Here is a 57,671-nt window from a genome sequence, read left to right as displayed (position 1 = left end):
CGCGGGGTCGCGGCCGCCGCCTCCGAGCGCGCCCAGAGCGTCGACTACGGCCTGCGGATCGTCGCCCAGGAACAGGTCGGTCTGGCCTACGCCGGCTGGGACCGGCTGCTGACCCGGGTCGCGCTGCCCGCGTGGCGGATGGGGCGCTGGCCCTCCCGGCTGGACGCCGGCGTGGTCTCCGCGCTCACCGAGCTCTCCCGCCGCGACCGGCTCGCCCAGGGCTTCGCCTCCCGCTTGGGCGAGCGCCCCGCCTGCGACCTCCTGGAGGAGCCCGGCACCATCGACCGCGCCGCCTCCCTGCTGGCCGCCCGCCTCTTCCACGGCGGCCCGGCCGAGCCCGGCCCGCACTGGTCGCCGGTCGCCTGGCAGCAGTACCCCGAGGAGATCGTCGACCGGAAGTGGCGGTTGGAGGCCGCCCGCCTCCACCGGGTCCTCGACGAACTGCCGGCGGCCGGCCCGGCCGACCCCGACCGGGCGGCGGACCGCACCCCCGCGGACCCGCCCGCCACCGCCACCGCACCGCCCCTGACCTACGCCGGCGCCCGCGCCCGTACGCCCGCGGCCCCGCACGGCGAGGGCCTGCCCCGAGCCCTCGACCCCGCCGCCCCGCCCCCGGGCTCCCCCCTCCGTTCGAGCCGCGCGGAGGCGCCCGCACCGGCCGGCACCCCCGGTGCGGGCGAGCCGCCGGGCGCCGCCGAGGCCGCCGCCCCCGCGCCGCTCCCCGGCCCGACGCTGGCCCGGGTCATCGACCGGCTGGCCCGCGATCCCGGCTCCGGCGACCTCCTCGCCGCCCGGCTCGGTGCCGAGGTCGCCCGGGAGGAGCGCGAGGAGGCCGCCCGCCAGGCCACCCGCTCCGGGCGGGACGGCACCGCCGACCCCGGCCGGGGCGACGACCCGGCCGACGACGGCCTCCCGCTCTTCCCCCTCCAGCCGCCCCGCACCGCCCGCGAACTGCTCGCCGACCACGTCACCGCCATGGTCTGCTGCGCCGCCGTGGACACCGCCGGAGCCGCCCCCGGCCTGGACTGGCTCGACGGCCCGGCCCTCCTCGTGGACGGCGCCCGCCGCGCCGACCTGGGCCGCCCGGTCCTCAGCCTGGTCGACGACGGTGACGCCGAACCGCTCCGCGGCTGGCTGCACCGGATCGGGGTGCGTCCGGAGAAGCCGGTCCGGCTGGCGTGAGCCCCGGCGTGCGGGGTGCCCGCCGGGCCGGCTGAATGTTCCCTTCCAGTTCGTGCTTCGGGCCAAGGGCACCTAAATTCACGACGAAGGGTGACGAAGTGAGTGCGTAATGTGATGTGCTGGGGGGTGGGTAAGGCCCGGTCGGCCGCGGCCATGGGGGACGCGGGAGGGGAGTGGAAGGTGGCGACGGAACAGATCAGGCGCTGGGAATCGGGCGCCCTCGCCCACGCGGTCACGGATCCGTTCGGGCAGGGCCCGTTGCCCTGGCTGCGCGGCAGCGAGACCTACTTCGACTCCGGCCGGATCATTCCCTGGTACGTCGATCCCGCCGTCGCCCGCGGCGACCTGCGACTGCCCGCGCCCCGAAAACACAACGGCCCCCGCACCGCCGACGACATCCACCGCCAGATCAAGGGGTTCGCCGTCCGCGGCACGGTGGCCCCCGGCGAGGCCATCGACTTCCGGGTCTCGGTCGATCCGCCGCAGCCGTTCAGCATCGACGTCTACCGCATCGGCCACTACTCCGGCGCCGGCGCCGCCAAGATCACCACCAGCCCCCGGCTCGCCGGCATCGTCCAGCCGGCCCCCCTGCTCGTCGGGCGCACCGTCTCCTGCCACCACTGGTGGCTGTCCTGGCGCCTCCAGGTCCCCACCTACTGGCAGCTCGGCGCCTACGTCGCCGTCCTGACCACCGTCGACGGCCGCTACCGCTCGCACATCCCGTTCACGGTCCGCGACGACCAGCCCGCCGACCTCCTGCTGCTGCTCCCCGACGTCACCTGGCAGGCGTACAACCTCTACCCCGAGGACGGCCGCACCGGCGCCAGCCTCTACCACGCCTGGGACGACGGGGGCGCCCTCCTCGGCGAGCGGGACGCCGCCACCACCGTCTCCTTCGACCGCCCCTACGCCGGCGCCGGTCTGCCGCTGCACGTGGGCCACGCCTACGACTTCATCCGCTGGGCCGAGCGCTACGGCTACGACCTCGCCTACGCCGACGCCCGCGACCTGCACGCCGGCCGGGTCGACGCCACCCGCTACCGCGGCCTGGTCTTCCCCGGCCACGACGAGTACTGGTCGGTGCCCATGCGCCGCACGGTCGAGGCCGCCCGCGACAGCGGCACCTCCCTGGTCTTCCTCTCCGCCAACACCATGTACTGGCAGGTGGAGCTCTCCCCGTCACCGGCCGGCCCCGACTCGCTGCTCAACTGCCGCAAGCGCCAGGGCCCCGGCCGCCCCGCCCTCTGGCGCGAACTCGGCGATCCGGAGCAGCGGTTGATGGGCATCCAGTACGCCGGCCGGGTCCCCGAGCCCGCCCCCCTGGTCGTGCGCAACGCCGACCACTGGCTGTGGGAGGCCACCGGCGCCCACGAGGGCGACGAACTCCCCGGCCTGGTCGCCGGCGAGGCCGACCGCTACTTCCCGCGCACGAGCCTGCCCGCGCACACCCGCCGCATCCTGCTCTCGCACTCCCCGTACCGCGACGGCGAGGGCGTCCGTCGCCACCAGGAGACCTCGCTGTACCGCGCCCCCAGCGGCGCCCTGGTCTTCTCCTCCGGCACCTTCGCCTGGTCGCCCGCCCTCGACCGGCCCGGCCACGTCGACCAGCGCGTCCAGCGCGCCACCGCCAACCTCCTCGACCGCATCTGCAAGCGCGACTGAGCCCGCGCCGCACCCGCGCCGGCCGACGCCGCTCCCCGCACGAGCACCGCCCCGCGCGCTACCGCGCCGCGTACTGCCCCAACTCCCGTGCCAGCGCCACCGTCAGCGCCCGGAAGATCCGCACCTCCGGATTCGGGTCCCCGGACCGCGTCGCCAACACGCTCTGCGCGCTCGGCGCGTCCAGCACCGGCACGAACACCGTCCCCGGCCACGGGTAGTACCGGGCGAAGGACTTCAGCCCCGACCCGGCACCGCGTCCCGCCGCCACGCTCGTCAGCACGTCGTGCGGGTTCAGCGCGCAGTCCGGCGCCCGCCGCTCGCCCTCCTGGAAGTAGAGGTAGTCGACGAACGGCCGCGGGGTCCGTGCCGGCAGCCGCAGGAACGGCAGGTCGAGGACGTCCGCGACCCGCACCCCCTCCAGCGCCGCGTCGGCCAGCGGCGAGCGCGCGGAGACCGCCACGATCCGCTGCTCGGTCGTCAGGACGTCCGCCTCGATGCCCTCGGCCCGCACCAGGGGCCGGACGAACGCCACGTCCACCCGGTCCTCGCGCAGCGCGCTGCAGTGCTCGGTGAAGTCCAGCTGGACCAGCGACACCGGCACGTCCGGCCGCGCCCGCCGGAACGCGTTCACCGCGGCCGGCGTCACCTCCGCCGACCCGTGGCCCATCACCCCGACCCGCAGCCCGCGCCCCGGCGACGGCCGGCCCTGGACGGCCTCGGACACGTCCTGGACCGCGGCGTTCGCGGCGGCCAGCAGGGTCCGGGCGTGCGCCACCAGCCGCTGGCCGGCGACGGTCGGCAGCACCGGGCCCCGACCGCGGTCCAACAGCCGCGTCCCGAACTCCCGCTCCAGCTGCTGCACGTGCTGGGTGACGGCGGCCGGCGACAGGAACAGCCGGGCCGCCGCCCGCCCGAAGTGCTGCTCCTCGACCACCGCCAGGAACGAAGACAGCCGGCGCAGATCCATGTCCGCCACGATAGGCCGGGGGCCGAGCCCGCGGCCCGCGCCGTTCACGTTTCCTGAACGGAGGCGGCGCGCCGGCCCGCTCGCGCCGTACAACGTCCCTCATGCCCCTGCCACACGCCCCGGCGACCCCGGTCGGCGCCGACGCCACCGCGGCCCCCGCGCCCCGCCACTGGCTCCGCGCCGGCTGGCTGATGACCGCCTCCGGGTGGAGCGCCAACCAGTACTCCTCCCTCCTGGGCGCCTACCGCGCCCACCTCGGTCTGACCGCCGCCACCACCACCGCCCTGTTCGCCGTCTACGTCGTCGGCCTGATCCCCGGCCTCCTCGTCGGCGGCCCGCTCGCCGACCGCCACGGCCGCCGCCGGGTCGCCCTCACCGCCCTGGCCGTCTCGGCCCTGGCCACCTGCCTGCTGATGGCCGGTCCGGCCGCCCCGGCGCTGCTGTGGCCGGGCCGCTTCCTCACCGGCGTCGGCGCGGGCACCCTGCTCACCGCCGGCAGCGTCTGGATCAAGGAACTCTCCACCCCGCCGTACGGCACCGCGCCGAGCCCCGGCGCCGCCGCCCGCCGCTCCGGCCTCTTCCTCTCCGCCGGCTTCGCCACCGGCGGCCTGGCCGCCGCCCTGATAGCCCAGTGGGCCCCGCACCCGATGGTGCTGGCCTACGTCCCGCACCTGGTCCTGGCCGCGGCGGCCGCCCTGAGCGCCCGCCGCGCCCCCGAGACGGTCCCGGCCCGGACCCCGGACGCCGCTGCCCCGGAAACCACCGCGCCCGCCCACCGCACGCCGTTCCGCCGCCTCGTCGTCCCGGTGGCCCCCTGGGTGTTCGCCGCCCCCTCGATCGCCTTCGCGGTCCTCCCCGGCCTCGTCGACACCGCCCTGCACGGCTGGCAGACCGTCTACGCGGGCGTCATCACCGCCGTCACCCCCGGCGCCGGCCTCCTCGTCGCCCCGCTCGCCCGCCGGCTGAGCGCCCGGCACCGCCTCGGCACCGCCGCCACCGGCCTGCTCGTCACCGCTGCCGGCCTGGTGACCGGGGCCCTCGCGGTGGCCCACGCCCAACCCGCGGTGGCCCTGTGCGCCGCCGCCCTGCTCGGCGCCGGCTACGGCCTGTGCGTGGCCTACGGCCTGACCGAGGTCGCCGCGCTGGCGCCCCCGCACCACCTGGCCCGCCTCACAGCACGCTTCTGGGCCGTGTGCTACCTGGGCTTCTGCACCCCGTACGCGGTCACCCTGCTCGGCGGCGCCTTCGCCCCGCCGGCGATCCTCCTGGGCATCGCCGCGGCGGCCCTGCTCACCCTCGCCGCCGTCCTCCGCCTCGGAGCCCGTTCCTCCGCTTGACCTCGCCGGACGACCGGCCGCCGCCCCCGACACCGACCCTGCGGCGGAGCCCCCGCGCCCCGTACGGGAGAATCACCCCGACTCCTGGATCAACCTACGCGGAGGCAGCGTGTCCGGATTCGTAGAAAAGCCCGAGCCCGTGCAGGTCCCGGGGCTCACCCACCTGCACACCGGTAAGGTGCGCGACCTCTACCAGAACGCCGACGGCAACCTGGTCATGGTCGCCAGCGACCGCATCTCCGCCTACGACTGGGTGCTCCCCACGGAGATCCCCGACAAGGGCCGGGTCCTGACCCAGCTGTCCCTGTGGTGGTTCGACCAGCTCTCGGACCTGGTCCCGCACCACGTGCTGTCCACCGAGGTCCCCGAGGGCGCCCCCGCCGACTGGGCCGGCCGCACCCTGGTCTGCCACTCCCTGGCCATGGTCCCGGTGGAGTGCGTCGCCCGCGGCTACCTGACCGGCTCCGGCCTCGCCGAGTACCAGCAGTCCCGCACGGTCTGCGGACTGGCGCTGCCCGAGGGCCTGACCGACGGCTCCGAGCTCCCCGCCCCGATCTTCACCCCGGCCACCAAGGCCGCCGTCGGCGACCACGACGAGAACGTCTCCTACGAGGAGGTCGCCCGCCAGGTCGGCGCCGAAACCGCCGCCCAACTCCGCCAGCTGACCCTCGCGGTCTACGGCCGGGCGCGCGACGTCGCCCGCGAACGCGGCCTGGTCCTCGCCGACACCAAGTTCGAGTTCGGCTTCCACGAGGAGCGCCTCACCCTCGCCGACGAGGTCCTCACCCCCGACTCCTCGCGCTTCTGGCCCGCCGACCAGTGGCAGCCGGGCCGCCCCCAACCCTCCTTCGACAAGCAGTTCGTCCGCGACTGGCTGACCTCGCCCGCCGCGGCCTGGGACCGCACCGGCGAACAGCCCCCGCCGGCCCTCCCGCAGGAGATCGTCGAGCGCACCCGCGCCAAGTACCTGGAGGCGTACGAGCGCCTCACCGGCCGCCCCTGGGCCTGACACCCGCGCCGGAAGACGACGAAGGCCCCGGTCGTGATGACCGGGGCCTTCTCCCTGAGCGGACGACGAGGCTCGAACTCGCGACCTCAACCTTGGCAAGGTTGCGCTCTACCAACTGAGCTACGTCCGCACGCTCCGTGCTCCGGCGTCCGTTCCGGTCGCCACTGCGCGGTGCGAGCCCCACTATAGCCAACTTCCCGGCCGCCGACGCACGCCCGTGCGCACCGGCCCGGCCGCCGCCCGTCGAGCCCGGGGCGCCCGCCGCACCGCCGCGCCCGCACCCCGCGCCCGGCCCCCGCCGCCGTCGGCCCAACTCCGCGCCGGCGTCGTGCCCTTCGCGCCGGCCCACGGTCCCGGCTCCCGACTGCCGTTCCCGGCGCCCCGCCCACCCGGCGTCAGCCGCCCCGGCACCCGGGCCCCGGCGGTGTGTCCACCGCCACAGTCCGCCGCGGCCCCCGCCCCGCCCCGTTCGCCCGTCCACGGGCTCCGGGGCCGCGCTTTGCCGGCGGAAAGTCCCGCTGCGCGCCCGCGAACGTTTCGGGGGCGACGCCCTCGGGCCCGGCGGTTTTTCGCTCCGGGAAACGACAAAGACCCCGGTCGTGATGACCGGGGTCTTTTCTCTGAGCGGACGACGAGGCTCGAACTCGCGACCTCAACCTTGGCAAGGTTGCGCTCTACCAACTGAGCTACGTCCGCAGGCATCCACTCGGCTTTCACCCAGTGGCGCGACAGCTACTCTACCTGATCCTTTGGACCGGTTGAACTGTCAGAGCGGGTGACAGGGATTGCACACTGCGCCTCCCCCTTGGAAAGGGGGCGCTCTACTACTGAGCTACACCCGCGCGACTCCTCGGGGCCCGGCCTTTCGGCCTCGCCCCTCGGCGTGCTCCAGACTCTAGCTGATCAGTAGGGGTGCTGTGCAAGTCGGCAGTGTGCGCACCCGCGGACGCCGGCAAGTCGGTTAGTGGTTGGCGGCGTTGAAGGCTTCGTAGACCTTCTTGGGGATCCGGCCGCGCGGCGGGACGTCCATCTGGTGGGAGCGGGCCCAGGCGCGCACCGCCGCCGGGTCGGGGGTCACCGCGGTGCGGTGGAAGGTCTTGCCGGACTTGGCCCGCTTGCGGCCGGCCTCCACGAACGGGGCGAGGGCGCCGCGCAGTTTCTTCGCATTGGCGGGATTGAGGTCGATCTCGTACGACTTCCCGTCCAAACCGAAGATGACCGTCTCTGCGGCTTCTCCTCCGTCGATGTCATCGGAGAGCGTTACTACTACGCGCTGCGCCACGGATATCGGTCCTTTCGTGGAGCAACCCCTTGTTGACGTGGGGTGATGCTCCGGATCCGGCTGATTGGGATCAATGCTTTTTCATTTGTACAGCGATGGGCAATGCATTGTGAAGCCCATTTAATTTCGTCAGCGTGTCTTGCCGCAATCTGGCCCCCCGTTCTTTTCGGAGATTTTTCCTGCGGGCACTCCCGTCGATACCGGCTCGTGATCGGAGGTACTGCATATCTATGCGCGTAGATTTTCGAACACGGTACTGTGAGGACACCGCCTTACGCACCACACCACCGGGAGTGCCAGTGGCACGCGTCGTAGTCGACGTCATGCTCAAGCCGGAGATCCTCGACCCGCAGGGGCAGGCGGTGCAGCGCGCACTGCCACGCCTGGGCTTCGAGGGGATCGCCGACGTCCGTCAGGGCAAGCGTTTCGAACTTGAGGTGGAGGGTCCGGTCGACGACGCCGCCCTCGCCCGCATCCATGAGATGGCCGAGACCTTCCTCGCCAACACCGTCATCGAGGACTTCACCGTGCGGGTCGACGAAGCCGTGCGAGCCGAGTCATGACGGCTCGCGTCGGAGTCGTCACCTTCCCCGGCACGCTCGACGACCGGGACACCCAGCGCGCGGTCCGGGCGGCCGGCGCCGAGGCGGTGCCGCTGTGGCACCGCGACAAGGACCTCCACCAGGTCGACGCCGTGGTCCTGCCCGGCGGCTTCTCCTACGGGGACTACCTGCGGGCCGGCGCGATCTCGCGGTTCTCGCCGGTGATGGAGACCGTGATCGAACAGGCCCGGGCCGGCATGCCGGTGCTGGGTATCTGCAACGGCTTCCAGGTGCTCACCGAGACCCACCTGTTGCCCGGCGCCATGCTGCGCAACAACCACCTGCATTTCATCTGCCGCGACCAGAAGCTGCGGGTGGAGAACGCCACCACCGCCTGGACCACCGACTACGCGCCGGGCCAGGAGATCAGCATTCCGCTGAAGAACATCGACGGCCGCTATGTCGCCGACGAGCGGACGCTGGACATGCTGGAGGCCGAGGGTCGGGTGGCCTTCCGCTACGTCACCGACGGCCCGTCCGGCGACGGTTACGGAAACCCCAACGGTTCGCTCCGCGACATCGCCGGCATCACCAATGAGGCGGGCAACGTCGTCGGTCTGATGCCGCACCCCGAGCACGCCGTCGAGCCGCTGATCGGCACCGGCCGCACCGACGGCCTCGGGTTCTTCACCTCGATCCTGAAGAAGCTGGTCAACGCATGAGCCTCGACACCGTCAAGCACGCCGCCGGGACTCCGGACGCGGGCCAGCCCTGGGCCGAACTCGGCCTCAAGGAGGACGAGTACGCGCGGATCCGGGAGATCCTCGGTCGGCGCCCCACCGGCGCCGAGCTCGCGATGTACTCGGTGATGTGGTCCGAGCACTGCTCCTACAAGAGCAGCAAGGTCCACCTGAAGCAGTTCGGTGAGAAGGCCCCCGAGAACGACGCGCTGCTCGTCGGCATCGGGGAGAACGCCGGCGTCGTGGACGTCGGCCAGGGTTACGCGGTCACCTTCAAGGTCGAGTCGCACAACCACCCCTCGTACATCGAGCCCTACCAGGGCGCGGCCACCGGCGTCGGCGGCATCGTCCGCGACATCCTCGCCATGGGCGCCCGCCCGGTCGCGGTGATGGACCCGCTGCGGTTCGGTGCCGCCGACCACCCCGACACCAAGCGGGTGCTCCCCGGCGTCGTCGCGGGCATCGGCGGCTACGGCAACTGCCTGGGCCTGCCCAACATCGGCGGCGAGGTCGTCTTCGACCCCTGCTACCAGGGCAATCCGCTGGTCAACGCGCTCTGCGTGGGCGTGATGAAGCACGAGGACATCCACCTCGCCAAGGCGTCCGGCGCCGGCAACAAGGTGATCCTCTACGGTGCCCGCACCGGTGGTGACGGCATCGGCGGCGTGTCCGTGCTGGCCTCCGAGACGTTCGACGACAGCAAGCCGACCAAGCGGCCCGCCGTGCAGGTCGGCGACCCGTTCCAGGAGAAGCTCCTCATCGAGTGCACCCTGGAGATCTTCCGGGAGAAGCTGGTCGCCGGCATCCAGGACCTCGGCGGCGCCGGGCTGTCCTGCGCCACCAGCGAGCTGGCCAGCGCCGGTTCCGGCGGCATGCGGGTCGAGCTGGACACCGTTCCGCTGCGCGACTCCTCGCTCTCGCCCGAGGAGATCCTCATGAGCGAGTCGCAGGAGCGGATGTGCGCGATCGTCGAGCCGGACAAGGTCGACCGCTTCCTGGAGATCTGCGAGAAGTGGGACGTCATCGCCACCGTCATCGGTGAGGTGACGGACGGCTCGCGGCTGGAGATCTTCTGGCACGGCGAGCAGATCGTGGACGTCCCGCCGCGCTCGGTCGCCCACGAGGGCCCGACCTACCACCGGCCGTACGCCCGCCCGGACTGGCAGGACGCCCTCCAGGCCGACGACGCCGGCAAGCTGCCCCGCCCGGCGAACGCCGCGGAACTGCGCGCGCAGGTGCTCCAGTTGGTCGGCTCGCCCAACCAGGCGTCCAAGGCGTGGATCACCGACCAGTACGACCGCTTCGTCCAGGGCAACACCGTGCTGGCGCAGCCCGAGGACTCCGGCATGGTCCGGATCGACGAGGACACCAACCTCGGTGTCGCCGTCGCCACCGACGGCAACGGCCGGTACGCCAAGCTCGACCCGTACGCGGGCGCGCAGCTGGCGCTGGCCGAGGCGTACCGCAACGTCGCCGCCACCGGCGCCCGCCCGTTGGCGATCTCCGACTGCCTGAACTTCGGCTCGCCTGAGGACCCGGCGGTGATGTGGCAGTTCGCCGAGGCCACCCGTGGTCTCGCGGACGGTTGCCAGACGCTGGGCACGCCGGTCACCGGCGGCAACGTCTCGCTGTACAACCAGACCGGTGACGTCGCGATCCACCCGACCCCGGTGGTCGCGGTGCTCGGCGTCATCGACGACGTGACCCGCCGCACCCCGGTCGGTTTCGCGGAGGAGGGGCAGCTGCTCTACCTCCTCGGCGACACCCGCGAGGAACTGGGCGGTTCGGCCTGGTCGCAGGTGGTCCACGACCACCTCGGCGGACTGCCGCCGCAGGTGGACCTGGAGCGCGAGCGGCTGCTCGCCGAGATCCTGATCTCCGCCTCCCGCGACGGCATGGTCGACGCGGCGCACGACCTCTCCGACGGCGGCCTGGTCCAGGCGCTGGTGGAGTCGTGCCTGCACGGCGGCAAGGGCGCCCGGGTGGTCGTCCCGGACGGCCTCGACCCGTTCGTCTTCCTGTTCTCGGAGTCGGCGGGGCGGGCGGTCGTCGCGGTTCCGCGCAGCGAGGAGCTCCGCTTCACCGACATGTGCGGCGCCCGGGGCCTGCCGGTCACCCGGATCGGTGTCGTCGACGGCGACGAGCTCGCGGTCCAGGGGCAGTTCGACATCCCGCTGGACGAGCTGCGGACGGCCCACGAGGCCACCGTCCCGGGGCTGATCGCCTAGCGCCCGCACCAACGGGACCGCTCGCGCGCCCCGTTGTGCTTCGTGTCGGAACGGCCCGCCAGGAATGCCTGGCGGGCCGTTCCGTCGTTCGCCCCGTCGTTCCGGCACGGCCGCCGATCGGCAGGGCCTTGCTCGTAATTACGTAATTGCGTAATCTCGTGGTGTGGATCTGGAGCAGCGGGTGGCCGAGCTGGAACGCCGCCTGGCCGAGGTGGAACGCGCGGTCGAGGAGACCGGCGGCGCCGCCGCGGCGCCGCCCGCGGCCCGCCCGCCGGAGCGGAACCCCGGCGACGCGCTCTGGGCCCTGAACGGGCTGAAGGAGCAATTCGCCGGTCTGGGCGCCGTCAACGGCGGCGTGCTGTTCACCGGGGCCGTTCGGACCCCGGCCGGGCTGCGCTACGAGTGGCAGTACGGGCTGCCCACCGACACCGTCATGGACGGTGACTGGGCGGCGGCCGCCGAGTCCTTCGCGGCGCTCGGCCAGCCCGTTCGGCTGCGGCTGCTGCGCGAGATCCTCGGCGGTCGCTGCACCGCCGCCGAACTCACCGGGCTCGACGGCACGGGCACGACCGGCCAGATCTACCACCACCTACGGCAGTTGACCGCTGCCGGGTGGTTGCACACGGCCGCCCGCGGCCGCTACGAGGTACCGGTCGAGCGGGTCGTCCCGCTGCTGGTGATGCTGACTGCCGCCGGGCGCTGACGCCCGGTCGACCTAGGGGAGGTCCCTTGTCCGAGAACCGATCGATGTGGTCCGCCGCGATAGCCCTCACCGCGCTGGGCGCCGCGCTGTTCGCGTTCGCCGTCCAGCTCCACCTGGCCGACGAGGAGACGTACGTGGACGGGCTCTCCTACTTCGCCGGGACGGCGTGGGGCCTGGCGCTGGCCGTGGGGGCCTTCGCGTGGCAGGGCCGCCGCCTCAGCAGCGGCTGACCGCGCCGGGCCGACGGCGGCGCGCGCGGGCCGGGACCGGGTGGGGCGCCGCCCGGCCCGGCCCGCGCTCCCACTCGTCCGGGCGGCTGTCAGTGCTGCCGCCTAGGCTTGCCCGCATGTCACCTGCCGCCCGCGCACCGCGTGCCCGCCGGTACGACCCGGCCAAGACCCGCGCCGCCGTCACGACCCAGTACGCCCACGTCCGTCGGGTCGTCGGGGCCCTGACGCCGGAGCAGTTGGCGCTGCCGACCCGGCTCGGGGACTGGACGGTGCGGGAGTTGGCGGCGCACCTGTCCATGGCGGTCGGCAGTGTGGTGCGCGCCCTGCGGCTGCCGGCCCCGCCCGAGGCGGAGGTCACCCTGCTGGCCTGGCCGTCCGCGACCGCGCAGCACGCCGCCGGCATCGACGAGTTCGTCCACGACCTGGCGGCCCGCAACGACCCGGCACAGCTGCTGGAGCGCACCGCCGAGGAGCTCTCCGAGGCGCTGCCGCGCGAGCCGGACGACCGGGTCATCCCGTGCCGCCCCGGCGCGATGCTGCTCGGCGACTTCCTGGTCACCCGCTGCGTCGAGCTCGTCGTGCACACCGACGACCTGGCCGTCGCCCTCGACCAGGAGATCCCCTTCGACCGGCACGCCCTGGCCACCGCCACCCGGCTGCTGGCCGACGGGTTGGCCGCCAAGGCCCCCGGCGGTTCGGTGGAGGTCCGGGTGCCGCCGTTCGCCGTGGTCCAGTGCGTCGAGGGCCCCCGGCACACCCGCGGCACCCCGCCCAACGTCGTCGAGACCGACCCGCTGACCTGGCTGCGGCTGGCCACCGGCCGGTGCGCGTGGGCCGAGGCGGTGGACGCGGCCGCGGTCAGCGCCAGCGGCGAACGGGCCGACCTCGGCGGCCTGCTGCCCGTCATGAGCTGAGCACGGGGCACGCGCCGACCCGGGGCGGGGCGGGTGCGGGACGCCGGCCCCGCCCCGCCCCGGCCGCCCGGGCCCGTCGGGGTCACCGCTTGGGATAGGGCAGCAGCGTCCGGTCCACCGCCTCCCAGGCCGTCCGCAGCCGCGCCAGCAGTTCCGGTTCGTGCCCCGCCCGGTCGGCCTGCTCGCGCGGGTCGGCGGTGAGGTGGAAGAGCTGGTCCGCGCCGCCCGTGCCCCGGTAGTACTTCCAGTCGCCGCGGCGCAGCGCCCGTTCGCCGCGCACCCGCCAGAACAGGTCGCGCTCGGCCGGCCGTTCCCCGCGCAGCAGGTAGCCGGCCAGGCTCGTCCCGTCCAGGGGGTGGTCGCGGTCCGGCCGGGCGCCCGCGACCTCCAGGAGCGTGGCCGTCCAGTCCGGGGTGAACACCGGCTCGTGGCTGACCTGCCCGGGGTCGATCCGGGCCGGCCACCGCACGATCGTCGGCACCCGGATGCCGCCCTCCTTCAGCGATGCCTTGTTGCCGGAGAGCGGCCAGTTGTACGACCAGCGTTCCCCGCCGTTGTCGCTGGCGAAGAAGACGAGGGTGTCCTCCTCCTGGCCGGAGCGCCGCAGCGCGGCCAGCACCTCGCCGACCGAGCGGTCCAGGTCCTCGACCATCTCGCGGTACTTCTCCAGCGAACCGCCGTCCTCGTGGAAGAGCGCGCTCCGGTCGCCCGCCTTGATCCGGCGGACGATCTCGGCGCTCTCCTCGGTGTCGCCGTCCGCGATCCACGGCCAGTGCGGCGTCGTGTAGTTGAGGTTCAGCAGCCAGGGTCGGTCCGCGCCGCGTCCGCCGGAGCGCTTGCCGGCCTCGGTGACGTGCGCCACCGCGCGCTCGGTGAGGATCCGGGTGTAGTAGCGCAGGTCCCGGTACTCCGCATCGCCCTCGTAGAGGTCGTACTCCCCGGCGAGCCCCAGCTTCGAGTAGTACTCCAGGGCTCCGCCGAAGTTCCCGAAGAAGGTGTCCCAGCCGGACTTGGTGGGGCTGTAGTCCGGCAGGTAGCCGCAGTGCCACTTGCCGATCAGCGCCGTGGCGTAGCCGGCGTCCCGCAGCAGCGAGGCGAGCGTGGGGTGGTCGGGCGCCAGGCCCACGCCGCGGTCGGCTATCGGCTCGGCGAGCCCGCCGGCGGTGCGGCCCGGGTAGCGGCCGGTGTAGAGCGAGAAGCGGGTGGGCGAGCAGGTCGCCGACCCGGAGTACCCCTGGGTGAAGCGGACGCCCTGCCGGGCCAACCGGTCCAGGTGCGGCGTCCGGATACCGGACGCCCCGTACGAGGAGAGGTCCGCCCAGCCCAGGTCGTCGCCGAGGATGAAGAGGATGTTGGGGCGCCGCGAGCGCCGTTGCGGGGCGGCCCGGAACGGCCGCTCCCCGGGCTGCTCCGGTGCGGCGGCAGCGGCGGCCGGAGCGCCCGCCAGGGTCCCCAGCCCGCCCACGGCGGCCGCGGCACCGACACCGGCGAGCCCGCCGAAGGCGCGTCGGGACAGGCCCGGAGTCGGGTGGGTGGGGGCTTCGTGGGACGGGGCCGCGTCGGCGGGGGAGCCGTGGGCGGCGGGTTCGTGGGCGGGGCGCTCGTGGACGGGGTCGACGGACGACATCGGTACGGGTCTCCAGAGAACTCGTGCGGGCCGGGGCGCCGCGCATCGGCCCCCGGGGACGGCGGGAGACGGGCGGGCGAGCGAACGTCGCGCATCTCACACCGACCGGACAGCGGGCATCGCGGACATCTCGCCGCGTACTGCGCGGCGAGGGGTCGGGCGGAGCCCTGGCCGTCGACCGGGAGGAAATGCGAAAGTGCAGCTCAGGGGCGGCGGCGCGGCGTCAGGCGCGGCGCGCGGCCACCCGTTGTCACCCGCGGTGACAGATCGCGCTGGCCACGCGACCGAGGTCGACGTGGCGGCGGCGCACGAGGCGCGGCGCGCGGCGGGGCGCCCGGTGACACGCCAGGCGCGCCAAGGGCTGCGGGGTCTGCATGGGCAGGAATCCTGGCCGGGCGGCCGTGGGCACGTCAAGCATGCTTAACGCCCCGTTCATGCACTCCTCCAGCTCGCAGGCCATCCCCGGTTCGGATGAATCCGCGACCTGCCCTAGACTCTGGGGCGTGCCACGTGGTGACGGACGACTCAACCACGACCTGCTCCCCGGTGAGAAGGGCCCCCAGGACGCTTGCGGCGTCTTCGGAGTCTGGGCCCCGGGGGAAGAGGTCGCCAAACTCACCTACTTCGGGCTGTACGCGCTGCAGCACCGTGGACAGGAGTCCGCGGGCATCGCGGTGAGCAACGGCTCCCAAATCCTCGTCTTCAAGGACATGGGCCTGGTTTCCCAGGTCTTCGACGAGACTTCCCTCAGTTCCCTCCAGGGCCACATCGCCGTGGGCCACGCCCGTTACTCCACTACCGGTGCCTCGGTGTGGGAGAACGCGCAGCCGACGTTCCGCGCCACCGCGCACGGTTCGATCGCGCTCGGCCACAACGGCAATCTGGTCAACACCGCCGAGCTGGCCAAGATGGTCGCCGCGCTGCCCCGCGAGGGCGGCCGGGCCACCCAGGTCGCGGCCACCAACGACACCGACCTGGTGACCGCGTTGTTGGCCGGCCAGGTCGACGAGGACGGCAAACCGCTGACCGTCGAGGAGGCCGCGCCCCGCGTCCTGCCGAAGGTCCAGGGCGCCTTCTCGCTGTGCTTCATGGACGAGCACACCCTCTACGCCGCCCGTGACCCGCAGGGCATCCGCCCGCTGGTGCTCGGCCGCCTCGAACGCGGCTGGGTGGTGGCCTCCGAAACGGCCGCCCTGGACATCGTCGGCGCCAGCTTCATCCGCGAGATCGAGCCCGGCGAGATGATCGCCGTCGACGAGAACGGCCTGCGCAGCTCGCGCTTCGCCGAGGCCCGCCCCAAGGGCTGCGTCTTCGAGTACGTCTACCTCGCCCGGCCGGACACCGACATCGCCGGTCGCAACGTCTACCTCTCCCGGGTGGAGATGGGCCGCAAGCTGGCCGCCGAGGCGCCCGCCGACGCGGACCTGGTGATAGCGACTCCGGAGTCCGGAACCCCGGCCGCCGTCGGGTACGCGGAGGCCAGCGGGATCCCCTACGGCTCCGGCCTGGTCAAGAACTCCTACGTCGGCCGGACCTTCATCCAGCCCTCGCAGACCATCCGCCAACTCGGCATCCGCCTCAAGCTCAACCCGCTCAAGGAAGTCATCCGCGGCAAGCGCCTGGTGGTCGTCGACGACTCGATCGTCCGCGGCAACACCCAGCGCGCCCTGGTCCGGATGCTGCGCGAGGCCGGCGCCGCCGAGGTCCACATCCGGATCTCGTCGCCGCCGATCAAGTGGCCGTGCTTCTTCGGCATCGACTTCGCCACCCGCGCGGAGCTGATCGCCAACGGCGCGAGCGTCGAGGAGATCGGCAAGTCGCTGGGCGCCGATTCGCTGGCGTACATCTCCATCGACGGCATGATCGAGGCGACCGCGATCGACAAGCCGAAGCTGTGCCGTGCCTGCTTCGACGGCGAGTACCCGATGGAGCTGCCGGACCCGGAGCTGCTGGGCAAGCACCTCCTGGAGTCCGAGACCAAGACCCCGGCCGCGTCCGACGTGGACGGCGTCCAGACGCTCACCGCCGGGATCGGCGGCGCCGACGCACTGCGGCGCCCGTAGAGCTCGTACCCACCCAAACGAAAGTTCTCAGCCATGTCCGCTGAATCCACCGGTGCCAGCTACGCGAGTGCGGGTGTCGACATCGAAGCCGGCGACCGCGCCGTGGACCTCATGAAGAAGTGGGTGGCGAAGGCCACCCGCCCCGAGGTCGTCGGCGGGCTCGGCGGTTTCGCCGGCCTCTTCGACGCCTCCGCGCTCAAGCGCTACGAGCGACCCCTGCTGGCCTCGGCGACCGACGGCGTCGGCACCAAGGTCGACATCGCCCGCAAGATGGGCGTCTACGACACCATCGGCCACGACCTGGTCGCGATGGTCGTCGACGACCTGGTCGTCTGCGGTGCCGAGCCGCTGTTCATGACCGACTACATCTGCGTGGGCAAGGTCTTCCCGGAGCGGGTCGCGGCGATCGTCAAGGGCATCGCCGAGGGCTGCGTGCTGGCCGGCTGCGCGCTGGTCGGCGGCGAGACCGCCGAGCACCCGGGCCTGCTGGGCGAGGACGAGTTCGACGTCGCCGGTGCCGGCACCGGCGTGGTCGAGGCCGACCGGGTCCTGGGCGCGGATCGCATCCGTACGGGCGACGCGGTGATCGCGATGGCGTCCTCCGGACTTCACTCGAACGGGTACTCCCTGGTCCGCCACGTCCTCTTGGACCGGGCCGGCATGTCCCTGGACCAGGAGGTCCCGGAGCTCGGTCGCACGCTCGGCGAGGAGCTCCTGGAGCCCACCAAGATCTACTCGCTGGACTGCCTGGCGCTGACCCGCACCTGCGAGGTGCACGCCTTCTCGCACGTCACCGGCGGCGGTCTGGCCAACAACCTGGCCCGGGTGATCCCGGACGGCCTGCACGCCACGGTCGACCGCGGCACCTGGGCACCGGGCGCCATCTTCGACCTCGTCGGCTCCGCCGGCGCGGTGGAGCGCCTGGAGCTGGAGAAGACCCTGAACATGGGCGTCGGCATGATCGCCGTCGTCCCCCAGGAGTCGGTGGACGTCGCCCTGGCGACCCTCGCGGACCGCGGCGTGGACGCCTGGGTCAGCGGCGAGATCGTCGAGCGCGGCGATCACGCGGAGGCAGTGACCCTCACCGGTGACTACGCGAGCTGACACCGCCGTGGCGGGGGGTCGCCGGCCCGGCGGCCCCCGGGGCAGCACAGAACCCGGTCCTGGGCACTCCCTGGACCGGGTCCGTAATGATGTTATGAATCCCGCGAGCGCGCAGAATGTCAGGCGCGACGACGCTGGTTCGAGGAGTGGCCTTCTTCCTCGTCGTCGTCGGCGTTATACCGTTCTGCGTACTGCGCGTACGGGTCGTCGTCCTCGTCCTCGCCCTCGAACGGCTCTCGATTCGGAGGCTGCTGGTTCGACTGCGTTGAAAGCTCGTCGGCCAGTCGCGAGAGATCCGTCCCACCGCTGCTGTACTTCAGCTGGCGGGCGACCTTTGTCTGCTTGGCCTTGGCCCGGCCGCGCCCCATGGGTCGACCCCCTCAGTGACGGGGCTCGTCGGCCCCAGAGTCTTGACACGCGTTCATGATTCAGAGCGGGCTCTCGACAGAGAGACCGGTCCGTAGGGCTTTAACGGTACCTGCTTCTGCGGCCATACGGTACGTCGCCCGCATCACCCACCGCTCGGCACGACCGGCGCGGCGCCCCGTCCACGCTGGTCAACTGCGATTTTAACCTGTCCCGTACGGCGACCCGCCGACGGGTGGTGAGGGATGTCTCCCCAACTACCCGTGGCGGGCCGCACAAGGGTGTGTTTCCGGCCACGTGGGCCGGGGGCCGTCAGGCCCTGCGGGCCTCCGCCATCCGCGCCTCGGCGAGCCGGTCGGCCGCCGCCGCCGGCGGGATGCCATCGGCCTTCGCATGAGCGAATATCGCCAGCGTGGTGTCGAAGATCTTCGCGGCCTTGGCCTTGCACCGGTCGAAGTCGAAGCCGTGCAGCTCGTCGGCCACCTGGATGACGCCGCCGGCGTTCACGACGTAGTCGGGTGCGTAGAGGATGCCGCGGTCGGACAGGTCCTTCTCCACGCCCGGGTGCGCGAGTTGGTTGTTGGCCGCGCCGCACACCACCTTCGCGGTCAGCACCGGCACCGTGACGTCGTCCAGCGCCCCGCCCAGCGCGCACGGCGCGTACACGTCCAGGCCCGGGGTGCTGATCAGCGCCGCCGTGTCGGCGACGGCGGTGACCTGCGGGTGCCGGTCGAGGACCCGGTCCACCGACTCGGTGCGGACGTCCGTGATCACGACCTCGGCGCCGTCCTTGAGCAGGTGCTCGACCAGGTGGTGGCCCACCTTGCCGACGCCCGCGACGCCGACCTTGCGGTCCCGCAGGGAGGGGTCGCCCCACAGGTGCTGGGCCGAGGCGCGCATGCCCTGGAAGACGCCGTAGGCGGTCAGGACCGAGGAGTCGCCGGCGCCGCCGTTCTCGGGCGACCGGCCGGTGGTCCACCGGTTCGTCCGGGCGACCACGTCCATGTCGGCGACGTAGGTGCCGACGTCGCACGCGGTGACGTAGCGGCCCCCGAGGGACGCCACGAACCGGCCGTACGCGAGCAGCAGTTCGTCGGTCTTGATCAGCTCGGGGTCACCGATGATCACCGCCTTGCCGCCGCCGTGGTCCAGCCCGGCCAGCGCGTTCTTGTACGACATCCCGCGCGACAGGTTCAGGGCGTCCAGCACCGCCTCCTCCTCGGAGGCGTACGGGTGGAAGCGGGTGCCACCGAGGGCGGGGCCCAGGGCGGTGCTGTGGAGGGCGATCACGGCCTTGAGGCCGCTGGCCCGGTCCTGGCAGAGAACGACTTGCTCGTGGCCGCCCTGCTCCGTGCGGAACAGGGTCTGCAGGACGCCGCCGGTGGCGTCGGCAGCGGCAGGACGTACGTCGGTCACTGTGGTGACTCCCATAGTCGCGGAGGACGCCCTCCTGCGGGTGGGGAGGGCCGGTTGGGACGAGCGTAAGTCCTGGAGGGCGGGTTGATCGGTCAGGTCGGGAGGATCACCCTCTCCCGGGGGACGGGCGTGGGACGATCTGCCGTATCCGGGCCGGGCGGGGTGGGCAACTCCGGTCGGTGGGCATTCCATTGGAGGAGCGGGCGTGGCCTTGGCGTCATCGGTGCGGGTCCCGTATGTGGCGTATCTGCGGGTCTACGAGCCGCTGGCCGCGTTCCCCGAGCCGGAGCGCTCCTACTGGGCGCGCTACGCCACGCGCGAGGTCACCCCCACGGCCGAGGACGAGCAGCGCCGGGCGCTGGCCGACCTGCTGCCGACCCCGCCTGTGCCGGTGCCGGTCCACGAGAGCGGCGACGCCTTCGTGGCCGTCGTGGACGACGTGACCTGCGTCTGCCCCTGGCGGACCCGGCTGCGCGGCTGGCAGGCACTGGAGGCCCTGGAGGAGCTGCTGCCGGCCTCGGTGCTGGACGCCGCGCTGCCCCCGGTGGTGCGCCGCCAGGCGGCCACCGACTACGAGCGCTGGCGCGAGCGCAACCCCGACGCGCGCCCCTGGATCCGCGCGGCCACCTGGCACGTCCCGGTCCGTTGGTTCGTCCTCTTCGACGACGACGAGCGGGAGTATGCGAAGGGTGACCCGGCGCCCGCGCTGCGTTACCGCACGCCCATGGTCCAGGCGCGCCGACGGGTCGCGCGCGGACTGCGCACGCTCCGGGACGCCCTGGAGGAGGGGCCTCTCATCGACGGCCTGGTAGATGTGGGGCGCTGGCTCGAAGACTTCCACCCGCGTTCGCTCGTGGAGCTGGACTACGGAGGGCTGGTGCACGCGGTGCCCGAGGGGCAGCTCGTCGAGGACCGTTCCGCCGCGGAGGTGGCGGAGGGGCTGGCGGCGCTGCGCGAGGGGGACGGCGAGCGGGCCGGTGCCGCGTACGAGAAGCTCTCGCAGCGGTGGAGCGCGGTGCGCGAACGCCAGTTCTCCAGCTGAACGCCGTGAGCCCGGGGCGGAGTTGCCGGGTGCGGAGTCCCCATTGATCGGACGTACGGGACGTAGGTCCTGATCCGGGCTATTACCCCAAGCGTGACCTAAAGCACTGACTTCGGGTCTTGCTCTCAAGGTGCACCCTCGTGCCAAAATAGGACAAGGAGCCTGACTTGGGCTCCTTCCGTCCAACTAAGGGCGGATAGATCGGTATTGCGCTCCTTGGGGGGTCTCATGGCGGCTGATCACGTTGTGACTGATCGTCACGGGGGTGTGACTGTCCGCTATGGCATGGTCCATCGGCATCCGCCAAGGTTGAACACCTGAGAGGGCAATTCCATCGGTTTGGCCGACGTGGCTGGACAGATGGTGTAGTTGTAGTGCCGAGGACAAGCCGTTCGTCCTATAACCGACTCGGCCCGCGTCCGCCATTTCGGGCAACGTGGGTCAAGGTGCAGAATTTAGAGGAAAGAACCGTGATGGTTCGGTTCTCCCGAGGAGGCCGCTCATGACCGCTCGCACCCCTGACGCCGAGCCGCTGCTTACCCCCGCCGAGGTCGCCACGATGTTCCGCGTGGACCCGAAGACGGTGACCCGCTGGGCCAAGGCAGGCAAGCTCACGTCCATCCGTACGCTCGGAGGGCACCGGCGTTACCGCGAGGCTGAGGTCCGCGCGCTGCTCGCGGGTATCCCGCAGCAGCGCAGCGAGTCCTGAATAACCGCATAACCAGGCTGTTTTCGGGCCCCCCAACCCGGAAACGCCCGTTTTTGTGCACAGCTCCACCTGCTTCACCACGCTCCACCACAGCTCCATACGACGCGGTGCCTGCCCCAACAGGCGTCACACCCCCTCCGGGTACGTCATTGATCGCGCTGGACTCCGCCGGGTCCGGCGCGATCGCTTTTTTGTGTGCGCCCGCTCCCGGGCCGCTCGCGACGCTTGGGTCACCCTGGCGCCGGTCGACTCCAACAGGGCCGCCACGCCCTCCTCAGGGGCTTTGAGGGGGGCCGCCAGACCAGACCTGGCGGTCTTCTTTGGGGATGCTGGGAGGGTGGTGCAATTGCACATATTAAATTGACCCGTTGTCACTGGGTGGTAAGTTCCCCATCCCGTGAAACTTGTTCGGTGACTCCCGTCACATCCCTGAGTTCTTGAACGGTGAACGGTGCTGGGGTATAGCGCCTTTTGGCCGTTCTTGCCTCAACAGCCTTTCACCGCGTAGCCGGTGGCGCAGGCGTCCTTGGTCACCGGAGGCCGGGACTTTCGTCCTCCGCCGGCGGCTCGCAGGCGGCCCGGGAGGGGCTGGGGGCGCTCGGGGGCACCACGGGCCCGGAGCGGGCGTCGTGCGGCTCCATGGCGAGCCGCAGGAGTTGGTGGCAGACGGGGCACTGCCGGGTCAGGTGGCGGTAGCCGTAGCGCAGCGCCGCCGACAGATGGGCGCGCAACAGCGCCCTGGTCTCGTGCCGTACCTCGGTCGTCATCGCACGCCACCTCCAGGCCCCACGCCTCTTGGTGAGTGAGTACCGGCGGCAGGTGTCGCCGTCAAGACGGCCGCACGCCTCGCCCCGTGCCCGGCGGGGCCTTCGGGCCACCTCGCGCCACCTTCCACGGGGGCGGCGGTTCGCGACGGGGAACCAGGGAATCCCCGTACGCGGCGGACAACACAACGGCCCGCACCGGAGAACGGTGCGGGCCGTGAAATGCGGTCCTGACGGGATTTGAACCCGCGGCCTCCACCTTGACAGGGTGGCGAGCACTCCAAGCTGCTCCACAGGACCTTGATCTTCGCTTTCCGCTTGCGGCGGGCTGCGAAGCAAGACTCTACAGCAGGTCAGGGGGTGCGGTCGAACTCGGTCCCGGCTGCCGCCCCGGCGCTCGGCTCGGCTACGGCGCCGCGGCGTCCACCGCCTTCATGATCCGCTTGTCGGAGACCGGGTACGCGGTGCCCAGGGCGTGCGCGAAGTAGCTCACCCGCAGCTCCTCGATCATCCAGCGGATCTCCCGGGCCGCGGCCGGCACCGGGCGTCCCTGGGGGAACTGCTCCAGCAGCCAGGCGTATTCGTCCTGCATCTCCTTCACCTTCGCCATCCGGCTGCGGTCCCGTTCGGCGTTGGTGGGCAGTTGCGTCAGGCGGCGGTCGGCGGCGACCAGGTAGCGCATCAGGTCCGGCAGCCGCTTGGCGCCGTGGGCGGTCACGAAGCCCGGCTTGATCAGCTCCGCCAGCTGCTCCTTGACGTCCGTCAGCGACGGCAGCAGGGACGCGAACGAGGTCGCCTTCAGCCGGCGCTCGCACGCCTGCCAGGCGGCCAGCACCTCCTGCACCTGCTGGATGGTCTTCAGCGTCGCGTCGACGAGGTCGGCCCGCACCGCGTCGAAGAGCTTGCGGAACGCCTCCTCGTCCCAGGCCGGACCGCCGCGCGCCGCGATCAGCCGGTCCGCCGCCGCGGTCACGCAGTCCTCGAAGAGCGCCGCGATGGAGCCGTGGGGATTGCGGGAGAGCGCCAGCTTCTGCTGGTTGCTCAGCTTGTCCTGGGCGAACTTGGCCGGGTTGGCGGGGACGTTGAGCAGGATGAGGCGGCGGGTGCCGGCCCACATGGCCGTCAGCTGCTCGGCCTCGGTGTCGAACAGCCGCACCGCGACGCTGCTGCCCTCGTCGACCAGCGCCGGGTACGCCTTCACCGGCTGGCCGGCGCGGCGGGTCTCGAAGGTGCGCGGCAGCGTGCCGATCGTCCAGGACGTCAGTCCGGTGCGCTGCTCCGGGCCGGCCGGCGGGGTCTCGCCCCGGTCGCCCCTGCGGTCCTTGCCGGGACGCTCGGCGGCCTGCTCGAAGGCCCGGGAGATGGCGGCGCGGGTCTTCGGTTTCAGTTGGAGCCGCAGCGCCTCCAGGTCCTTGGCCTCGGCCAGCTTGCGGCGCCGTTCGTCGACCACCCGGAAGGTGATCTTCAGGTGGTCGGGGACCTTGGCGAGGTCGAAGTCCGCGGCCTCCACCGGCACCCCCACCATCCGCTGCAGGCCGGCGGCGAGCGAGGTCGTCAGCGCGCCCTGGAGGGGGACGGTGGAGTCCAGGAACCGGGCGGCGAAGTTCGGCGCCGGGACGTAGTTGCGGCGGATCGGCTTGGGCAGCGAACGGATCAGTTCGGTCACCAACTGCTCGCGCAGGCCCGGGATCTGCCAGTCGAAGCCCTCGGCGGCCACCTGGTTGAGGACCTGGAGCGGGACGTGGACGGTGACGCCGTCCGCGTCCGCGCCGGGCTCGAACTGGTAGGTGACCTTGAACTTCAGCTTCCCCTGGCGCCAGGAGTCCGGGTAGTCGTCCTTGGTGACCGCCTCGGCCGACTCGTTGATGAGCATCGAGTGCTCGAAGTTGAGCAGCTCCGGCTCTTCCCGGTGCTTCTTCTTCCACCACGCGTCGAAGTGCGCCCCGGAGACCACGTCCGCGGGGATCCGCTGGTCGTAGAAGTCGAAGAGCGTCTCGTCGTCGACGAGGATGTCGCGGCGTCGGGCGCGGTGCTCCAACTCCTCGACTTCGCCGAGGAGTTTGCGGTTGTCATGGAAGAACTGGTGGTGGGTGCGCCAATCGCCCTCCACCAGGGCGTTCCGGATGAACAGGTCACGGGAGACCTCGGGGTCGATCCGCCCGTAGTTGACCTTGCGCTGGGCCACGATCGGGACGCCGTAGAGCGTCACCCGCTCGTAGGCCATCACCGCGGCCATCTTCTGTTCCCAGTGCGGTTCGCTGTGGGTCCGCTTCACGAGGTGCTCGGCCAGCGGCTCGATCCACTCCGGCTCGACCCGGGCGTTGACCCGCGCCCACAGCCGGGAGGTCTCGACCAGCTCGGCGGACATCACCCAGCGGGGCGGCTTCTTGAAGAGGGCGGAGCCGGGGAACACCGCGAACTTCGCGCTGCGGGCGCCCAGGTACTCGTTCTTGGCGTCCGCGTCCTTGAGTCCGATGTGCGAAAGCAAACCGGCGAGCAATGACGTGTGGATGTGGTCCGGCGCCGCGTCCGTCTCGTTGAGGTGGACGCCCATGCCCTTGGCGACCGTGCGCAGCTGCGTGTAGATGTCCTGCCACTCGCGTATCCGCAGGTAGTTCAGGAACTCCGTGCGGCACATCCGGCGGAAGGCGGACGAGGAGAGCGCCTTTTGCTGCTCGCGGACGTAACTCCAGAGGTTGAGGAACGCCAGGAAGTCCGACGTCTCGTCCTTGAAGCGGGCGTGCTGCTGGTCGGCCTGCTGCTGCTTGTCCGACGGGCGCTCGCGCGGGTCCTGGATGGACAGCGCCGCCGCGATCACCATGACCTCGCGGGCGCAGCCGTTGCGGTCCGCCTCCAGCACCATGCGGGCCAGTCGCGGGTCCACCGGCAGCTGGGAGAGCTTGCGGCCCAGCGGGGTCAGCCGCTTGCGGGCGTCCTTCTGCGTGGCGTCCAGCGCGCCCAGCTCGCGCAGCAGGTCGATGCCGTCCTTGATGTTGCGGCGGTCCGGCGCGTCGATGAACGGGAACTTCTCGATGTCGCCGAGGCCGGCCGCGGTCATCTGGAGGATGACGGAGGCGAGGTTCGTCCTGAGGATCTCCGCGTCGGTGAACTCCGGGCGGGTCAGGAAGTCGTCCTCGGAGTACAGCCGGATGCAGATGCCGTCGCTGGTCCGGCCGCAGCGGCCCTTGCGCTGGTTGGCGCTGGCCTGCGACACCGGCTCGATGGGCAGCCGCTGCACCTTGGTGCGGAAGCTGTAGCGCGAGATCCGGGCCATGCCGGGGTCGATGACGTACTTGATGCCCGGGACGGTCAGCGAGGTCTCGGCGACGTTGGTGGCCAGCACGATCCGGCGGCCGCTGTGCCGCTGGAAGACGCGGTGCTGCTCGGCGTGCGACAGCCGGGCGTACAGCGGGAGCACCTCCGTCGCCGGCAGGTTCTTCTTGTTGAGCGCGTCCGCGGTGTCCCGGATCTCGCGCTCGCCGGAGAGGAAGACCAGGACGTCGCCGGGGCCCTCGGCCTGGAGTTCGTCCACCGCGTCGCAGATCGCGGTGATCTGGTCGCGGTCGGGGTCCTGGCCGCCCTCCTCCAGCAGCGGGCGGTACCGCACCTCCACCGGGTACGTGCGCCCGGAGACCTCGACGATCGGCGCGTCCCCGAAGTGCCGGGAGAACCGCTCGGGGTCGATGGTCGCGGAGGTGATGACCACCTTCAGGTCCGGGCGCTTGGGCAGCAGCTGCGCCAGGTACCCCAGGATGAAGTCGATGTTGAGGCTGCGCTCGTGCGCCTCGTCGATGATGATCGTGTCGTACTGCTGCAGCTCGCGGTCCGTCTGGATCTCGGCGAGCAGGATGCCGTCGGTCATCAGCTTGACGAGGGTGTCGCCGCCGACCTGGTCGGTGAAGCGGACCTTCCATCCGACCGCCTCGCCCAACGGGGTCTTCAGCTCCTCGGCCACCCGCTCGGCGACCGTACGGGCCGCGATCCGGCGCGGCTGGGTGTGGCCGATCAGGCCCCGGACCCCGCGCCCCAGCTCCAGACAGATCTTGGGGATCTGGGTGGTCTTCCCGGAGCCGGTCTCGCCCGCGACGATCACCACCTGGTGGTCGCGGATGGCCGCGAGGATCTCGTCCTTCTTCTGGCTGACCGGGAGTTCCGGCGGATAGCTCACCGCGGGCATCGCCTCGCGCCGCTGCGCCACACGCAGCTCCGCCTCGTCGAGGCCGGCGGCGATCTCGGTGAGCACCGCGGCCCGCGCCTCGGGCTTGCGGATCCGGCGCGCGCCGTCGAGTCGGCGCCCCAGCCGCTGCTGGTCGCGCAGCATCAGCTCGGGAAGTCGCTTCAGCAGGGAGGGCAGCGTGGAGGCGGCGCCGTCGGACGGGGCGGAGGCAGGCTGACTGGACATACGTCCCCCAGGATCTCACCTCGCGGAAAAGACTGGCGAACGATTTGCCGGCGGCGGCCGGTCCGGCGCCCCCACCTGCGGTGATCGTCGCGGCCCGGGCCCGGCGCGCGCCGGCGCCGCGGCCGGGACGGCCCGGAACCCCCCGATGGGCCGCGGCGGGAGCCGGCCCGCTCGGCTCGGAAGATCCCGAGCGGTATGTCCGACATGGGTGCTTTAGCGTGTTGGGCATGCGTGATCATGAAGAGGACGCCGCTCCCCATGGCGCACACGGCCGGCCCCGGAGCTGGTCGCAGCGGTGGACGGCCTTCACGGCATCGCCCTTCCTCCCGGCGGTCGTGCTGATGTTCATCCTCGCCGCGGCGGCCGGCCTCTTCGCCGGCTCGTACACCTACGCCATGGCCAACCCGGCCCCGCGCCACATCCCCACCGCCGTGGTCACCACCCCCGCCGCCCCGCAGCAGCGGGCCTTCGTCGCCGGCATGGAGCAGGCCCTGAACGCCTCCCTCCAACTGACCGACTACGCCACCTACGCCGACGCCCGGAACGCCGTCGACGAGCAGCGCGAGTTCGCGGTGCTGCGCGCCCACGGGCGCGGGGTGGGGCTGGACGTCTCCGGCGCCTCGGGCGCGTCGGTGGCCCAACTGCTGTCCGAGGCCGCCGCGAAGGTCGGACCGGCCACCGGCGTGCCCGTCACCGTCCGCGACGTCACACCGCTGCAGCACGGCGATCCGCGGGGGCTGGCGCTCTTCTACATCTCCCTGGCGGCCGTGATCATCGGCTTCGTCGGCGCCATCCAGCTCAGCGTGCACGCCCGCGCCCTCAACCCGGCCGAACGGACCGCCTTCACCGTGGCCAACGCCCTGCTCGGCGGCTTCGCCATCGCCGCGGTGGCCGACTGGTGGCTGGGCGCGCTCCGGCTGCCGTTCGTCGAGTCCTGGATGATCCTCGCGCTGACCATGTTCACGTCCGGCATGGTCTTCACGATGTTCAACACCCTCATGGGCCGCTGGGCGATGATCCCCACCTGGGGGCTGATGGTCCTGCTCGGCAACCCCTCGTCCGGCGGCGCGGTCTCCTGGCCGCTGCTGCCGTCCGCCCTCGGCCAGATCGGCCGCTGGCTGCCACCGGGTGCCTCCGTCAACGCCCAGCACACCGCGGTCTACTTCGGCGGTCACCAGCACGCCTTCCCGTTCCTGGTGCTGGCCGGCTGGTCGGCGCTCTCCTGCGCGGTCTTCTGGGGCTGGCGGCACCGCCACCCGGGCGGCCGCGAACCGTCCCCGCCGCCCGCGCACGCCGCCGACGCCTGAACCGGCGGCTGTCCTCTGCGGGCCCGCCAGCGGGGCGGAACTTCCCACCCGGCCGCTCCGGCACGGATTTCTCGGACCTGCGGAATGCCCGACAAAGAACCCGACAAAGAACCCGACAAAGAAGAAGGTCCCGGTTCAGATGAACCGGGACCTTCTCCCAATGGGTGTGGCTGGGGCCGGGGTCGAACCGGCGACCTTCCGCTTTTCAGGCGGACGCTCGTACCAACTGAGCTACCCAGCCGCAGCGGTCCTGACGGGATTTGAACCCGCGGCCTCCACCTTGACAGGGTGGCGAGCACTCCAAACTGCTCCACAGGACCTTGCATTGTGCGAGGTGGCTTGCACCAGTCTCGCACACGGTGGTGCGTGCCCCCAACGGGATTCGAACCCGTGCTACCGCCTTGAAAGGGCGGCGTCCTGGGCCACTAGACGATGAGGGCTGATGGCCCGCCTTGGCGCCGTTTCCGGCTCCGTCGGGGACGTGAGAAGCATATGGGATGGGAGGACCGTTCGCCAAAACGGTTTACCCGGGCCCGTCGGAAGCCGTCGCCGACGGGTCGGCTGACGGGGTGCCGCCCGGCGCCGCGGGCCGGTTCTCGCGGGGCAGGTGACGGCTGACCTCGGCGCGGGTCAGGCCCAGTCCCCCCAGCGTGATCTCGTCCCACGCCTGGAGCCGTTTGGTGGTGCGGTCCAGGTAGAGCACCGACGCCTGGACGGGCGCGGGCTGCTTGTCCTGGACGGCCCGCAGCCCGCCGCCGCCCGTGGAGCCCTCGACCATCAGCCGGGTTCCCTGGGGGAGCGTGGTGATCTCGCGGTGGTGGACGTGGCCCGCCAGCGCCAGCGGGACCAGGCCGTCGGTCTCCGTCACCGCGGTCGGGTTGTGCGCGAGGGCGATGTCGACCGGGGTGCCGGCGAGTCGTTGGGTGCGCAGCGCGTCGGCGAGTCGGCCGCCGGCGGTGCGTTCGGCCGCGTCGCCGGCCGGCGCCACCGAGCGGTCCGGCGTGAACTGCGGGTCGCCGACGCCCGCGATGCGGACCCCGGCCACCTGGGCGACCCGCCCGCCGTCGAGGACGGTGACGTGCTTGCGGGCGGTCAGGTAGCGCTGGGTGCCGCGCGAGTCGTGGTTGCCGCGGACCCAGACGTACGGCGCGCCCAGGGTGGAGGCCGGGTCCAGGAAGTGGTTCTCGGCGGCCGAACCGTGGTCCATGGTGTCGCCGGTGTCGATGATCACGTCGATCCGGTACTGCTTCACCAGTGAGGCGATGAGGTGCCAGCTGGCCGGGTTCAGGTGGATGTCGGAGACGTGCAGCACCCGCAGGGTGGTCGGGTCGGGCTGGTAGGCGGGCAGGGTCGAGGCGGTGTCGTAGAGCTTGCTGACGTTGGTGACCAGGCGCGCCAACTCCTTTTGGTAGACGTCGAATTCGCTGACGATGCTGCGGGCGTTGCCGACCACGGACGGGGCGGAGGAGAGCAGTCCGGAGAACCGCGGCTCCAGTACGGACTGGGGGTTCCAGGTGGCGTACGCGGTGGCGCCGGAGGCGGTGAGCAGGGCGAGGGCGAGACCGCCGGCGGCCAGTGCGCGGCGCGGCCGCCGGTAGACGACCAGGCCCAGCGCGGTCGCGCCGCCGACCGCCGCGCCGCAGGAGGCCACCACCAGGCCGGCGGCGCCGCGCAGCACGTCGTGGGTGACCTGTGCCTGGAGGCCGGCGAACCGTTCGGGGTGGTCGACCAGTTCCGCTGAGCGCGCCGGGTCCAGCCGGTCGACGTCCACGTCGAGGCGGATCGGGGCGGCGTGGCTGTCCAGTTCCAGGTCGCCCAGCGGCGGAACGGTGATCCGGGTGCCGCCGGCCAGGGACGGGCGCAGCGCCATGCTGGTGTCCACCGGGCCGACCGGGGCCCGCACCCCGCCGAGGGCCAACAGCCCCAGCCAGGCGCCGAGCACGCTCACGGCCAGCAGGCCGAGGGCCCGGGCGTACGGGCCGGCGGACGGCCCGGGCGCGGCGCCGGGTGCCGCGCGGCGGACGGTCGGTGAGCGCCGTCCGGCGCCGGGGGGCCCGGGTGCGGCCGGGTGGCTCCGGCGACCGGGGCGGCGGGGGCCCGGGAAGCGGAGGCGGAGGCGGCCTGGCGGGTCGGGGCGGGGTGTCCGGGAGCGCGCGGCGCGGGCCATTGGTCCCCTATGCCCGCTGTGCCGGCCGTCATGCGGGACGGGCCGGTTCCGCCCGCGGGCGGGCGGCGGTGACGGACAATGGGGGCGTGCTGGAAATGACGCGCGAGGAGTTCGAGGAACTGGTCGCCGAGGCGTTGGACCGGATCCCGCCGGAGTTGACCCGGCTCATGGACAACGTGGCGGTCTTCGTCGAGGACGAACCGCCGGCCGACGATCCCGACCTGCTCGGGCTCTACGAAGGGACCCCGCTCACCGACCGCGGCGAGTGGTACGCGGGCGTCCTGCCGGACCGGATCACCATCTACCGGCGTCCGACGCTGCGGATGTGCGACACGCGGGAAGACGTGGTCGCGGAGACCGAGGTGACGGTCGTTCACGAGATCGCACACCACTTCGGGATCGACGACGCGCGGCTGCACGCGCTGGGCTACGGCTGACGACCCCCGCCCGCGCCGGCCGGATCCGGTGCGGGTGTCCGCCGCCGCGTGTCCTCCGCCGGGGGGCGGGAGTTGGGCAGGGCGTCCGACGCCGTCCCGCGCCCCGGATCCGGAGGTCCCGCCCGTGTGCCCGATGCCCCCTCGTCCGCAGTCCGTCCCCGATCCGTCCCCGCCCGGGGCCGCCGCCCGCAGAGGGGCCGCCGGGGCGGCCGGGCGCTCGATGGCGCGCGTCACGGCCGCCGCGGTGACCGTCTCCGCGCTGGCCGCCTCGCTGGCCGGCTGCATGAGCGTCAGCGATCCCGGACAGCCCACGCCGTCCGGCAGCACCGCCCGGCACGGCGACGAGAAGGGGCGGCCCCACCGCCCAGGCGGGCTGACCGTCGACGGGCGGGGCGGCGGTCCGCACCGGGCGGGCCACGGCGGGCCCGCGCGGCCGGCGGACGGCGGCGCCGGGCCGGCCGGCGAGGGCGACGCCGGCGCCTCGCCGAGCCCCGAGCCGTCCGCGCCGCAGTCGGCCCCGGTGGCGCCCCCGCAACCCGCCCAGCCGTCCGGCCCCGAGCCGGGGCCGGCGCACGGCAGGCCCCCCGGCCCGGGCGGCCCCGCGGGCCCGGCACAGCCCTCGCCGTCCCGTTCCGCCCACCCGTCGTCCCCGCCCAGCGCACCGGCCCCCGGCACGCCGAGCGCCCCGCCCGCCGGGCCGTCGGGCGGACCCGCGTCACCGGCCGGCGGCGCGCAGGCGTCCGGACCGTCGCCCCTGTCCCCGAAGCTCTCCCCGAAGTCGTCGGGGGCGGCAGGGGCGGCAGGGACGTCCACGGCTGCGGCGTCGTCGGCCGCGCGCTCGCCGGTGCCGGGGAGCGGCTCCGCATCGCTGTCCGCGGGGGTGTCGCCGCAGGTGGAGTGGGACGCCTGAGGGTCCGAGCGGGGCCGGCGGGGGTGGGGTGCGGTCGGGCTCATTTGCCTTGCGGGGGGAAGGGTGCGTATGGTGGTAGATCGTTTGATCCCATTTGCCCGGCGCCTGAAAACAGCGCGCCGTGTGGCGCGTTCTCTCCCTTGCCGTGGCTGACCGCATAGAGGCGGTCTTTGCGAAATCACACGGAGTTGTGGGCGCGTGCCGAGACTCCGGAAGGTTTCGCATTTCGCATGTCCGTTTCCCTTGATCAGTCCGCCCTGCCCGCGAACGACGAGCAGCCCGAGCCCACCGAGACCCAGGCGGTCGTCACCGACGAGCTGACGCCGGCGGTGGACGCCGTCGAGGCCGAGGCCGTTGAGGCCGCCGAGGCCGCTGCTGAGGCCCTCGACGCCGCCGAGGACGACGACGCCCAGACCGTGACGTTCGCGGACCTCGGACTCCCCGAGGGCGTCGTCCGCAAGCTCGCGCAGAACGGCGTCACCACCCCCTTCCCGATCCAGGCCGCGACCATCCCGGACGCGCTGGCCGGCAAGGACATCCTGGGCCGCGGCCGCACCGGCTCCGGCAAGACCCTCTCCTTCGGTCTGCCGACCCTGGCCCGCCTGGCCGACGGCCACACCGACAAGAAGAAGCCGCGCGCGGTCATCCTCACCCCGACCCGTGAGCTCGCGATGCAGGTCGCGGACGCCCTCCAGCCCTACGGCGACGTCCTCGGCCTGAAGATGAAGGTCGTCTGCGGCGGTACGTCCATGGGCAACCAGATCTACGCCCTGGAGCGCGGCGTCGACATCCTCGTCGCCACCCCGGGCCGGCTGCGCGACATCATCAACCGCGGCGCCTGCTCCCTGGAGGACGTCCAGGTCGCCGTCCTCGACGAGGCCGACCAGATGTCCGACCTGGGCTTCCTGCCCGAGGTCACCGAGCTGCTCGACCAGGTGCCCGACGGCGGCCAGCGGATGCTGTTCTCGGCCACGATGGAGAACGAGATCTCCACGCTGGTCAAGCGCTACCTGACCAACCCGGTCAGCCACGAGGTCGACAGCGCCCAGGGCAACGTCACGACCATGACCCACCACGTCCTCGTCGTGAAGCCGAAGGACAAGGCGCCGGTCACCGCCGCGATCGCCGCCCGCAAGGGCCGCACCATCATCTTCGTCCGCACCCAGCTGGGCGCCGAGCGGGTCGCCGAGCAGCTGATCGAGGCCGGCGTCACGGCCGACGCGCTGCACGGCGGCATGACGCAGGGCGCCCGCACCCGGGTCCTCGCGGACTTCAAGGACGGCTACCTCAACGCGCTGGTCGCCACCGACGTCGCCGCCCGCGGTATCCACGTCGACGGCATCGACCTGGTCCTGAACGTCGACCCGGCCGGTGACCACAAGGACTACCTGCACCGCTCGGGCCGCACCGCCCGCGCCGGCCAGTCCGGCACCGTCGTCTCGCTGTCGCTGCCGCACCAGCGCCGGCAGATCTTCCGCCTGATGGAGGACGCGGGCGTCGACGCCTCGCGTCACATCGTCGGCGGCGCCGGTGCCTTCGACGAGGAACTGGCGCGGATCACCGGTGCGCGTTCGCTCACCGAGGTCCAGGCCGATTCGGCGAACAACACCGCCAAGCAGGCCGAGCGCGAGGTCAGCGTCCTCACCAAGGAGCTGGAGCGGCTGCAGCGCCGCGCCACCGAACTCCGCGAGGAGGCCGACCGGCTGACCGCCCGGGCCGCCCGCGAGCGCGGCGAGGACCCGGCGGAGGCGCTGGCGGTGACCGCGCAGGCGGCCGCCGAGGCGGCTGCGGAAGCGGCGACCGAGGCCACCGTGCCGGCGCAGGCCGGGCCGAGCGACCGTCGCCCCGAGCGCCGGGACGACCGCGGTGGCGCCGGTCGTGACCGTCGTGACGAGCGCGGCAACTTCGAGCGCCGGGACCGTCGTGACGACCGCGGTGGTCGTTCCTTCGACCGCCGTGACGACCGTCGTGACGAGCGCGGTGGCTTCGGTCGGGACCGTGACCGGGACCGTCGTGACGACCGCGGTGGTCGTTCCTTCGACCGTCGCGACGACCGTCGTGACGAGCGCGGCGGCCGTTCCTTCGACCGCCGTGACGACCGACGCGACGACCGCGGTGGCTTCCACCGGGACCGCGGCGAGCGCCCGGCCCGTCCGTTCAACCGCGACGACCGCTCCGGCAGCCGTCCCACCGGTGGCTTCCGCTCCGGCGGCGACCGTCCGTTCAACCGCGACGACCGCTCCGGCGGCCGGCCGTCCTCCGGTTACCGTTCCGGCGGCGACCGCCCCTACGGCCGGCGCGACGACCACCGCGGCTCCGGCAGCGCCTCTGGCAGTGCCTCCGGCTTCGGCCGTCGCGAGGACAAGCCGCGCTGGAAGCGCAACGGCTGAGTCGGCCGTGACCGGCGGCGTGGCTGATACCCGTCGCTGACCCGCACCACCCGCCCAGGGCCCGTACGGCATCGAAGTGCCGTACGGGCCCTGGGTTTTGACGTGCTGCGGGCGGCCGGGACGGGCTGCGGGTCGGCGCAGTCGGCGGGGGACGCGGGCGGCTCGTGGCGCCCGGGAAGCAGCCGTGGCCGGGGAATCGGGGGCGTCCGGCACCGGTTGCGGCACGCCGTTGATCGGCCAGATCCCCGATGCCTTCGGGCTGCGGCGCGTCCTCCGGCTATGCTGCTCGGTGCGGGCCATTAGCTCAATTGGCAGAGCAGTGGACTTTTAATCCATTGGTTCAGGGTTCGAGCCCCTGATGGCCCACCAGGTGGAGCACGCGGTGCTCCGACGGAGAGCGGCGCCCCGACCGGTACGACGGTCGGGGCGCCGCTCGTTGTGCGTGCGGGGTGCTCCCGGGGCGGTGCCGGAACCCGGTGGGGAGGACCCTTAGGGGGCGGGGCGGCCCCAGCCCGTTCCTCCCCCGTTCGGCGCAGGAGGACTCGCCGGGCGGCGCGGTGCCGGCAAGCCTTGAACCGGCAGTGCCTCGGGGAGCGCGTGCGGTCAGGACGCACCCGGCGGGCGTGGCGCGTGGCTGGCAGGCGCGTGCCACGTACCCGGCAACGGCGCTGCGCTGGGACCCGGCGGGTGCGCCGCCGGGCGGACCGGGGCGCGGACGGATCCGGAGTCGGAACGGGGCGTGCGGGCGGAGCACGGCGGTGCCGTGACCCGCGCCGGACGCCACCGGGCGGGCGGACTGGGAAGAGGCCGGTGCGGATGGTGCGAGGCGGCGGGAACCGCACGGGCGAGGAGGAACGGCGGGCGCGCCGCAACCAGATGTCCTCGTGGGGGCGGCCGTTGGCGCGCTGGCTCCCCGCCGTCCTCATCGGCGGCGGCGTGCTCTTCGACCTCGTGACGCCGCCCCAGTACACCGCGGCCCCGTTCCTCTCCGCCGCCCCCCTGGTCGCCGCCCCGCTGTACTCCCTGCGGGCCACCGCCGGCACCGCCCTGGCCGCCGTCGTCACCGAGGTCCTGCTCGCCACGTACCACGGGGCCGAGGACTACCACCAGTCCGCCACCGAGGCGATCACGGTCGTCGTGGTGGCCCTGATGGCGCTCGGCATCAACCGGGTCGTCCGGCGCAGCGACGCCCGGCTCGCCTCCGTGCGCGACGTCTCCGAGGCCGCCCAACGGGCCGTGCTGCCGGCGCCCCCCGACACCCTCGCCGGCCTGGCGGTCGCCGCCCGCTACGTGGGCGCCCGGGCCGGTGCCCGCATCGGCGGTGACCTGCACGCCATCCAGGACACCCCGCAGGGCGTGCGGATGATCGTCGGCGACGTCCGGGGCAAGGGGCTGGAGGCCGTCGAGGCCGCGGTCGTCGTGGTCGGGGCCTTCCGCGAGGCGGCGGAGCAGGAGGCCACCCTGGAGGCGGTGGCGAGCCGGCTGGAACGGGCGATCGAACGGGAGGGCGGGCGCCGCGCCGGCCTGGACCAGGACGAGGGCTTCACCACGGCCGTCCTGGCGGAGGTCCCCGCCGGGAACCAGTCCGTGCTGCGCATCCTCAACCGCGGCCACCCGTCCCCCCTGCTGCTCACCCCGGACGGCGGCCTACGGGAGCTGCCCCCGTCCACCGCGGCGCTGCCGCTGGGACTGGGCGACGTGGCCGGGTGGCCCGACCGCGCGGACGAGACGTTCTTCCCCGCCGGGGCGCTGCTGCTGCTGTTCACCGACGGGGTGACCGAGGCCCGCGACCGGGCCGGGCGGTTCTACGACCCGTGCGCCCGGTTGCGCGGCAGCCAATTCAGCGGCCCCGGGGACCTGTTGGACGTGGTGGTCGAGGACGTCGCCCGGCACACCGGCGGGGGCCCCGCCGACGACATGGCCCTGTTGGCGGTCCAGCGGCCCCTGGAGGCGTAGCGCGGGGCGCCGGTGAACGGGCGGGGCGGCCGGGTTACGGCAGCGGCGGACGCAACCAGTGGATGCTCTGGCCGTGCGGCCCCGTCAGGGCCACCGGGCGCTCGTCCAGGGCGAGGGTCAGCAGCATCGGGTCCCCCGGCCCGAGGGACCGGTGCTCCGGCGCGGTGATCCACGGCAGCACGCCGTGGTGCTCCTGGGAGATCCAGTGACCCGGGCCGTCCCGTTCGGCCAGCACCGACCGGACGAGCCCGGCGAACTCCTCGCGTCGGGCCGGCGGGAGGTAGTGCAGCACCGCGCTGTGGAAGACGACGAGCGTCGCCCCGGCCGGTGCCCGGGCGGCCAGCGCCGGCAGTTCGTCGATCAGGTCGCCGCGCACCACCGTGGGCCGCGGCGACGCCCGGACCGCCTCGACGGCCGCCGCGAGCCGTGCCGCCCGGGCCTCGTCGCCGGGCCACACCAGGGCGTGCAGCCAGCGCAGGTCGTCCGGCGTCCCGACCGGGTCGAGCGGTTCCAGGTCGATGCCGCCGCGCCAGACGACCTCGGGCCGCGCGCCGGGCGGCACCGTCGCGCCGTCGTCCCAGGGCGCGGCCCCACTGGTGCGGCAGGTGAGGGTGACCGCGCTGTCCGGGGCGCCGGCCTCGACCGGTTCCCCGTGGATGCCGGGAGGTCCGTCGGGGACGTACCGGTAGCGGTACCGGTCGGGGTGCAGGCACAGCCCCGCCGACGTCCCGACCTCCAGGAGGGCCAGCGGCTGGGGCAGCCGGGCCAGCAGCGGCAGTAACGCGGCGCAGCGGGCCGGCTCGTTGGTCTGGGTCGCGCGCCGCATGATCACCGCGCGGACCTCGTCCCAGTGCCGGACCGTCCACTCGCGCCACCGCCCGTACGCCGCCTCGCCGCGCGGGCCCGCCTCGGCGTGCGGGCCGTCCAGGTAGCGCACCGCGGCGAGCAGCAGGTTCGGCTGCTGCTTGTTCCCCGAGGGCAGCGAACGGGCCAGCAGTTCGCAGATCTCGTCGTCCTGTCCGATCCGGGCGGAGAGTTCCTCGTGCGCGTCGGACCGGCCCCGCGCCTCGTGCCAGGAGAACTCCCGGTACCGAACCGCCACGTCCCGTGGGGTGTTGACGGTGCTTCCGGTGTTCGCGACGTTGACGACCATGAGGCGACGTTACCGCCCTCACGTTCCGTAACTGCGGGGCGTCCCTCCGCATAACGACTGGCGCACAATCGCCGCGAGATCGTTTGGCGATGCCGCGCCAACTCGCCCTGTTTGCGGTCGGACTGGGGGTAAAAGTCCACGCCAGAGCTTCTTCGGGGGGCTTGCGGAACCCCCGCGGATTCGTGGGAACGCTTGGATTTCCCGCACCGTCTCTATTACTGTCCGATAACGGAGCGCGGTCGTCCCAGCCGTCGCCAATGGCGGCACCGCGCGCCGACGCCGAATCCTGCACGCGCTGTTCCCGCACCTCCAGAACGACCCTTGAGCCACCCGCCCGAGCCGGCTTTCCGCACGGCGCGACCCGCGTCCTCGACCCGAGTCGAGTCGCCTGGATCGGCCGGTTCCGGGGGTCCTGTCGGATCCGCCTGGAATTGCAGGGAATTGAGTAGAGGGAACCGGGGAACCACCACCTTGGGGTGAATCGGGCGCCTCTCGCCAGGGGGTGCCGGTAGGAGACCTTCCTGCTCCGAACCCGTCAGCTAACCCGGTAGGCGAGAAGGAAGGAAAGGAGTGCGCCCCCGTGGCGTCCAACAGGCCCGCCCCCCATGCTCCGTCCGCGTACAGCCTCGGTGGCCCCGCCGACTTCGGTGGCCCGGTCGGCTTCGGCGGCCCCGCCGGCTTCCCCGTTCCCACGACCGTCGGTGACCCCGCCGGCGTTCCCGCCCCCACTGCCGTGAGCGGCCCCGACGACGTCAGCGCAGTCCCCGCTGTCGGTGGCCCGACCGACGACGCAGCTCCCGCTGGAGCGCCCCAAGTCCCCTCGCCGTACGGCCAGTTCCCGGGACAGCGGCCCCCCGGTGAGGTGTTCTCCCACGACCTGCTGACGCCGGAGCCGCCGCCCCAGGGCGCGCCGGGCGGCGCCGAGCCGTCGGCCGGCCCCGCCGGTGCGGACGCCGGCGACGCATCGGCGGGGCCGGTCCGCGGCAAGCACCGGGTGGCCAAGCAGCGCAGCGGCGGGCTGGCGCGCGGCGGCACGGTGCTGGGCGTCGGCGTGATCGCGGCGGTCGGCGCGAGCGGGGTGGCCGCGGCCGAGGACCGGCCGCCGGTGCCGATATCGGTGCCGGACCCCGGTGGCGTGGTCGACGACGCCACCGGTGCCCTCCAGGACGCCGGCCCCCGCGCGGCCGACGCCGGTGCCGCGCCCGTCGCGACGCTCGCCGGCACGGACTCCGCAACGGAGGGCTCCGCCCCCTCGGTCGGCCCCGCCGCGTCCCGTCCGCAGGGCGACGCCGCCACCGCGGGCGGCGCGCCGGGCGCGGGGCCCGCCGAGGCGCTGCGCCACCGCATCCTCCAGCAGGCCGACGGCCGACCGGGGGCCACGGAGGCCGAGACCGGCAGCGATGCGGACGCCGGACCGGACGCCGCACGGGACGCCGGACCGGACGCCGGCCCGGCGGACGAAGCAGCGCCCGACGCGGCATCCGGGACGGCATCCGACGCGGCGGCCGAGCCGGCTGCGCCCGCGTCGCCGGCCCGCCCGGTGGCCTCGGACGACCGGCCCGCCGACGGGGCGGGGACCGCCGTCGCCCCGGTCTCCTCGTACACCCTCACCACCGGCTTCGGGCAGGCCGGCGACCGTTGGGCCGCGGACCACACCGGGCAGGACTTCACGGCCCCGACCGGCACGCTGGTCAGGGCGGTGCACGACGGCACCCTCACCCAGGCGGGCTGGGCCGGCGGCTACGGCTACCGCATCGTCCTCACCCTCGACGACGGCACGCAGCTCTGGTTCTGCCACCTGTCCTCGATGGTCAAGACGACGGGGCGGGTGCACGCGGGCGACGTCATCGGCCGGGTCGGCGCCACCGGGAACGCCACCACGCCCCACCTCCACCTGGAGGTCCGCCCGGACGCCGGCGCCCCGACGGACCCGCTGCCCTGGTTGCGCGACCGCGGGGTCACGGTCTGACGGGCGCACGGAGCCGGAGCCGACCGCCCGGCCGAGGGGGAACGACTCCCCGCGGTCGGGCGGATGCGGAGGGAACAACTCCGCGTACCCCGGCGTTGGCACGGAGCATGACCGTGACACACGCCCAGAGCTCCGCCCCCACGCCCAAGCCGCTCGGTTCGCTGTCCGTCTCCCCGCTCTGCCTCGGAGGCAACGTCTTCGGCTGGACCGCCGACGAGGCCGAGTCCTTCGCAGTGCTCGACGCCTACGTCGCCGGCGGCGGCAACTTCATCGACACCGCCGACGTCTACTCCGCCTGGGTGCCGGGCAACAAGGGCGGCGAGTCCGAGACCGTCCTCGGCAACTGGCTGGCCGCCCGCGGCAACCGCGACGACGTCGTGATCGCCACCAAGGTCGGCGCCCACCCCGACCTCAAGGGCCTGTCCGCCGCCACCATCAAGACCGCCGTCGACCTGTCCCTGACCCGGCTGCGCACGGACCACATCGACCTCTACTACACCCACTACGACGACGAATCGGTCGAGGTGGGCGAGTTCCTGACCGCCCTCGACGACCTCGTGCGCGCGGGCAAGGTCCGGGAGATCGCCGCGTCCAACATCTCCGCGCGGCGCCTCCAGGAGTCGCTGGACTTCTCCGCCCGCGAGGGCGTGGCCCGCTACGTGGCCCTCCAGCCGCACTACAACCTGGTCTCCCGCGACACCTACGAGGGCGAACTCGCCGACGTCGCCGCCCGCAACGGCGTGGCCGCCGTCCCGTACTACGCGCTCGCCTCCGGCTTCCTGACCGGCAAGTACCGCCCCGGCAGCAGCGTCGACAGCGCCCGCGCCGGCAAGGCCGCCGAGTACCTGGAGACCGACCGCGGCCGCCGCGTCCTACAGGCCCTCGACACCGTCGCCGCGGCCCACGAGGCCGAGCTGTCCACCGTCGCCCTCGCCTGGCTCGCCGCCCAGCCCACCGTGGCGGCGCCCATCGCCAGCGCCCGCACCCTGGCGCAGCTCCCGGCCCTGCTGGCCGTCACCGAGCTCACCCTCACCGACGTCGAACTGGCCCTCCTCACGGAGGCGTCGGCCTGACGCGAGGCGGATGCGGTGCGGCGGGCCGGTACGGCGCCGCACACCGCACGGTGCGGGGCGTGCTCAGCCGCGCCCCGCACCGTCCGCCGCACCCGGCGCAGCCGTGTCGACCGGGCGTGGCCGGCCGTCAGCCGCGCCGATCCGCCACCGCCCACGAGGCCAGCGCGACGCCGCCCGCCACCGCGAAGACCGAGGGCCACGCCCCGATCTTCTTGGCCAGCGGGTGCGACCCCGCGAACGCCGCCACGTAGGCGCCGCTCAGCGCCGCGGCCGCCTTCGTGCCGGCCTTCTGCTGCCAGCCGCGGGCGGCCACCGCACCGGCCGCCGCCAGCGCCACCCCGCCCAACGGCCGCTTCTTGGTCCACCGGGCCACGCCGTAACCGCCCACCAGACCGGTGGCCGCCACCACACTCGTCGGTATCCCAGCCATCGCAGAATCCTCCCTTTCACGGACAACTCCCACGAGCCTACGCGCGGGCGGCGCGGCGCCCGGAAGCACCGTCAGGCGTGGCGATCAGCGCTGGTCACCGGCGCGCTGGCCGGGTGCGCCGGTGCCGCACGCCCACGCCTGGAGCAGCGCCGGCCCCGCCCACGTCCGGTACTGCCACAGCAGCTCCAGCAGTTCGCGCTCCCGCGCGGCGAAGTCCGGGGACGGGCCCGTCAGGTGGGCGCGGCGGCGGTGGAAGGAGAGGGCGGTGGCCAGGGTGGTGTAGGCGGTGACGGCGCGGGCGGCGGCCGGGCCGTGGGTCCGGCGGGCCAGATCGCGGGCCAGGGCGCGGGTCCGCAGCGAGGCGAGCGCGGTCGGCTCGGGCGGGGCGAGCCACCCGGCGGCGGTGTACGGGGCGAGGTAGACCCGCACGGACAGCAACTCCTGCCGGCGGGCCCACAGCGCCAGCCAGGTCAGGGTCAGCAGCACCGGCACCATGCACACGCCGTAGACGGTGAGGAAGCCGACGTCGCCGAGGCTGGAGGCGGCGTTCCACACGCCGTGCAGCAGGACCGCCGTGGTCAGGCCGAGCAGGACCAGCGCGGCGCGGGCGGCCCGGCGGCGCGGGTAGCGGGTCGCGGCTATCCCGAAGGCCAGTCCGGTGAGGATCGTGAAGAGGGGATGGGCGAACGGGGAGACCACGATCCGCACGAAGAAGGTGCCGGCGGTCACCGAGTCCAGGCCGGTGTGCCCCATGGAGCGGTCCTCGCCGAAGGCGCTGCCCAGGTACAGGATGTTCTCGGTGAAGGCGAATCCGGTGGCGGTGATCCCGGCGATCACGATGCCGTCCGTGATGCCGTCGAAGTCACGGCGGCGGAAGCGGTAGAGCAGCACGATGGCGGCGGCCTTCATCACCTCCTCGACGATCGGGGCGACGACGGTCGAGCCCCACGCCTGGGCGTCGGTCGGTGAGGCGGAGGCGATGTTGTTCGCCAACCAGTCCGTGGCGAAGCCGTTGGCCAGGACCGCGACCAAGGTCGCGGCACACGCCCCCCAGGCGAAGGCGAACGCGAGGTTCCGCCAGGGTTCGGGCTCGATCCGGTCCAGCCAGCAGAACGCCGCGATCAGCAGCGGCACCGGGAAGACCGCCAGCCCGAGGCCGACCAGCAACCCCTCGGTGCCGGTCTGCCGCCGCACGATGCCGAGGATGAGCACGCCGGACAGGGCCAGCAGCGCGGCCAGCGCGACGGCCCGGACGGTCTTGCTGCGCCAGGGCGCGGACCGGCGCCGCGGCCCGTCGGGCACCTCGGCGGGCGTGTACGACGACGGGCCGGCTGAGTGCGCGGGCAGCGGCGGCGGTGACGGGTACACCCATCGACCCTAGCGAGGGCCGGGCGGCGGGAACACGCGGACCGGGGTGCCCGCGGGCGGGCCGGGCCGGCGCCCCGGGGCCGCGGCCTCAGCCCCGGCGGCGGAACAGCAGGTCGTGGACGGTGTGCCCCTTGTCCAGGCCCTGTCCCTCGAACCTGGTCAGCGGCCGGAACTCCGGCCGGGGCGCGTACCCGGAGTGCAGGTTCTCCAGCGCCGGCTCGGCGGAGAGCACCTCCAGCATCTGCTCGGCGTACGGCTCCCAGTCGGTCGCGCAGTGCACCAGTGCGCCGGGCGCGAGCCGGGTCGCGGCCAGCGCCACGAACTCCGGCTGGATCAGCCGGCGCTTGTGGTGCCGCTTCTTGGGCCAGGGGTCCGGGAAGTACACCCGCAGGCCGGCGAGGGAGCCGGGGGCCAGCATCTCCCGCAGCAGGATGATCGCGTCACCGTTGGCCACCCGGACGTTGGACAGGCCGTTGCGCTCCGCGAGACGGAGCAGATTGCCCTGGCCGGGGGTGTGCACGTCGCAGCCGAGGATGCCGGTGCCCGGGTCGGCGGCGGCCATCTGCGCGGTGGCCTCGCCCATCCCGAAGCCGATCTCCAGGACGACCGGCAGCCCGCCGAAGAACGCGTCGAGGTCGAGGCGGGAGAGCCCGTCGATGTCCATGCCCCACGTCGGCCACAGCCGCCGCAGCGCCTCGGCCTGGGAGGCGGTGACGCGGCTGCGGCGGGGCTGGAAGGAGCGGATCCGCCGCTCGTGGTGCGAGCCGGCGGGATCGGCGGCCGGCCCCGTCCCGTCGGGGAACATCGGGGCACCGCGCCGGGGCACGGCGGCCGAGGCGGCGGTGGCACCGAGCGGGCGCGTGGGCGGGGCGGCGGTCACCGGGGCGTGCGCGGCCGTCACGTCGTCGGCGGCGGTCTCAGGGGTGGCGGGGTTCTCGGACACAGTGCGTCCGATTCTACGGACGACGCCGCCGCGGCCGGCACCGTCGCCGCCGGGCCGGCCCGGGCCCGAACTCCGTCGACCGGTCGAACTCCAGGTCAGGGCCAGTCCGCGGGGAGGGCGGCAGTCGTCGCGGGCCCGCTGGACCCGGCCCGGGCCCGCCGCCGACCGGCGCCCTCACTCCCCGGAGCCCTCGCCGCCCACCTCCCGGGCCGGGAGGCCCAGCAGCCGGGTCACCCGCCGGGCCACTTCCCGGCCGATCGGGAGGGAGGCGGTGGCGGCCGGGGACGGGGCGTTGAGGACGTGGATCATGCCGGGGGACTCGGCGAAGAGGAAGTCGTCGACGAGGGTGCCGTCGGGGAGGACGGCCTGTGCGCGGACCCCGGCCGGCGCCGGCAGCAGGTCCTCCTCCCGGGCGGCGGGCAGCAGCCGGCGGACCGCGTCCGTGAAGGCGCCGCGGGACAGCGAGCGGTGGAGCTCGCCCGCGCCGTAGCGCCAGTGGCGGCGGGCTATCCGCCAGGAACCGGGGAAGGCGAGGGTCCCGGCGAGCTCGGCGGGCCGGACCGTGCGCCAGTCGTAGCCCTCGCGGGCCAGCGCGGGCACGGCGTTCGGCCCGATGTGGACGGAGCCGTCGACGCCCCGGGTCAGGTGCACGCCCAGGAACGGGAAGGCCGGGTCGGGGACCGGGTAGACCAGGCCGCGGACCAGGGCGGCGCGCTCCGGGGCGAGGGTGTAGTACTCGCCGCGGAACGGGACGATCCGCATGCCCGGGTCGTCGCCCGCCAGCCGCGCCACCCGGTCGCAGTGCAGACCGGCGCAGTTGACCAGCGCGCGGGCGCGGTAGACCGTGCCGCCGGCGGTGCGGACCGCGACCCGGCCCGGGCGGCGGCCGATGGCGGTGACCTCCTCGCCGAGCACGACGCGGGCGCCGTCCTCCTCGGCGAGCCGGCCCAGCTGCCGGGCCACCGCGCCGAAGTCGCAGATGCCGGTGGTGCCCACGTGGATGGCGGCCAGCCCGCGCACCTCGGGCTCGTGCTCCGCGATCTGGGCCGGGCCCAGCTCCCGGACCGGCAGTCCGTGCTCGCGGCCGCGCTGGATCAGGCCGTGCAGTCGCGGCAGCTCGCTGCGCTCGGTGGCGACGATCAGCTTGCCGGTGACCTCGTGCGGAATGGCGTGCGCGGTGCAGAACTTGACCATTTCCGCCGCCCCCTGGAGGGCGAAGCGCGCCTTCAACGAGCCCGGTGGGTAGTAGATGCCGCTGTGGATCACGCCGCTGTTGCGCCCGGTCTGGTGGCGGGCCGCAGCGGGCTCCTTCTCCAGCACCACGACGCGCATGCCGGGCGCGGCGCGGGTCAGGGCCCGGGCCGTGGAGAGCCCCACGATCCCGGCACCGATCACCAGCACGTCGCAGTCGTACGCCGCCACTGCACCTCCCCAACCGCATGACCGCCGACCCGCCCGTCGCCGCGGGCCGGCGCGTCCTCGCCGACGACGTAGTCCATCATGACGCGCCGCACCGACAACCCGCACTGACCTGAATCCGCACCGACCTGTCTGACCTGCGGCGACGAACCCACAGAGACGAACCTGCGGTGACGAACCCGAGGCGGGGCACCCCCGACGGCCGCTGCACCGGCCCGCCACCACCCGGACCCGCGCCCTCCCGCCGGCCCCGCCGTTCGGCTCGCGCCCCGCCCCTACGCCGGAGCCGCCAGCAACGGCCGGGCCCGCTCGCGGAGTTCGACCACGCGGGGCTCGTCCCCGTACGGCTCCAGGCGGTGCAGCAGGTCACGGACGTACTCGGTGGTGCGGGCCGAGGAGATCCGGCCCGCCACCTCGACGGCACGGGTGCCGGCGGCGCAGGCCGCGTCCAGATTGCCGGACTCCAGTTCGGCGACGGCCGACACCACGAGGCGCAGCCCGTGCGAGCGGACGAACTCCTCCGTCGGCCGGGACAGCGCCTGCTCGGTGAAGCGGCGCACCTGGCGGGGCAGCCGCAGGTCCCGGTAGCACTCGGCGGCGTCGGCGGCGAAGCGCTCGTAGGAGTAGAAGTCCAGCCAGGACGGGTCCGGATCGCCGCTGCGGGAGCGCTCCAGCCAGCCCTCGGACGCCTTCAGCGCCACCTCGCAGGCGCGCGCCTCCCCGGCCTTGGCCTGGGCCCGCGCCTCCACCAGGCGGAAGAAGCTCATGGTGCGGGCGGTGGCCAGGCCGCGGTTGCGCTCCAGGGCCGCCTGGGCCAGGTCGACGCCCTCGTCGGCGAACCCGCGGTAGGTCGCCTGGAGGGACATCGACGCCAGCACGTACCCGCCCAGGGGGACGTCGGCGGCGGCCCGGGCCAGGCGCAGCGCCTGGATGTAGTACCGCTGGGCGGCCTCCTGCTGGCCGGTGTCGAAGGCCATCCAGCCGGCGAGCCGGGTGAGTTCGGACGTCGCGCCGAAGAGCGCGCGCCCCACCTCGTCGCTGTACGAGGCGAGCAGCAGCGGTGCCGCGTCCACCCGGAGGCACTCCGGCACCATGGACGAACGCCAGTCGCCGCCACCGTACTTGGAGTCCCAGCGCCGGGCGTCCTCGGCCGCCTCGCGCAGCTTGGTGACGTCGCTGTGGCCGACGTGCTGCGGGGCCCCCGCGTCGCCCGCGGCCGCGGCGTCCCTGTCCCGCGCCTCGGCCGCCTCCCGTGCCACCGAACTGTCCGCCGGCGATATCAGCCACCGGGAGGCGGGGGTCGCGTACGCGCTGACGGCGAAGGATCCGGCCAGGCTCTGCCAGATGCCGCCGCCGCTGCCGCGCCGTCCGGCGAGATCGAGACGGTACAGCTCGGTCGCCGAGCGCACCGCCGCGCCCACGTCGCGCGGGAAGGCCAGCCCCACTTCGGGCGCCGGATCGGCGTCGGCCAGCCCGATCTCGTGCAGCGGCACCGGGCGCCCGAGCTTGCTGCCGATCGCCGACGCGATCAGATGGGGCGCGGCGCCCTGGGGCACCATGCCCTTGGAGACCCAGCGGGCCACCGACGTCTTGTCGTAGCGAAGCGTCAGGCCGCGCTGCGCACCCAGGTCGTTGACCCGGCGCGCCAGTCCGGCATTGCTGATCCCCGCGAGGGCGAGAACGGTGCCGAGCTTTTCGTTCGGCCCGCGTGTATCCCTGGACATGCGCACCCCTCGACACAGCGACAGCCGCCCCGTACCCCGGGGCATGCGTCCACCCAGAGTAGTTCGCCGGATCCCTACCGTTAAGGGTCGGTGTCTTGGATGGCGAGATTCGTGTTCAAACGGGGGTGCGGGAATTGGCATGTGCTCCGGGTACGTGTGCCCATGCGCCCGTCCGTGCGCGCTGGCTCCTGAACGGCCCCCGCGCTTCGATGAGTTCTGCGTGGGTCGGCCCGCTGCACTGGATCCAGTGGGCTGGGGGACACCGCCACCTCATTCCCCGCGGGTGGCGGTCCGGTCCGGGAGGCGCAGCCCGCTTCCCGGACCGTCGCGGGGACCGGCGACGTCCGGCCGCCGCGCCACGGCGGTGCCGGGTCCGGGGCGACGTCACGGGCGCCAACTCGGTTGCCCCGTAAGGACTTTGGCTGAAAACCGACGGGTGATGCTTTCACGCCGTCGGCCGCCCCGGGGGCCACACGGGGGGCCACCCGGGGCCGTCGCCGTCCGCCCCGCCCCGCCCCGAGGGCGCCGCACCGCCGCCGCGCCACCGGGCAGGGCGGCCCGCCGCGCCACCGCGACCCGGGCCTCCTCGGGCGCCTCCCGCAGGCCACCGCCATGGCAGCATGGACCGCACGACAGCTGGGGGACCGGCTGTACGGGGCGGTCACCGGCCACCCTGGCGGACGGGGAAGCGGGCGGAGGCGGCGATGCGCTGGCTGGTGGGGTGGAGCAGTGCCGCGACCACCAACAAGGAGTGCCGGTCGCTGCTGCCCGTAGGAGCCCAACTCCTGTGGGGCGACCCCGATCCCCTCTGGGCGGTGGGCGACTGGCGCCCCCACGAGGTGCGCGTCGTCCAGGCCGACCCGGAGACCCGGCTCGCCGTCTTCGGGGTCTGCGGCGCCACCGACGACCAACTGAAGGTGGGCCTGTTCGCCGCCCGCGGGGGCGCCCTGCGCCACCTCACGGCCTGGCCGGGCAGCTACACCGCCGTCGTCCAGGTGGGACGCCGGATCACCATCACCGGGGACCTGGCCGGCGCCCGCCCCGTCTTCCACACCCGGTGGGCCGGCGGGACCGCGTACGCCACCGCCGCCCTGCCGCTCGCCGACCTCGTCGAGGCCAGCCTCGACGTCGGCCACCTCGCCGCCCTGCTGGCCTGCCCGGACGCCCCCGAGGCGCTGGGCACCGGCACCCCGTACGACGGCGTCCGCCGGATCCCGCCCGGCCACGCGCTGGTGCTGCGCACCGGCAGCAGCGAGATCGCCTCCTACGAGCCGCCCGCCTCCCTGGCCGTCGCCGCCCCCCAACTCGCCCCGGAACAAGCCGTCGACGGCGTCCGCGAGGCCCTGGTGGAGGCCGTCCGGGCCCGGTTGGCGGCCCCCCGCTTCGCCCCCGACCCGGACGGGCTCGACCGGCTCGACCCCGGCCCGGTGCCCGGCATGGGCCCCGCGGAACGGCGCGCGGCGCGCGGCGGCCCGGCCCCCGGCATCGGCGCCGACCTCTCCGGCGGCAGCGCCTCCGGCACGCTCGCCCTCCTCGCCGCCGGCCTCCCCGGCCAGCCGGGACGGATCAACGGCCACGGCGAGCGCCTGCTGGCCGTCACCTTCAACGACCTCGCCGCCCACGGGAGCCGGGCCCAGCACGAGGCGGAACTGGACCGCGCCCGCGGGATCGCCGACAACCCCCGGCTGCACCACGTCGTCGTCGCGGCCGGCGACGAGGCCCTCCCGTTCACCGGCCTGGACGTCCTCCCGCTCACGGACGAGCCCGGCCCCTCGCTGACCCTCGCCGGCCGGCACCGCCGGCGCCTGCTGGCCGGCGGCGCCGACCACTTCGTCGGGAACGGCGCCCGCCACGTCCTCGACGCCCACCCGGCCCGCCTCGCCGACCTGCTGATGGACCGCCGCCGACGCCACCTGCTGCGCCCGGTCACCGCACTGGCCAGGGCCGACGGCTCATCCGCGCACTCCGTCCTGGTCCCGTTCACCGTCTACCGGGCCGCCCGCAAGCTCGCCCGCACCCCCTACGCCACCGGGATCGCCGAGGCCGCCCGCCGCCTGATGGAGCGGCAGTTCGCCGACGAACCGGTGGTCGGCGGCGCGGTGGACGCCTCCCTGGCCGCGCTCGCCTGGTGCCGCCCGGGGCCGGCGGCCCGCTGGCTCACGGGGGAGGCGCTCGCCGAAGTGTCGGTCCGGCTCGGGGACGCGGCGCGCCGTTCGCCGGCCGCCGGCCGCCCCGGCGAACGGCGGGCCCGCGCCGCACTGGCCCGCCAGGCCGCCGACCACCGGATCTTCGAGCAGGCCGCCGAGGTCCGCAACCAGCGCCTGCACGCCCCCTTCCTCGACAACCAGGTGGTGCTCGCCTGCCGCGCCCTGCCGGACACCCTCCGGGTACAGCCCGGCGCCCGGGCGGCCGTGCTGCGCTCCGTCCTGGCCGGCGCCGGCGTGCGGGACCTGCCGGCCGGGTGGGGCGCCGCCGCGCACCACCCCCACACCGCCGCGGCCCGCGCCGGACTGCGCGTCACGGTCGACTGGCTGCTCCAACTCTTCGACGCGCCCCTGCTCGCCGACGCCGGCCTGATAGAGGCCCGGGTGGTCCGCAAGGCGCTCCGCACCGCGGCCGAGGGCGCTCCGCTGCCCTTGGACGGCCTGGCCGAACTCGTCTCCACGGAAATGTGGTTGCGCCGGCTCCTGGCCCGCCGCGGCTCCTGCTGGACGGGCGCCGAAGCACCGCGGCAGCGGGCCCTGGCCGGCGGCGTGCCGCGCGCCCGGCTCTCCTGAGCCGCCCGGCGGCTCCTGAGGCACGCGACGAAACGGCGGCCTCCCGCACGGGGCGGCCGGTCGGCGCACGGCCGTCGCCCGCTGCGCCCGGCGGAACGGCGCGCCCCACGGCGCGCCGGAACCCCCACGCGCCGGAGGAACGGGCCGCAAGCCGGCGCCCCGGCCCGGCGCCCTCAGCGGCCCCGGGCCGCCGCCCTCACCGGCAACTGATCTGCGACCGCGCCCAGTCCCCCATCGCCACCAGGTCACCCACGCCCTCCGGCTCGACCACCAGGCGCAGCGTCTTGCGGCCCGTCAACGGGACGTGCACCGGCACCGCCGGCTCCCCGCCGTGCACGACCACCGACCGCCACAGCCGGACCCCGTCCGCGTACACGGAGAAGCGCAGCGCACCCAGCCCCAGGCCGAGGTCGTCGACGCCGGCCACCGCGTCGTAGGCGGTGCACTGCCGGTTGAGGTCGATGACCACCGACGACTCGGCGTGCACGCTCACCCCGTGCGGGTAGGCCGTCCCGCCGATGCTGGGGTGCTTCCGCTTCCACATCCAACTGCTGTCGAGGGCCCGGACCTCCGGCTTGGTGCCGTCACCGGCGAAGTCGTAGGACAGCGCGTTGACCTGATAGGGCGTCGACGGGGGGATCGGCGGTGTGGGGGTGGGCGTCGGGGTCGGGGTCGGCGTGGGTGTGGGCGTCGGCTTGGGCGGTGCCGGGGTGGGCGTGGGCGTCGGGGTCGGCGAGGGTGTGGGCGTCGGCCGGGGCGGCGCCGGGGTCGGCTTCGGTGGGGGAGGCGGGGTCGGCTTCGCCCCCGGCGCACTCACCGGGGGGCGCGGGGTGTGCGACGGCTGCGGGGCGGGCACCGTCGGCGCCGGCCGCTGCGGTTGCGCCCGCGGCCGCGGATCCGGCTGCGGCGAGCCGGCCAGCGCGAACGCCAGCGCCGCACCCGCCACGACCACCACTCCGGCCCCCACGCCGACCTTCACCGGCGCGGCCAGCCCCCCGCCCGCGGTCGTGCCGCCGGCACCGCCCGAGGCGCCCGCACCGGCACCGGCCCCCGCGGCGGCCGCGGCCACCCCGGCACCCGCCGCCGCTCCGGCACCGGTGACCCCGGCCACCGCGACGGCACCCTTGACGGCGTACCCGGCCGCGAACCAGCCGATGACCGCGACCGGCAGCACCGCCCCGATCCGCTGGTTGAGGTCCGCGACCTCCAGCGCCGCCCCGCGGCACCGGGCGCACGCCTCCAGGTGCTTGCGCAGCCCCCGCTCGGCCCGCATCCGCAGCCCGCCGCGGGCGTACGCACCGAGCCGGTCGGCGTAGCGCGCGCAGTCGCCGCCCGAGGTCAGCGACTGGCTCACGTGCGCCTGCAAGTACGCCTGCTTGAGCCCTTCGCGGGCGCGGTGCGCCAGCACGGCGGTGGCGTTGGCGGTCAGCCCGAGCAGCGGCGCGACCTCGCTCGGCGACTCGTCCTCGATGGTGGTGTGCCACAGCACCGTCTGGTAGCGCTCCGGCAGACTGCGGAACGCCTGCACCGCCATCGTCTGCTCGGCCTCGTGCATCGCCCGCACGTCCGCGCCCAGATCCAGGGTGTCGTCGTCCCGCGACGAGCCGGCCACCGACACCGCGAACACCGCGAAGTCCTCGACCAACTGCTCCCGCCGCGCGGTCTTCGCCCAGGCCGCGGCGACCCGCCGCACGGTCGTCAGCAAATAGGCGCGCACCGCCGAATCCGGCCCGGCCCCGCCCCGCACCGCCTGCAGGGTGCGCGCGAAGACCTCACCGGTCAGGTCCTCGGCGGTGTGGGCGTCCCGGCAGCAACCGCGGGCGTAGCGGCGCACCGCCTCGGCGTGCCGGCGGTACAGCTCCTCGTAGGCGCTGTCGTCGCCGGCCCGCATCGCGGCGACCAACTCGGCGTCGGACGAGGCCGGCTGGGCGTCCGCATCCGTCGCCGCGGTGACGTCCGCGGCGTCCGACGGCGGCTGCGCCCCGGAGCGCCGACGCTGCGCCGGCACGCTGGGCCCGGCACCCTCCAGGTCGCCGGCCGGCGGCGTCGCCCCCAACGGCCCGGTCTGTCCCGGCACCTGCTCCGGCGGGCGTCCCGCGCTCTCGCCGCGCCGCTCGTCCCGCCCGTCAACACCCATCGCCGAGACTCCCGAACCCGCCGTCACACCGCAACACCGCGCAAGCGTGCCACACCCGTGGCCCAAGCCTCAGGGCTCAGGTGGGCAACCACTCATCCGGGGGCGACCGCACTGGCGTTCACCCGTATGGCTCATGCCCGCCCACCGGGTCGCCCACGCGCGCAGGACCGTCACCGGCCCGCCGCGCCCACCCGGGCCCCTCGGCGCCGGCTCCACCCAAGGCCCGGCGGAACCGGCCACCGCCGGTCATGTCAAGGGGCGCGACCGCAGCCCTTCCAGCAGGATCTCCAGCAGTCGCGCCGAGGCCGCCTGCTGCTGTCCCGGATCGGGCAGCGCCGGCGCACCCGTGGCGATCACCAGCAGTACGTCGGAGACCGTGACGTCCGGCCGCAGCGCACCCGCCGTCCGGGCCCGCTCCACCAGCCGTCCGACGACCTCCAGCAGCGCCTGCGCGCCGGGCGTCTCCTCGCTCTCGGCGCCCGGCCGCGGCACCTCCGCCTCGCCCGGCGCCATCCGCTGCAACGGCACCCGTGCCTCGGTGCCGCCCTCCGGCAGCCGCGGTTCGACCGGGCCGTCCGGGACCAGCTCCTCGCCCGGACCCAGTCGCAGGATGCCCGGCGGCAGCAGCCGTCCGGCCCCCGAGGCGACCGACGTGCGCAGGAACCGCGCCAGCGCCGACCACGGGTCGTCCTCCTGCCCCAGCGCGGCCCGTGCCTGCTCGGTCAGCCGGGAGGTCTCCTCCTCGGCTATCCGCCGGACCAGCACGTCCTTGCTCGGGAAGCGGCGGTAGACCGTACCGACGCCGACCCGGGCGCGCCGCGCCACGTCCTCCATCGGCGCGCCGTAGCCCAGCTCGCCGAAGACCTCACGGGCCGCCCGCAGTACGTGTTCCAGATTGCGCTGGGCGTCCACCCGCAGTGGTGTGCTCCGGCCGTTGGCGCTGGTCACCGCGCCCGTGCCGGTGGCGCCGTTGACGCCGTCGGAAGCAGCGGTCATCGCGACCGCCGTCGGCCATTGAGAGCCCTGAATGTGCATAAGTGATCCCCCGGTAATGACGTCTCCCCCCGGAGACTCCCCGCCCTGACGGCCGGGGCGACCCGACGAAAGGGTGCACCCCGACGACATACGAACATAGTTGAGCCCACGTCAAGATTGAAGGGGCCCTCCGTACACCGTGCCCCCGATCGGCCTAATCGACCCGATCCGCCCTGCTCACCCTTCCCCTCACCCGGTGCCGACCTCCGCCTGACCAGCGTACTTCGCACCGCTCGGCCGGAATGTCCCACTCCGCACCACCACTCGTTCCGGACATACTTTTCGACCTGCCTGTGGACAAAGGCGTGTCGGCAGTGCGTCATGGAACAGTGCTGTGCTTTCCGGGGGCACAGCGCCCGAAGGTGGCCGCGCCGCCGGCCCGGCCACCCGCTCGGTGGCGCCCCGGCCTGGTCGACACCGCGAGGAGAACCTCTGTGAAGACTGAGTCTTCGGACGACATGGCGCGCATTCTCGTGGTCGGCGGTGGCTACGTGGGCCTGTACACCGCCCTGCACCTGCAACGGACGCTCAAGCAGGAGCTGCGCCAGGGCACCGTCGAGATCGTCGTGGTCGACCCCGAGCCGTACATGACCTACCAGCCGTTCCTGCCCGAGGCCGCCGCCGGCTCCATCTCCCCGCGCCACGTCGTCGTCCCGCTGCGCCGGGTCCTGCCGCACTGCACCGTCCTCATCGGCGAGATCACCGCCATCGACCACACCGAGCGCACCGCGACCGTCGCCACCCTGGCCGCGGAGCAGGCCGGCGACGCCGACGTCGTGCTGCCCTACGACGAACTGGTCCTCGCCCCGGGATCGGTCTCCCGCACCCTCCCCGTCCCCGGGCTGGCCGACGTCGGGATCGGCTTCAAGACCGTCGAGGAAGCCATCGGCCTGCGCAACCACGTCCTCGAACAGCTCGACATCGCCTCCTCCACCCGCGACCCCGAGGTCCGCGACGCGGCACTGACCTTCGTCTTCGTCGGCGGCGGCTACGCCGGCGTGGAAGCCCTGGCCGAACTGGAGGACATGGCCCGCTACGCCGTCCGCTACTACCACAACGTCCAGCCCGAGGACATGAAATGGATCCTGGTCGAGGCCAGCGGCCGGATCCTGCCCGAAGTCGGCGCCGACATGGGCCGCTACACCGTCCGCGAACTGCGCGCCCGCAACATCGACGTCCGGCTGGAGACCCGCCTGGAGTCCTGCGAGAAGCGCATCGTCCGGCTCAGCGACGGCTCCCGCTTCCCCAGCAGGACGCTGGTGTGGACCGCCGGCGTCAAAGCGCACCCCATCGTGGCCGCCAGCAAACTGCCGCTGACCGACCACGGCCGCCTCCGGTGCACCGCCGCGCTCCGGGTGGACGGCGTGGACCACGCCTGGTCCGCCGGGGACGCCGCGGCCGTCCCGGACCTGACGGCCCCGCCGTCCGCCGCCCCCGACGCCCCGGGCGCCGTGTGCGCCCCGAACGCCCAGCACGCCGTGCGCCAGGCCAAGGTCCTCGCCGAGAACATCACCGCGACCCTGCGCGGCGGCGAGGTCCGCGACTACGCGCACAAGTACGTCGGATCGGTGGCCTCGCTCGGCCTCCACAAGGGCGTCGCGCACGTCTACGGCCGCAAGCTCAAGGGCTACCCGGCGTGGTTCATGCACCGCGCCTACCACCTCAGCCGGGTGCCCACCTTCAACCGCAAGGCCAAGATCCTCGCCGAGTGGATCCTCGCCGGTCTGTTCAAGCGCGAGATCGTCTCCCTCGGCTCACTGGAGAACCCGCGCGCCGAATTCGAACTCGCCGCGGGCACCGGCCGGCACAACGAAACCAGCTGACCGGCCGCTCCACCAGGGACGTTGGCCCCCGGCCCGACCGGTCCGCCCGGCCCCTTCGAACGCCGGCAACTACGCCCCGACGCCCGGCGTCTGACGGATGACCGTCCGGTCGGCCACACTGGACGTGTGACCATGGGTGGGCTCGTATCTGCGAAGAGTGACAATCACGAGGATTCAGGACGTTTGCTGCATTCCGCCAGAGGAAGCCGACCGTGCTCCCCGCCATGCCACGGGGCGTTCCCCCACGCCGATGGCCCGACCCCGCGCGACGACGCGAAGTAAGAGGTACCCCTCCGTGATCTTCACGCGCTGGAGCGCCAAGTTCCCGGGCACGCAGCGGCGCACCGCCGCCCGGCCCGACCGCCCCGTCACCCCGCCCTCGGGGCCCACGGCACACTCCGCCGCGCCCGCACCCGCCGGCGACGCACCGGCCGGCCAGCCCGGCACCGTCCCCGCCGCCCGTGCCGAGGGCCCCACCGGAGAAGACGCCCCGCCCGCCGCGCCGCCCACCGTCGACGCGCTCTCCGTCCACGACATCCTCGGCACCATCCCGGCCCTGGTCGCCGTCGTCTACGGCCCCGAGCACCGCCTCGCCTACGTCAACAGCGCCTACGCCGGCGTCTTCGGCCCCCGCCCGGCCGGCCGCACCGCCCGCGAGGCCCTGCCCGAACTCGCCGAACTCGGCCTGCTGCCCCTGATGGACCAGGTCCTGCGCAGCGGCAAACCGCGCACCGTGAAGTCCCGCAAGGTCCCGGCCGGCGCCGGCGGCGACCGCACCCGCGACGGCTACTACACCTTCACCTGCACCCCCATCGAGGTCGCCGCCAGCGGCCCGGCACCCGATCCGGAGGTCGCCTGCGTCGCCCCGCACAAGGGCGTCCTGGTCTTCGGCGCCGAGGTCACCGACCAGATCGAGTCCGCCGAACGGCTCCGCGCCAGCGAGGCCCGCCAGCGCGCCGCCGCGGTCACCCTCCAGCGCTCGCTCCTGCCCCAGGAACTGGAACAGCCCGACGACCTGATCGTCGCCGCCACCTACCAACCCGGCGGCACGGACGCCGCGGTCGGCGGCGACTGGTACGACGTCATCACCCTCGGCGCCGGCCGCACCGCCCTGGTCATCGGCGACGTCATGGGCCGCGGCGTGCGCGCCGCCGCCGTCATGGGCCAGCTCCGCACCGCCGTCCGCGCCTACGCCCGCCTGGACCTCCCGCCCCACGAGGTCCTCCAACTCCTCGACGGCCTCGCCGCCGAGATCGACGCCAGCCAGATCGCCACCTGCGTCTACGCCGTCCACGACCCCAACGAGGGCCGCTTGGTCTACGCCTCGGCCGGCCACCTGCCGATGCTCGTCCGCGACGCCGACGGCGCCGTCCGCCGCGCCGGCGAACCCACCGGCCCACCGCTGGGCACCGGTGGCTGGCTGCACACCTCCGGCTCCGTCCCGCTCAGCCCCGGCAGCAGCGCCGTCCTCTATACGGACGGCCTCGTCGAACGCCGCGACAAGGACATCGACGACGGCGTCGCCTCCCTGGAGCGCGCCTTCGCCGGCGCCACCGGCGCCCCCGACATCGTCTGCGACCGGCTGCTGCGCTCCCTGGGCATCACCGCCGCCCACGACGACGACGTCGCCATCCTGGTCATCCAGAACCCGGTCCGCACCGGACACGACGCCGAGCTGTTCCACAACGCCGCCCTGGAACTCCACGGCGGCACCGAGGCGGCACCCCGCGCCCGGGCCTTCGCCTCCGGCGTCCTCGCCTCCTGGCGCTTCTCCCCGGAACTCCACGACCTCGGCGTGCTGGCCGCCAGCGAACTCGTCGCCAACTCCCTCCAGCACGGCACCCCGCCGATGCGGCTGCGCCTGCGCCGCACCGACCGCCGCCTGATCATCGAGGTCACCGACGGCGACGACCACCTGCCCCGCCGCCGGCGCGCCGAGCCCGTCGACGAGGCCGGCCGCGGCATCTCCATCGTCGCCACCATCGCCTCCTCCTGGGGCTCGCGCCGCACACCCGGCGGCGGCAAGGCGGTCTGGTGCGAGTTCGCCCTGCCCCGGGGCTAGCACCGGGGCAGGGCGAACGGGGCGACGCCCCGCCCAAGAGCGGACGTCGCCCCGGACCTGACCTCAGACGCCCGCGGCCACCGGTTCGGCCCCCACCCGCTGCGGGGGCAGGGTCACGGCACGGTGCGGCTGGTCCTGGGCCGGGCTGAGCATCCGCCCCAGCCGCAGCGCCAGCACCGAGATCCCGACCGCGCACACGATCAGCATCGCGATGTACGCGACGTGCATCCCGTGCCCGATCATCAGTGCCCCCACGGCGGGACCGACCGCCAGCGCCATCTGCTTGACCAGCGCGAACGCCGAGTTGTACTGGCCGATCAGCGACGCCGGCGCCAGATCCGCCACCAGCGGCGACACCGTCGGCGACAGCAGCGACTCGCCTATGCCGAACAACGCGTACGTGGAGATCAGCAGCACCGTGGCCACCACCTGGCTCCCGTGCACCAGCCCGGACAGCCCGGCGGCCATCCACGCCACCGTCCAGATCAGGCCCACCAGCGCCATCACCCGGCTCCGACGCCGACGCTCGACCAGCTTCAGCACCACGAACTGCGCCACCACGATCGCCGCGGTGTTGGCCGCCAGCGCGATGCCCAGCGTCGCCGGCGCGATCCGGGTGACCTCCGTGGCGTACGCCGCGAGCCCCGACTCGAACTGCCCGTAGCAGGCGAAGAACAACACGAAGCCCAGCACGCACAGCCACACCATGCGCCGGTCGCCGAACATCGCCCGCCAAGCGCCCTTGGCACGCTCCTCGGTCGGCACCGCGTCCTCCACCTTCGGCGCCCGCGGCAGCCGCACGGTCGCGATCGCCGCGCCCAGCACCAGGAACATCACGGCCTCGATGGCGAACAGCCGCACGAAGCTCGACGCCTGCGTCGTGTCCACCAGCTGGCCACCGACCAGGCCGCCGATGCCCAGCCCCAGGTTGTTGAGGAAGAACTGCGTGGCGAACGCCCGCGACCGGGTCGCCGTCGTCGAGCACCACACGATCATCGTGGCGAGCGCCGGCTGGATCACCGCGATACCGGCCCCCAGCGCCACCGCCGACGCGATGACCGCCGGCTCCGTCGACGACAGGCCGATGCCCAGCGAACCGACGGCGGCCGACACCGTGCCGACCACGGCGACCGGCAGCGGCCCCCGACGGTCGATGGCCCGTCCGGTCAGCGGCAGCACGACCAGCGCGGAGATCGCCAGCATCGCCAGCACCGCACCAGCCGTACTCGCACCAAGATGCCGCACCTCCGCCACGTAGACGTACAGATACGGGACGGTGAAGCCGTTGCCGAACGCGCTCAGCGCGTTCCCCAGCTGGATCCGGCGCAGCGCAGCGCCCATCGCGGTGGTCACACTCACCTACCTAGGTCAGGTCACAGAAGACGAATAAGAGACAGGAACCCCCCGAGCCGAGTCGAGGCGGCGTCCACAACACCCCGGACGCCCCGGACGTCCGAGACCGGACAGTCACACCCTCAAGACTTCAACTCTAAAGTTCGAAGCTAAAGACTACATGACGAAGAACTTCAACGCCAATGACTTTCGTGTCATACTGCGCCGCATGCCAGAGCCCTCAGATGCGGCGGCCGGAGCCTCCGAGCCGAGCCTGGAGGAACAGATCGCGGCCTACCAGCGCGAGTTCCAGGACCTCGACCCCCAGGTGGAGAAGGTCGTCTCCGCACTCCAGCGCCTCAACCGGCGGATGAACGTCGCCTACGGACGCCAGACCTCCACCCTCGGCATGAGCAACGCCGAATGGGAGGTCCTCAAGGCCCTCGTGGTCTCCGGTGCGCCCTACCGCCTGGGCCCCGGCGAACTCGCCAAGCGCCTCGGTCTCACGCCGGCCGCCATGACCCACCGCATCGACCGCATGGCGAGCGACGGCCTGGTCACCCGCGAGCGCGACGAGAACAACCGCGTCCGCGTCATCGTCGAACTGACCCACGAGGGCCGCGAGAAGTGGTTGGAGGCGATGCGCATGGCCTCGGTCTTCGAGGAGGAGCTCCTCCAGGACCTCTCCGGCGACGAACGCCGCATCCTCGGCGACGCCCTGACCCGCCTGCTGCGCCGCGTGGAGGACGCCCAGCCGGACGCCGACGGCCGCCTCAGCGACCTCGACTGACCCGGTTTGACACGCCCTTCCTCGATCCGTAGTGTTCTCCGAGTTGCCAACGAGCCGTAACGGTTCTGCGGTAGCCATCCCGCCGCATCGCGGCACCTCACTACTGCACGGCTCCTCAACGGGATCGAATTTCGCATGCCGAAATTCATTCCGGGCGTCTGATTAGGCGTCACCGAGGAA

At 73.7% G+C, this 57,671-nt stretch carries 43 protein-coding genes, 8 tRNA genes and 1 riboswitch (1 of these 52 running past the window's edge); of the genes, 26 read left to right on the top strand and 25 right to left on the bottom strand.

Going from position 1 to position 57,671, the window contains the following annotated elements; translation table 11 throughout:
- Together ACJ6WD_RS33210 and ACJ6WD_RS33205 are read left to right on the top strand one after the other, a co-directional pair.
- On the top strand, positions 1-1,182 hold the 3' portion of the coding sequence (locus ACJ6WD_RS33210; protein ID WP_376440917.1) for a hypothetical protein. Its footprint begins 723 nt before the window's first position; 1,182 of the gene's 1,905 nt are visible here — the last part of the coding sequence; the start codon falls outside the window, past its left edge; its stop codon occupies positions 1,180-1,182.
- A 180-nt stretch (positions 1,183-1,362) separates the two neighbouring features.
- Positions 1,363-2,844, top strand: coding sequence for a N,N-dimethylformamidase beta subunit family domain-containing protein (locus ACJ6WD_RS33205; RefSeq protein WP_233660352.1), 1,482 nt, complete (start codon positions 1,363-1,365; stop codon positions 2,842-2,844).
- 58 nt (positions 2,845-2,902) lie between these two features.
- Here the strand turns inward: ACJ6WD_RS33205 and ACJ6WD_RS33200 are convergent, their stop codons facing one another.
- A complete protein-coding gene (locus ACJ6WD_RS33200) occupies positions 2,903-3,811 on the bottom strand; it encodes a LysR family transcriptional regulator (protein ID WP_233660353.1) in 909 nt (302 codons plus the stop codon).
- Between the two features lie 101 nt (positions 3,812-3,912).
- Between ACJ6WD_RS33200 and ACJ6WD_RS33195 the strand changes: the two genes are divergently transcribed.
- Both ACJ6WD_RS33195 and ACJ6WD_RS33190 read left to right on the top strand, forming a co-directional pair.
- Positions 3,913-5,148, top strand: coding sequence for an MFS transporter (locus ACJ6WD_RS33195; protein ID WP_376556260.1), 1,236 nt, complete (start codon positions 3,913-3,915; stop codon positions 5,146-5,148).
- Between the two features lie 109 nt (positions 5,149-5,257).
- Positions 5,258-6,157 (top strand): phosphoribosylaminoimidazolesuccinocarboxamide synthase, encoded by a 900-nt coding sequence (locus tag ACJ6WD_RS33190; protein ID WP_233660355.1) that lies wholly within the window; start codon positions 5,258-5,260, stop codon positions 6,155-6,157.
- Between the two features lie 57 nt (positions 6,158-6,214).
- Here the strand turns inward: ACJ6WD_RS33190 and ACJ6WD_RS33185 are convergent.
- From ACJ6WD_RS33185 to ACJ6WD_RS33170, 4 genes are all read right to left on the bottom strand, one after another.
- Positions 6,215-6,287: transfer RNA gene (locus ACJ6WD_RS33185), tRNA-Gly, on the bottom strand.
- Between the two features lie 493 nt (positions 6,288-6,780).
- Positions 6,781-6,853 (bottom strand) — tRNA-Gly (locus ACJ6WD_RS33180).
- A 74-nt stretch (positions 6,854-6,927) separates the two neighbouring features.
- Positions 6,928-6,999, bottom strand: a tRNA-Gly gene (locus ACJ6WD_RS33175).
- A gap of 119 nt (positions 7,000-7,118) precedes the next feature.
- Positions 7,119-7,439, bottom strand: coding sequence for an Lsr2 family protein (locus ACJ6WD_RS33170; protein WP_016573039.1), 321 nt, complete (start codon positions 7,437-7,439; stop codon positions 7,119-7,121).
- Between the two features lie 299 nt (positions 7,440-7,738).
- Between ACJ6WD_RS33170 and purS the strand changes: the two genes are divergently transcribed.
- From purS to ACJ6WD_RS33140, 6 genes are all read left to right on the top strand, one after another.
- Positions 7,739-8,002 carry a phosphoribosylformylglycinamidine synthase subunit PurS gene (gene purS, locus ACJ6WD_RS33165; RefSeq protein WP_016573038.1) on the top strand — a complete coding sequence of 88 codons (264 nt, stop codon included), beginning with the start codon at positions 7,739-7,741 and terminating at the stop codon, positions 8,000-8,002.
- On the top strand, positions 7,999-8,703 hold the full coding sequence (purQ, locus tag ACJ6WD_RS33160; RefSeq protein WP_016573037.1) for a phosphoribosylformylglycinamidine synthase subunit PurQ: 705 nt from the start codon (positions 7,999-8,001) through the stop codon (positions 8,701-8,703). The genes purS and purQ overlap by 4 nt, the downstream gene beginning before the upstream one ends.
- The gene (gene purL / locus ACJ6WD_RS33155) at positions 8,700-10,949 is read left to right on the top strand and encodes a phosphoribosylformylglycinamidine synthase subunit PurL (protein WP_331248384.1); all 2,250 of its coding nucleotides are present in this window, start codon (positions 8,700-8,702) and stop codon (positions 10,947-10,949) included. Before purQ ends, purL begins: the two co-directional genes overlap by 4 nt.
- A 163-nt stretch (positions 10,950-11,112) precedes the next feature.
- A complete protein-coding gene (locus tag ACJ6WD_RS33150; protein ID WP_331248383.1) occupies positions 11,113-11,652 on the top strand; it encodes an ArsR family transcriptional regulator in 540 nt (179 codons plus the stop codon).
- Between the two features lie 26 nt (positions 11,653-11,678).
- Complete coding sequence (locus ACJ6WD_RS33145; protein WP_103377261.1) at positions 11,679-11,882, top strand: hypothetical protein; 204 nt, start codon at positions 11,679-11,681, stop codon at positions 11,880-11,882.
- Between the two features lie 116 nt (positions 11,883-11,998).
- Entirely contained in the window at positions 11,999-12,796 is a 798-nt protein-coding gene (locus tag ACJ6WD_RS33140) for a sterol carrier family protein (protein WP_407617120.1), read from the top strand.
- An 82-nt stretch (positions 12,797-12,878) separates the two neighbouring features.
- On the opposite strand, the gene ACJ6WD_RS33135 is transcribed toward ACJ6WD_RS33140, so the two are convergent.
- Together ACJ6WD_RS33135 and ACJ6WD_RS33130 are read right to left on the bottom strand one after the other, a co-directional pair.
- Complete coding sequence (locus ACJ6WD_RS33135) at positions 12,879-14,423, bottom strand: sulfatase (protein WP_233660359.1); 1,545 nt, start codon at positions 14,421-14,423, stop codon at positions 12,879-12,881.
- Positions 14,424-14,673: 250 nt separating this feature from the next.
- Complete coding sequence (locus ACJ6WD_RS33130) at positions 14,674-14,799, bottom strand: putative leader peptide (RefSeq protein ID WP_376171736.1); 126 nt, start codon at positions 14,797-14,799, stop codon at positions 14,674-14,676.
- Positions 14,800-14,926: 127 nt separating this feature from the next.
- Between ACJ6WD_RS33130 and purF the strand changes: the two genes are divergently transcribed.
- A complete protein-coding gene (gene purF, locus ACJ6WD_RS33125) occupies positions 14,927-16,486 on the top strand; it encodes an amidophosphoribosyltransferase (protein WP_016575264.1) in 1,560 nt (519 codons plus the stop codon).
- A gap of 33 nt (positions 16,487-16,519) precedes the next feature.
- On the top strand, positions 16,520-17,590 hold the full coding sequence (purM, locus tag ACJ6WD_RS33120) for a phosphoribosylformylglycinamidine cyclo-ligase (protein ID WP_233660360.1): 1,071 nt from the start codon (positions 16,520-16,522) through the stop codon (positions 17,588-17,590).
- A gap of 119 nt (positions 17,591-17,709) precedes the next feature.
- On the opposite strand, the gene ACJ6WD_RS33115 is transcribed toward purM, so the two are convergent.
- Both ACJ6WD_RS33115 and ACJ6WD_RS33110 read right to left on the bottom strand, forming a co-directional pair.
- Positions 17,710-17,958 (bottom strand): DUF3073 domain-containing protein, encoded by a 249-nt coding sequence (locus tag ACJ6WD_RS33115; protein ID WP_016575266.1) that lies wholly within the window; start codon positions 17,956-17,958, stop codon positions 17,710-17,712.
- A gap of 310 nt (positions 17,959-18,268) precedes the next feature.
- Positions 18,269-19,387 (bottom strand): Glu/Leu/Phe/Val dehydrogenase dimerization domain-containing protein, encoded by a 1,119-nt coding sequence (locus ACJ6WD_RS33110; protein ID WP_233660361.1) that lies wholly within the window; start codon positions 19,385-19,387, stop codon positions 18,269-18,271.
- Between the two features lie 190 nt (positions 19,388-19,577).
- Here ACJ6WD_RS33110 and ACJ6WD_RS33105 point away from each other — a divergent pair, with 190 nt between their 5' ends.
- On the top strand, positions 19,578-20,414 hold the full coding sequence (locus ACJ6WD_RS33105) for a hypothetical protein (protein ID WP_233660362.1): 837 nt from the start codon (positions 19,578-19,580) through the stop codon (positions 20,412-20,414).
- Positions 20,415-20,916: 502 nt separating this feature from the next.
- Positions 20,917-21,123, top strand: coding sequence for a developmental transcriptional regulator BldC (bldC, locus tag ACJ6WD_RS33100; RefSeq protein ID WP_003980577.1), 207 nt, complete (start codon positions 20,917-20,919; stop codon positions 21,121-21,123).
- 530 nt (positions 21,124-21,653) lie between these two features.
- Here the strand turns inward: bldC and ACJ6WD_RS33095 are convergent.
- The 3 genes from ACJ6WD_RS33095 to hrpA form a co-directional block, all read right to left on the bottom strand.
- Positions 21,654-21,890, bottom strand: coding sequence for a DUF6274 family protein (locus ACJ6WD_RS33095; protein ID WP_376556264.1), 237 nt, complete (start codon positions 21,888-21,890; stop codon positions 21,654-21,656).
- 222 nt (positions 21,891-22,112) lie between these two features.
- Positions 22,113-22,187, bottom strand: a tRNA-Asp gene (locus tag ACJ6WD_RS33090).
- 106 nt (positions 22,188-22,293) lie between these two features.
- The gene (hrpA, locus tag ACJ6WD_RS33085; protein WP_331248379.1) at positions 22,294-26,289 is read right to left on the bottom strand and encodes an ATP-dependent RNA helicase HrpA; all 3,996 of its coding nucleotides are present in this window, start codon (positions 26,287-26,289) and stop codon (positions 22,294-22,296) included.
- Positions 26,290-26,516: 227 nt separating this feature from the next.
- On the opposite strand from hrpA, the gene ACJ6WD_RS33080 reads away from it, so the two are divergent.
- Positions 26,517-27,596, top strand: a complete 1,080-nt coding sequence (locus ACJ6WD_RS33080) for an ABC transporter permease (RefSeq protein ID WP_407617119.1) — start codon at positions 26,517-26,519, stop codon at positions 27,594-27,596.
- Positions 27,597-27,763: 167 nt separating this feature from the next.
- Here ACJ6WD_RS33080 and ACJ6WD_RS33075 read toward each other — a convergent pair.
- The 4 genes from ACJ6WD_RS33075 to ACJ6WD_RS33060 all read right to left on the bottom strand — a co-directional run bounded on the left by ACJ6WD_RS33075 (position 27,764) and on the right by ACJ6WD_RS33060 (position 29,763).
- Positions 27,764-27,837: transfer RNA gene (locus ACJ6WD_RS33075), tRNA-Phe, on the bottom strand.
- 4 nt (positions 27,838-27,841) lie between these two features.
- Positions 27,842-27,916 (bottom strand) — tRNA-Asp (locus tag ACJ6WD_RS33070).
- A 47-nt stretch (positions 27,917-27,963) separates the two neighbouring features.
- Positions 27,964-28,036 (bottom strand) — tRNA-Glu (locus tag ACJ6WD_RS33065).
- Positions 28,037-28,119: 83 nt separating this feature from the next.
- Entirely contained in the window at positions 28,120-29,763 is a 1,644-nt protein-coding gene (locus ACJ6WD_RS33060) for a metallophosphoesterase (RefSeq protein WP_407617118.1), read from the bottom strand.
- A gap of 86 nt (positions 29,764-29,849) precedes the next feature.
- On the opposite strand from ACJ6WD_RS33060, the gene ACJ6WD_RS33055 reads away from it, so the two are divergent.
- From ACJ6WD_RS33055 to ACJ6WD_RS33035, 5 genes are all read left to right on the top strand, one after another.
- On the top strand, positions 29,850-30,200 hold the full coding sequence (locus tag ACJ6WD_RS33055) for a metallopeptidase family protein (RefSeq protein ID WP_016578497.1): 351 nt from the start codon (positions 29,850-29,852) through the stop codon (positions 30,198-30,200).
- Between the two features lie 220 nt (positions 30,201-30,420).
- A complete protein-coding gene (locus tag ACJ6WD_RS33050) occupies positions 30,421-31,110 on the top strand; it encodes a hypothetical protein (protein WP_407617117.1) in 690 nt (229 codons plus the stop codon).
- A 230-nt stretch (positions 31,111-31,340) separates the two neighbouring features.
- Positions 31,341-33,500: a DEAD/DEAH box helicase gene (locus ACJ6WD_RS33045; RefSeq protein ID WP_407617116.1), complete on the top strand. Its 2,160-nt coding sequence runs from the start codon at positions 31,341-31,343 to the stop codon at positions 33,498-33,500.
- Positions 33,501-33,793: 293 nt separating this feature from the next.
- A tRNA-Lys gene (locus tag ACJ6WD_RS33040) sits at positions 33,794-33,869 on the top strand.
- 447 nt (positions 33,870-34,316) lie between these two features.
- Positions 34,317-35,456, top strand: coding sequence for a PP2C family protein-serine/threonine phosphatase (locus ACJ6WD_RS33035; protein WP_407617115.1), 1,140 nt, complete (start codon positions 34,317-34,319; stop codon positions 35,454-35,456).
- Positions 35,457-35,490: 34 nt separating this feature from the next.
- Here ACJ6WD_RS33035 and ACJ6WD_RS33030 read toward each other — a convergent pair whose 3' ends face one another.
- A complete protein-coding gene (locus ACJ6WD_RS33030) occupies positions 35,491-36,609 on the bottom strand; it encodes a DUF2332 family protein (protein WP_407617114.1) in 1,119 nt (372 codons plus the stop codon).
- A gap of 412 nt (positions 36,610-37,021) precedes the next feature.
- Positions 37,022-37,178: riboswitch (cyclic di-AMP (ydaO/yuaA leader) on the top strand.
- A gap of 11 nt (positions 37,179-37,189) precedes the next feature.
- Here ACJ6WD_RS33030 and ACJ6WD_RS33025 point away from each other — a divergent pair.
- Positions 37,190-38,578 carry a peptidoglycan DD-metalloendopeptidase family protein gene (locus tag ACJ6WD_RS33025; RefSeq protein WP_407617113.1) on the top strand — a complete coding sequence of 463 codons (1,389 nt, stop codon included), beginning with the start codon at positions 37,190-37,192 and terminating at the stop codon, positions 38,576-38,578.
- Between the two features lie 107 nt (positions 38,579-38,685).
- On the top strand, positions 38,686-39,651 hold the full coding sequence (locus tag ACJ6WD_RS33020; RefSeq protein WP_233660398.1) for an aldo/keto reductase: 966 nt from the start codon (positions 38,686-38,688) through the stop codon (positions 39,649-39,651).
- A gap of 127 nt (positions 39,652-39,778) precedes the next feature.
- Here ACJ6WD_RS33020 and ACJ6WD_RS33015 read toward each other — a convergent pair whose 3' ends face one another.
- The 5 genes from ACJ6WD_RS33015 to ACJ6WD_RS32995 all read right to left on the bottom strand — a co-directional run bounded on the left by ACJ6WD_RS33015 (position 39,779) and on the right by ACJ6WD_RS32995 (position 45,535).
- Positions 39,779-40,081 carry a hypothetical protein gene (locus tag ACJ6WD_RS33015; RefSeq protein ID WP_026247493.1) on the bottom strand — a complete coding sequence of 101 codons (303 nt, stop codon included), beginning with the start codon at positions 40,079-40,081 and terminating at the stop codon, positions 39,779-39,781.
- 84 nt (positions 40,082-40,165) lie between these two features.
- Positions 40,166-41,449: a PrsW family intramembrane metalloprotease gene (locus ACJ6WD_RS33010; protein WP_233660400.1), complete on the bottom strand. Its 1,284-nt coding sequence runs from the start codon at positions 41,447-41,449 to the stop codon at positions 40,166-40,168.
- Between the two features lie 88 nt (positions 41,450-41,537).
- Positions 41,538-42,392: a tRNA (guanosine(46)-N7)-methyltransferase TrmB gene (gene trmB / locus ACJ6WD_RS33005; protein ID WP_407617112.1), complete on the bottom strand. Its 855-nt coding sequence runs from the start codon at positions 42,390-42,392 to the stop codon at positions 41,538-41,540.
- 174 nt (positions 42,393-42,566) lie between these two features.
- A complete protein-coding gene (gene lhgO / locus ACJ6WD_RS33000) occupies positions 42,567-43,814 on the bottom strand; it encodes an L-2-hydroxyglutarate oxidase (protein WP_331248373.1) in 1,248 nt (415 codons plus the stop codon).
- A 272-nt stretch (positions 43,815-44,086) separates the two neighbouring features.
- Positions 44,087-45,535 carry an MFS transporter gene (locus ACJ6WD_RS32995; RefSeq protein WP_233660402.1) on the bottom strand — a complete coding sequence of 483 codons (1,449 nt, stop codon included), beginning with the start codon at positions 45,533-45,535 and terminating at the stop codon, positions 44,087-44,089.
- A 704-nt stretch (positions 45,536-46,239) separates the two neighbouring features.
- On the opposite strand from ACJ6WD_RS32995, the gene ACJ6WD_RS32990 reads away from it, so the two are divergent.
- Entirely contained in the window at positions 46,240-48,312 is a 2,073-nt protein-coding gene (locus ACJ6WD_RS32990; RefSeq protein ID WP_407617111.1) for an asparagine synthase-related protein, read from the top strand.
- 196 nt (positions 48,313-48,508) lie between these two features.
- On the opposite strand, the gene ACJ6WD_RS32985 is transcribed toward ACJ6WD_RS32990, so the two are convergent.
- Positions 48,509-50,449, bottom strand: a complete 1,941-nt coding sequence (locus tag ACJ6WD_RS32985; protein ID WP_376559113.1) for a sigma-70 family RNA polymerase sigma factor — start codon at positions 50,447-50,449, stop codon at positions 48,509-48,511.
- Positions 50,450-50,695: 246 nt separating this feature from the next.
- Complete coding sequence (locus ACJ6WD_RS32980; RefSeq protein WP_233660406.1) at positions 50,696-51,445, bottom strand: TetR/AcrR family transcriptional regulator; 750 nt, start codon at positions 51,443-51,445, stop codon at positions 50,696-50,698.
- A gap of 497 nt (positions 51,446-51,942) precedes the next feature.
- Between ACJ6WD_RS32980 and ACJ6WD_RS32975 the strand changes: the two genes are divergently transcribed.
- Positions 51,943-53,307: an NAD(P)/FAD-dependent oxidoreductase gene (locus tag ACJ6WD_RS32975; RefSeq protein ID WP_045788427.1), complete on the top strand. Its 1,365-nt coding sequence runs from the start codon at positions 51,943-51,945 to the stop codon at positions 53,305-53,307.
- Positions 53,308-53,602: 295 nt separating this feature from the next.
- A complete protein-coding gene (locus ACJ6WD_RS32970) occupies positions 53,603-55,369 on the top strand; it encodes a SpoIIE family protein phosphatase (RefSeq protein WP_233660408.1) in 1,767 nt (588 codons plus the stop codon).
- A 63-nt stretch (positions 55,370-55,432) separates the two neighbouring features.
- Here the strand turns inward: ACJ6WD_RS32970 and ACJ6WD_RS32965 are convergent, their stop codons facing one another.
- Positions 55,433-56,722, bottom strand: coding sequence for an MFS transporter (locus ACJ6WD_RS32965; RefSeq protein WP_233660417.1), 1,290 nt, complete (start codon positions 56,720-56,722; stop codon positions 55,433-55,435).
- Positions 56,723-56,930: 208 nt separating this feature from the next.
- On the opposite strand from ACJ6WD_RS32965, the gene ACJ6WD_RS32960 reads away from it, so the two are divergent.
- Positions 56,931-57,491, top strand: a complete 561-nt coding sequence (locus tag ACJ6WD_RS32960; protein WP_233660410.1) for a MarR family winged helix-turn-helix transcriptional regulator — start codon at positions 56,931-56,933, stop codon at positions 57,489-57,491.
- Positions 57,492-57,671: the final 180 nt, after the last annotated feature.

It is taken from the genome of Streptomyces sp. VTCC 41912, assembly GCF_045799175.1.
GTDB lineage: Bacteria > Actinomycetota > Actinomycetes > Streptomycetales > Streptomycetaceae > Streptomyces > Streptomyces albulus_C.
Note: the sequence above shows the minus strand (reverse complement) of the source record. Positions and strands in the feature narration are given on the sequence as shown.

Excerpts from the sequence above, each read along its gene's own strand:
- ACJ6WD_RS33115 (WP_016575266.1), bottom strand. The coding sequence starts at position 17,958 with ATGGGGCGCGGCCGGGCCAAGGCCAAGCAGACAAAGGTCGCCCGCCAG.
- ACJ6WD_RS32985 (WP_376559113.1), bottom strand. The coding sequence starts at position 50,449 with ATGGGTGTTGACGGGCGGGACGAGCGGCGCGGCGAGAGCGCGGGACGC.
- ACJ6WD_RS33140 (WP_407617120.1), top strand. The coding sequence starts at position 11,999 with ATGTCACCTGCCGCCCGCGCACCGCGTGCCCGCCGGTACGACCCGGCC.
- ACJ6WD_RS33020 (WP_233660398.1), top strand. The coding sequence starts at position 38,686 with ATGACCGTGACACACGCCCAGAGCTCCGCCCCCACGCCCAAGCCGCTC.
- ACJ6WD_RS33195 (WP_376556260.1), top strand. The coding sequence starts at position 3,913 with ATGCCCCTGCCACACGCCCCGGCGACCCCGGTCGGCGCCGACGCCACC.
- ACJ6WD_RS33080 (WP_407617119.1), top strand. The coding sequence starts at position 26,517 with ATGCGTGATCATGAAGAGGACGCCGCTCCCCATGGCGCACACGGCCGG.
- ACJ6WD_RS33050 (WP_407617117.1), top strand. The coding sequence starts at position 30,421 with ATGGCGCGCGTCACGGCCGCCGCGGTGACCGTCTCCGCGCTGGCCGCC.
- ACJ6WD_RS33015 (WP_026247493.1), bottom strand. The coding sequence starts at position 40,081 with ATGGCTGGGATACCGACGAGTGTGGTGGCGGCCACCGGTCTGGTGGGC.
- ACJ6WD_RS33130 (WP_376171736.1), bottom strand. The coding sequence starts at position 14,799 with ATGCAGACCCCGCAGCCCTTGGCGCGCCTGGCGTGTCACCGGGCGCCC.
- purM (WP_233660360.1), top strand. The coding sequence starts at position 16,520 with ATGTCCGCTGAATCCACCGGTGCCAGCTACGCGAGTGCGGGTGTCGAC.
- ACJ6WD_RS32995 (WP_233660402.1), bottom strand. The coding sequence starts at position 45,535 with ATGTCCAGGGATACACGCGGGCCGAACGAAAAGCTCGGCACCGTTCTC.
- ACJ6WD_RS33045 (WP_407617116.1), top strand. The coding sequence starts at position 31,341 with ATGTCCGTTTCCCTTGATCAGTCCGCCCTGCCCGCGAACGACGAGCAG.
- ACJ6WD_RS32960 (WP_233660410.1), top strand. The coding sequence starts at position 56,931 with ATGCCAGAGCCCTCAGATGCGGCGGCCGGAGCCTCCGAGCCGAGCCTG.
- ACJ6WD_RS32980 (WP_233660406.1), bottom strand. The coding sequence starts at position 51,445 with ATGACCGCTGCTTCCGACGGCGTCAACGGCGCCACCGGCACGGGCGCG.
- ACJ6WD_RS32975 (WP_045788427.1), top strand. The coding sequence starts at position 51,943 with ATGGCGCGCATTCTCGTGGTCGGCGGTGGCTACGTGGGCCTGTACACC.
- ACJ6WD_RS33135 (WP_233660359.1), bottom strand. The coding sequence starts at position 14,423 with ATGTCGTCCGTCGACCCCGTCCACGAGCGCCCCGCCCACGAACCCGCC.
- ACJ6WD_RS32990 (WP_407617111.1), top strand. The coding sequence starts at position 46,240 with ATGCGCTGGCTGGTGGGGTGGAGCAGTGCCGCGACCACCAACAAGGAG.
- ACJ6WD_RS33110 (WP_233660361.1), bottom strand. The coding sequence starts at position 19,387 with ATGGGAGTCACCACAGTGACCGACGTACGTCCTGCCGCTGCCGACGCC.
- hrpA (WP_331248379.1), bottom strand. The coding sequence starts at position 26,289 with ATGTCCAGTCAGCCTGCCTCCGCCCCGTCCGACGGCGCCGCCTCCACG.
- ACJ6WD_RS33030 (WP_407617114.1), bottom strand. The coding sequence starts at position 36,609 with ATGGTCGTCAACGTCGCGAACACCGGAAGCACCGTCAACACCCCACGG.
- ACJ6WD_RS33060 (WP_407617118.1), bottom strand. The coding sequence starts at position 29,763 with ATGGCCCGCGCCGCGCGCTCCCGGACACCCCGCCCCGACCCGCCAGGC.
- ACJ6WD_RS33035 (WP_407617115.1), top strand. The coding sequence starts at position 34,317 with ATGGTGCGAGGCGGCGGGAACCGCACGGGCGAGGAGGAACGGCGGGCG.
- ACJ6WD_RS33095 (WP_376556264.1), bottom strand. The coding sequence starts at position 21,890 with ATGACGACCGAGGTACGGCACGAGACCAGGGCGCTGTTGCGCGCCCAT.
- ACJ6WD_RS33200 (WP_233660353.1), bottom strand. The coding sequence starts at position 3,811 with ATGGATCTGCGCCGGCTGTCTTCGTTCCTGGCGGTGGTCGAGGAGCAG.
- purQ (WP_016573037.1), top strand. The coding sequence starts at position 7,999 with ATGACGGCTCGCGTCGGAGTCGTCACCTTCCCCGGCACGCTCGACGAC.
- purL (WP_331248384.1), top strand. The coding sequence starts at position 8,700 with ATGAGCCTCGACACCGTCAAGCACGCCGCCGGGACTCCGGACGCGGGC.
- bldC (WP_003980577.1), top strand. The coding sequence starts at position 20,917 with ATGACCGCTCGCACCCCTGACGCCGAGCCGCTGCTTACCCCCGCCGAG.